This window comes from uncultured Paraglaciecola sp. (assembly GCF_937123705.1).
Classification (GTDB): domain Bacteria; phylum Pseudomonadota; class Gammaproteobacteria; order Enterobacterales; family Alteromonadaceae; genus Paraglaciecola.
This window is the reverse complement of the sequence record NZ_CAKZKO010000046.1, coordinates 1-57,671: the sequence shown is the minus strand read 5'-3', so window position 1 is coordinate 57,671 and position 57,671 is coordinate 1. Positions and strand designations below refer to the sequence as shown.

Annotated in this window: 49 protein-coding genes and 1 pseudogene (1 of these 50 running past the window's edge); 38 read left to right on the top strand and 12 right to left on the bottom strand. The window is 41.2% G+C overall.

What is annotated here, in order from left to right:
* The 17 genes from Q0688_RS08015 to Q0688_RS07935 form a co-directional block, all read left to right on the top strand.
* A protein-coding gene (locus tag Q0688_RS08015; protein ID WP_299074833.1) for an acyl-CoA reductase crosses the window boundary here: on the top strand, nucleotides 1-161 show its end. It extends 1,057 nt beyond the left edge of the window; the window shows 161 of its 1,218 coding nt (coding positions 1,058-1,218); its start codon lies off the left edge, out of view; the stop codon is at nucleotides 159-161.
* Nucleotides 162-212: 51 nt separating this feature from the next.
* A complete protein-coding gene (gene aepX, locus Q0688_RS08010) occupies nucleotides 213-1,514 on the top strand; it encodes a phosphoenolpyruvate mutase (protein ID WP_299074832.1) in 1,302 nt (433 codons plus the stop codon).
* Nucleotides 1,514-2,638, top strand: a complete 1,125-nt coding sequence (gene aepY / locus Q0688_RS08005; RefSeq protein WP_299074831.1) for a phosphonopyruvate decarboxylase — start codon at nucleotides 1,514-1,516, stop codon at nucleotides 2,636-2,638. The genes aepX and aepY overlap by 1 nt, the downstream gene beginning before the upstream one ends.
* Nucleotides 2,638-3,717: an iron-containing alcohol dehydrogenase gene (locus Q0688_RS08000; protein ID WP_299074830.1), complete on the top strand. Its 1,080-nt coding sequence runs from the start codon at nucleotides 2,638-2,640 to the stop codon at nucleotides 3,715-3,717. Before aepY ends, Q0688_RS08000 begins: the two co-directional genes overlap by 1 nt.
* Nucleotides 3,717-4,634, top strand: coding sequence for a LicD family protein (locus tag Q0688_RS07995; protein ID WP_299074829.1), 918 nt, complete (start codon nucleotides 3,717-3,719; stop codon nucleotides 4,632-4,634). The genes Q0688_RS08000 and Q0688_RS07995 overlap by 1 nt, the downstream gene beginning before the upstream one ends.
* 33 nt (nucleotides 4,635-4,667) lie before the next feature.
* Complete coding sequence (locus Q0688_RS07990) at nucleotides 4,668-5,717, top strand: polysialyltransferase family glycosyltransferase (protein ID WP_299074828.1); 1,050 nt, start codon at nucleotides 4,668-4,670, stop codon at nucleotides 5,715-5,717.
* A 199-nt stretch (nucleotides 5,718-5,916) separates the two neighbouring features.
* Nucleotides 5,917-6,924 carry a Gfo/Idh/MocA family oxidoreductase gene (locus Q0688_RS07985; protein WP_299074827.1) on the top strand — a complete coding sequence of 336 codons (1,008 nt, stop codon included), beginning with the start codon at nucleotides 5,917-5,919 and terminating at the stop codon, nucleotides 6,922-6,924.
* A 30-nt stretch (nucleotides 6,925-6,954) separates the two neighbouring features.
* Complete coding sequence (locus tag Q0688_RS07980) at nucleotides 6,955-8,463, top strand: SDR family oxidoreductase (protein WP_299074826.1); 1,509 nt, start codon at nucleotides 6,955-6,957, stop codon at nucleotides 8,461-8,463.
* A complete protein-coding gene (locus Q0688_RS07975; RefSeq protein ID WP_299074825.1) occupies nucleotides 8,454-9,359 on the top strand; it encodes a class I SAM-dependent methyltransferase in 906 nt (301 codons plus the stop codon). Before Q0688_RS07980 ends, Q0688_RS07975 begins: the two co-directional genes overlap by 10 nt.
* Nucleotides 9,360-9,385: 26 nt before the next feature.
* Entirely contained in the window at nucleotides 9,386-10,426 is a 1,041-nt protein-coding gene (locus tag Q0688_RS07970) for an N-acetylneuraminate synthase family protein (protein ID WP_299074824.1), read from the top strand.
* A gap of 47 nt (nucleotides 10,427-10,473) precedes the next feature.
* Nucleotides 10,474-11,664, top strand: a complete 1,191-nt coding sequence (locus tag Q0688_RS07965) for a UDP-N-acetylglucosamine 4,6-dehydratase (protein WP_299074823.1) — start codon at nucleotides 10,474-10,476, stop codon at nucleotides 11,662-11,664.
* 3 nt (nucleotides 11,665-11,667) lie between these two features.
* Nucleotides 11,668-12,492, top strand: coding sequence for an NAD(P)-dependent oxidoreductase (locus tag Q0688_RS07960; protein WP_299074822.1), 825 nt, complete (start codon nucleotides 11,668-11,670; stop codon nucleotides 12,490-12,492).
* Nucleotides 12,493-12,511: 19 nt separating this feature from the next.
* Entirely contained in the window at nucleotides 12,512-13,732 is a 1,221-nt protein-coding gene (gene neuC / locus Q0688_RS07955) for a UDP-N-acetylglucosamine 2-epimerase (RefSeq protein WP_299074821.1), read from the top strand.
* Between the two features lie 92 nt (nucleotides 13,733-13,824).
* Complete coding sequence (locus Q0688_RS07950; RefSeq protein ID WP_299074820.1) at nucleotides 13,825-14,871, top strand: nucleotidyltransferase family protein; 1,047 nt, start codon at nucleotides 13,825-13,827, stop codon at nucleotides 14,869-14,871.
* Between the two features lie 41 nt (nucleotides 14,872-14,912).
* Nucleotides 14,913-15,875 (top strand): Gfo/Idh/MocA family oxidoreductase, encoded by a 963-nt coding sequence (locus tag Q0688_RS07945; RefSeq protein ID WP_299074819.1) that lies wholly within the window; start codon nucleotides 14,913-14,915, stop codon nucleotides 15,873-15,875.
* A gap of 10 nt (nucleotides 15,876-15,885) precedes the next feature.
* The gene (locus tag Q0688_RS07940) at nucleotides 15,886-16,827 is read left to right on the top strand and encodes a Gfo/Idh/MocA family oxidoreductase (protein WP_299074818.1); all 942 of its coding nucleotides are present in this window, start codon (nucleotides 15,886-15,888) and stop codon (nucleotides 16,825-16,827) included.
* Between the two features lie 36 nt (nucleotides 16,828-16,863).
* Nucleotides 16,864-18,216: a TIGR00180 family glycosyltransferase gene (locus Q0688_RS07935; protein WP_299074817.1), complete on the top strand. Its 1,353-nt coding sequence runs from the start codon at nucleotides 16,864-16,866 to the stop codon at nucleotides 18,214-18,216.
* A gap of 305 nt (nucleotides 18,217-18,521) precedes the next feature.
* On the opposite strand, the gene Q0688_RS07930 is transcribed toward Q0688_RS07935, so the two are convergent.
* From Q0688_RS07930 to rfbF, 10 genes are all read right to left on the bottom strand, one after another.
* Nucleotides 18,522-19,286 carry a hypothetical protein gene (locus tag Q0688_RS07930; protein ID WP_299074816.1) on the bottom strand — a complete coding sequence of 255 codons (765 nt, stop codon included), beginning with the start codon at nucleotides 19,284-19,286 and terminating at the stop codon, nucleotides 18,522-18,524.
* A gap of 51 nt (nucleotides 19,287-19,337) precedes the next feature.
* Nucleotides 19,338-20,474, bottom strand: a complete 1,137-nt coding sequence (locus Q0688_RS07925; RefSeq protein WP_299074815.1) for a class I SAM-dependent methyltransferase — start codon at nucleotides 20,472-20,474, stop codon at nucleotides 19,338-19,340.
* A complete protein-coding gene (locus Q0688_RS07920; protein ID WP_299074814.1) occupies nucleotides 20,440-21,759 on the bottom strand; it encodes an NAD(P)/FAD-dependent oxidoreductase in 1,320 nt (439 codons plus the stop codon). The genes Q0688_RS07925 and Q0688_RS07920 overlap by 35 nt, the downstream gene beginning before the upstream one ends.
* 78 nt (nucleotides 21,760-21,837) lie before the next feature.
* The gene (locus tag Q0688_RS07915; RefSeq protein ID WP_299074813.1) at nucleotides 21,838-22,617 is read right to left on the bottom strand and encodes a cephalosporin hydroxylase family protein; all 780 of its coding nucleotides are present in this window, start codon (nucleotides 22,615-22,617) and stop codon (nucleotides 21,838-21,840) included.
* Complete coding sequence (locus tag Q0688_RS07910; protein WP_299074812.1) at nucleotides 22,610-23,326, bottom strand: WbqC family protein; 717 nt, start codon at nucleotides 23,324-23,326, stop codon at nucleotides 22,610-22,612. The genes Q0688_RS07915 and Q0688_RS07910 overlap by 8 nt, the downstream gene beginning before the upstream one ends.
* Nucleotides 23,326-24,456, bottom strand: a complete 1,131-nt coding sequence (locus Q0688_RS07905; protein WP_299074811.1) for a DegT/DnrJ/EryC1/StrS aminotransferase family protein — start codon at nucleotides 24,454-24,456, stop codon at nucleotides 23,326-23,328. Before Q0688_RS07905 ends, Q0688_RS07910 begins: the two co-directional genes overlap by 1 nt.
* Entirely contained in the window at nucleotides 24,453-25,679 is a 1,227-nt protein-coding gene (locus Q0688_RS07900; protein WP_299074810.1) for a class I SAM-dependent methyltransferase, read from the bottom strand. The genes Q0688_RS07905 and Q0688_RS07900 overlap by 4 nt, the downstream gene beginning before the upstream one ends.
* On the bottom strand, nucleotides 25,676-26,227 hold the full coding sequence (gene rfbC, locus Q0688_RS07895) for a dTDP-4-dehydrorhamnose 3,5-epimerase (protein ID WP_299074809.1): 552 nt from the start codon (nucleotides 26,225-26,227) through the stop codon (nucleotides 25,676-25,678). The genes Q0688_RS07900 and rfbC overlap by 4 nt, the downstream gene beginning before the upstream one ends.
* Nucleotides 26,224-27,303 carry a CDP-glucose 4,6-dehydratase gene (gene rfbG / locus Q0688_RS07890; RefSeq protein ID WP_299074808.1) on the bottom strand — a complete coding sequence of 360 codons (1,080 nt, stop codon included), beginning with the start codon at nucleotides 27,301-27,303 and terminating at the stop codon, nucleotides 26,224-26,226. Before rfbG ends, rfbC begins: the two co-directional genes overlap by 4 nt.
* Nucleotides 27,300-28,076, bottom strand: coding sequence for a glucose-1-phosphate cytidylyltransferase (gene rfbF / locus Q0688_RS07885; RefSeq protein ID WP_299074807.1), 777 nt, complete (start codon nucleotides 28,074-28,076; stop codon nucleotides 27,300-27,302). The genes rfbG and rfbF overlap by 4 nt, the downstream gene beginning before the upstream one ends.
* A gap of 282 nt (nucleotides 28,077-28,358) precedes the next feature.
* Between rfbF and Q0688_RS07880 the strand changes: the two genes are divergently transcribed.
* The 19 genes from Q0688_RS07880 to flhB all read left to right on the top strand — a co-directional run bounded on the left by Q0688_RS07880 (nucleotide 28,359) and on the right by flhB (nucleotide 47,389).
* A complete protein-coding gene (locus tag Q0688_RS07880) occupies nucleotides 28,359-29,165 on the top strand; it encodes a flagellin (RefSeq protein ID WP_299074806.1) in 807 nt (268 codons plus the stop codon).
* Nucleotides 29,166-29,357: 192 nt separating this feature from the next.
* Nucleotides 29,358-30,794: a sigma-54 dependent transcriptional regulator gene (locus tag Q0688_RS07875; RefSeq protein WP_299074805.1), complete on the top strand. Its 1,437-nt coding sequence runs from the start codon at nucleotides 29,358-29,360 to the stop codon at nucleotides 30,792-30,794.
* 169 nt (nucleotides 30,795-30,963) lie between these two features.
* Nucleotides 30,964-32,160, top strand: coding sequence for an ATP-binding protein (locus Q0688_RS07870; RefSeq protein ID WP_299074804.1), 1,197 nt, complete (start codon nucleotides 30,964-30,966; stop codon nucleotides 32,158-32,160).
* A 3-nt stretch (nucleotides 32,161-32,163) separates the two neighbouring features.
* Entirely contained in the window at nucleotides 32,164-33,516 is a 1,353-nt protein-coding gene (locus Q0688_RS07865) for a sigma-54 dependent transcriptional regulator (RefSeq protein ID WP_299074803.1), read from the top strand.
* A 296-nt stretch (nucleotides 33,517-33,812) separates the two neighbouring features.
* Nucleotides 33,813-34,139 (top strand): flagellar hook-basal body complex protein FliE, encoded by a 327-nt coding sequence (gene fliE, locus Q0688_RS07860; RefSeq protein ID WP_299074802.1) that lies wholly within the window; start codon nucleotides 33,813-33,815, stop codon nucleotides 34,137-34,139.
* Nucleotides 34,140-34,149: 10 nt separating this feature from the next.
* Complete coding sequence (gene fliF, locus Q0688_RS07855) at nucleotides 34,150-35,850, top strand: flagellar basal-body MS-ring/collar protein FliF (protein WP_299074801.1); 1,701 nt, start codon at nucleotides 34,150-34,152, stop codon at nucleotides 35,848-35,850.
* A gap of 37 nt (nucleotides 35,851-35,887) precedes the next feature.
* A complete protein-coding gene (gene fliG / locus Q0688_RS07850) occupies nucleotides 35,888-36,925 on the top strand; it encodes a flagellar motor switch protein FliG (protein ID WP_299074800.1) in 1,038 nt (345 codons plus the stop codon).
* Between the two features lie 30 nt (nucleotides 36,926-36,955).
* Nucleotides 36,956-37,762: a flagellar assembly protein FliH gene (gene fliH / locus Q0688_RS07845; protein ID WP_299074799.1), complete on the top strand. Its 807-nt coding sequence runs from the start codon at nucleotides 36,956-36,958 to the stop codon at nucleotides 37,760-37,762.
* 3 nt (nucleotides 37,763-37,765) lie between these two features.
* A complete protein-coding gene (gene fliI / locus Q0688_RS07840; RefSeq protein ID WP_299074798.1) occupies nucleotides 37,766-39,100 on the top strand; it encodes a flagellar protein export ATPase FliI in 1,335 nt (444 codons plus the stop codon).
* 6 nt (nucleotides 39,101-39,106) lie between these two features.
* Nucleotides 39,107-39,544: a flagellar export protein FliJ gene (gene fliJ / locus Q0688_RS07835; RefSeq protein ID WP_299074797.1), complete on the top strand. Its 438-nt coding sequence runs from the start codon at nucleotides 39,107-39,109 to the stop codon at nucleotides 39,542-39,544.
* Nucleotides 39,545-39,709: 165 nt separating this feature from the next.
* Nucleotides 39,710-41,740: a flagellar hook-length control protein FliK gene (locus Q0688_RS07830; protein WP_299074796.1), complete on the top strand. Its 2,031-nt coding sequence runs from the start codon at nucleotides 39,710-39,712 to the stop codon at nucleotides 41,738-41,740.
* A 95-nt stretch (nucleotides 41,741-41,835) separates the two neighbouring features.
* A complete protein-coding gene (fliL, locus tag Q0688_RS07825; RefSeq protein ID WP_299074795.1) occupies nucleotides 41,836-42,354 on the top strand; it encodes a flagellar basal body-associated protein FliL in 519 nt (172 codons plus the stop codon).
* A gap of 28 nt (nucleotides 42,355-42,382) precedes the next feature.
* Nucleotides 42,383-43,441 carry a flagellar motor switch protein FliM gene (gene fliM / locus Q0688_RS07820; RefSeq protein ID WP_299074794.1) on the top strand — a complete coding sequence of 353 codons (1,059 nt, stop codon included), beginning with the start codon at nucleotides 42,383-42,385 and terminating at the stop codon, nucleotides 43,439-43,441.
* Nucleotides 43,442-43,470: 29 nt separating this feature from the next.
* A complete protein-coding gene (fliN, locus tag Q0688_RS07815; RefSeq protein ID WP_299074793.1) occupies nucleotides 43,471-43,902 on the top strand; it encodes a flagellar motor switch protein FliN in 432 nt (143 codons plus the stop codon).
* Entirely contained in the window at nucleotides 43,862-44,368 is a 507-nt protein-coding gene (fliO, locus tag Q0688_RS07810) for a flagellar biosynthetic protein FliO (RefSeq protein ID WP_299074792.1), read from the top strand. Before fliN ends, fliO begins: the two co-directional genes overlap by 41 nt.
* Nucleotides 44,365-45,120 (top strand): flagellar type III secretion system pore protein FliP, encoded by a 756-nt coding sequence (fliP, locus tag Q0688_RS07805; RefSeq protein WP_299074791.1) that lies wholly within the window; start codon nucleotides 44,365-44,367, stop codon nucleotides 45,118-45,120. The genes fliO and fliP overlap by 4 nt, the downstream gene beginning before the upstream one ends.
* A gap of 38 nt (nucleotides 45,121-45,158) precedes the next feature.
* Nucleotides 45,159-45,428 (top strand): flagellar biosynthesis protein FliQ, encoded by a 270-nt coding sequence (gene fliQ / locus Q0688_RS07800; RefSeq protein ID WP_299074790.1) that lies wholly within the window; start codon nucleotides 45,159-45,161, stop codon nucleotides 45,426-45,428.
* Between the two features lie 33 nt (nucleotides 45,429-45,461).
* Complete coding sequence (gene fliR, locus Q0688_RS07795) at nucleotides 45,462-46,247, top strand: flagellar biosynthetic protein FliR (RefSeq protein WP_299074789.1); 786 nt, start codon at nucleotides 45,462-45,464, stop codon at nucleotides 46,245-46,247.
* Between the two features lie 17 nt (nucleotides 46,248-46,264).
* Nucleotides 46,265-47,389 carry a flagellar biosynthesis protein FlhB gene (flhB, locus tag Q0688_RS07790; protein ID WP_299074788.1) on the top strand — a complete coding sequence of 375 codons (1,125 nt, stop codon included), beginning with the start codon at nucleotides 46,265-46,267 and terminating at the stop codon, nucleotides 47,387-47,389.
* Here flhB and Q0688_RS07785 read toward each other — a convergent pair.
* Nucleotides 47,378-51,277 (bottom strand): hybrid sensor histidine kinase/response regulator, encoded by a 3,900-nt coding sequence (locus Q0688_RS07785; RefSeq protein ID WP_299074787.1) that lies wholly within the window; start codon nucleotides 51,275-51,277, stop codon nucleotides 47,378-47,380. The genes flhB and Q0688_RS07785 overlap by 12 nt on opposite strands.
* Before the next feature lie 115 nt (nucleotides 51,278-51,392).
* Nucleotides 51,393-54,518 carry a TonB-dependent receptor gene (locus tag Q0688_RS07780; protein WP_299074786.1) on the bottom strand — a complete coding sequence of 1,042 codons (3,126 nt, stop codon included), beginning with the start codon at nucleotides 54,516-54,518 and terminating at the stop codon, nucleotides 51,393-51,395.
* 300 nt (nucleotides 54,519-54,818) lie between these two features.
* Between Q0688_RS07780 and flhA the strand changes: the two genes are divergently transcribed.
* Both flhA and Q0688_RS07770 read left to right on the top strand, forming a co-directional pair.
* Nucleotides 54,819-56,918, top strand: a complete 2,100-nt coding sequence (flhA, locus tag Q0688_RS07775) for a flagellar biosynthesis protein FlhA (RefSeq protein ID WP_299074785.1) — start codon at nucleotides 54,819-54,821, stop codon at nucleotides 56,916-56,918.
* Between the two features lie 44 nt (nucleotides 56,919-56,962).
* A pseudogene (locus tag Q0688_RS07770) lies at nucleotides 56,963-57,671 on the top strand (flagellar biosynthesis protein FlhF); the annotation flags it as partial.

Genomic DNA, 57,671 nt, shown 5'->3' with positions numbered 1-57,671 from the left:
AACATGATTTGACTTCAATCCAAAATGGGATTGAACGGAATAAATTGAAACGCACTGTGGCATTGGGAAAAGCACTGGAGTTCAGTCATATTTGGGATGGGGTTAACTTGTGCAATACCTTCACTAGCCTACAAACAAAAAGTGAATTAATTATCGATTAGTTCAGCTATTTTAAATAGTTAACATTATAAATAAATTGGGACTTAAACATAATGACAAACGAAGTTTATGTGGGAATGAGTGCCGATTTGGTACATCCGGGACACCTAAATATATTAAAAAAAGCGGCCAAATTGGGCCGTGTTACTGTTGGCTTATTAACCGATCAGGCGATTGCCAGTTATAAACGTGTGCCATTTATGGATTTTGAGCAACGTAAGCAAGTCATTGAAAGCATCAAAGGTGTTGAGAGTGTCATTGCACAGACGACCTTGGATTACAGCACAAATTTGAAGCAATTAAAGCCAGATTATGTGGTTCATGGTGATGATTGGCGAGAAGGGGTGCAACAGAAAACTCGGCAGAAGGTGATTGATTGCCTAGCCCAGTGGGGAGGGGAGTTGGTTGAAGTTTCCTATACCCAAGGCATATCTTCGACTCAACTACATCAGGCGATGAAAGAAATTGGTACTACGCCGCAAGTCAGACTTAGATCTTTAAAGCGTCTGCTGGCTGCCAAGCCTTTGGTCCGTTTTTTGGATATTCATAATGCCTTGTCCGGACTTATTATTGAAAATACTCGAGTAGAAACCCCGCAAGGTATTCAAGAATTTGACGGTATGTGGGGCAGCAGTTTGACAGACTCTACAGCTAAGGGTAAACCAGATATTGAAGCGGTAGATGTATCGTCGCGTATGAGTACGTTAAACGAGGTGTTAGAAGTGACCACCAAACCTATTATTTATGATGGTGATACGGGTGGAAAAACCGAGCACTTTGTATTCACCGTTAAAACCTTAGAAAGGTTGGGTGTTTCAGCGGTGATTATTGAAGATAAAACTGGCCTAAAGAAGAATTCGTTATTTGGTACCGATGTTGCACAAACTCAGGACAGTATCGAAAACTTCAGCCTGAAAATTCAGGCCGGAAAGGCGGCACAGGCTACCGATGACTTTATGATTATTGCTCGAATAGAAAGTTTAATTTTGGGGCAAGGTATAGAGCATGCCTTAGAACGAGCCAAAGCGTTTATCGAAGCCGGTGCCGATGGCATTATGATCCACAGTCGTGAAAAGTCATCAGATGAAATTTTTGAGTTTTGTGAGCGATATAGTCAGTTAGAGAATAAGAAAACCTTAGTTGCCGTGCCATCCAGCTATAATTCGGTTTATGAATCGCAACTTAGGGATAAAGGCGTTAATGTCGTGATCTACGCGAATCAATTATTGCGTAGTGCCTACCCTGCGATGGTCAATACCGCGCAATCTATATTGCAACATGGTCGCTCGGCCGAAGTGGATCAGCAAATGATGCCAATCAAACAAATTCTCGAATTAATACCGGGAGGGAAATAGTGATCCAGCCGCAGCATTTTTGCGATATTTTGCAGGCGCAGGGGATCAGCTTTTTCTGTGGTGTGCCGGATTCCTTATTAAAGAATTTGTGTGCTTATATTGATGATAATTTTGCTACTGAAAAGCACATCATCACAGCCAATGAAGGCAATGCCATTGCATTGGCGACGGGGCATTATCTTGGAGGTGGCAAGGCGGCCATGGTGTATATGCAAAACTCCGGTTTAGGCAATACCATCAATCCACTGACTTCATTGACTGATCCACAAGTGTACAGTATTCCTATGCTATTAGTGGTGGGGTGGCGTGGAGAGCCCGGTGTCAAAGATGAACCTCAGCATATTAAACAAGGTCAAGTGTCAGAGCAGCAATTGGCGATTTTGGATATTCCTTACGTGGTGCTGAACAGTCAATCTGACTTAAATCAAGTGTTACCGCAGTTGTTAAAGGTCATGACCGAACAAAGCCGGCCAGTAGCCTTGTTAGTACGCAAGGATTGCTTCTCGCCTTATAAAACTCAGCATAAAAGCCTGAGTAACAGTCAGTTACAACGAGAACATGCTTTAACCTTATTGTTAGACTTATTTGACCCGCAAGATGTGGTGGTGTCTACAACAGGTAAAACCTCTCGTGAGGTGTTTGAAATCCGGCAATCGCGTGGGCAAGCCGCGAGTGACTTTTTAACTGTGGGTGGCATGGGGCATACATCATCCATAGCAATGGGCGTAGCGCTAGCGAGAGCCGATAGACGAGTTATAGCGATTGACGGTGATGGCTCGATGTTGATGCATTTAGGCGCATTGCCTATCATTGGCAGTCATGGCCCATCGAACTTAGTGCATATTGTGCTCAATAATCAAAGTCATGAATCTGTTGGTGGTCAGCCTACTGTGGCTGGTCAAATTAATATTGGACAAATGGCTCTTGCCAGTGGTTATCAAGAATACTGGTGCGTTGACGATGAGGCATCCCTTAAGAATAAGTGGTCCGAGGTTATTGCCACCGATGGCCCTGTGCTACTAGAGGTGAAAATAGCCATAGGTTCACGGGATGATCTGGGGCGGCCGAGCAGTTCACCCATTGAAAATAAGCGGGCCTTTATGCAGCATGTTGGTAGTGCATAATGCAGGATTGGCAACAGATAAAGCTGCAGTACGGGATCATTGAAACACAAAATTTTGCTGTAGAAATATCTAAGTTAATGGTTCAGGGAAACACTTTATTAGTCACTAGTGAAGGTTTTACTAAACGGGGTATAAGCCAGAGAGTTCGAGACAGTCTAAGGCCTAAAAGCGTGCTGTTATGTGATCAGGTTAAACCCAATCCAGAGCTGCAGGATTTACAAGGACTTGGTCAACAGTTTAAAGCCAGTCACATTCGAAACATTGTGGCCTTAGGCGGTGGCAGTGTGATAGATAGCGCTAAGGTGCTGTGTGCCATGCTCTCACAGCCACAGATGAGCCTGTTGCAACTATTGAACGATGGCGAACCTGTAAATCATGTTAACTTGATTGCTATCCCAACGACCGCAGGTACAGGGGCTGAGGTGACGCCCTTTGCTACCGTTTGGGATAGCACCACAATTAAAAAGTATTCCCTCTTAGGCATAACCGCTAATCGGGTGATATTAGATGCTCATTTGACGCTATCTTTACCTAGGCAAGAAACCTTGTATCCCGCACTAGATGCTTTATCTCATGCCTTAGAATCGTTATGGAATAAGAATCGTACATTGTATAGCGTGGCAATTGCTATTGCGGCTATAGAAGCGATTTGTCAGGCATTGCCCTTAGTGTTAAATCAAGCAGATAATTTACCTGCACGCCAGGCATTACAACGTGCCGCCACTATGGCTGGATTAGCCATTTGTCAGACACGAACGGCACTAGCACATGCCATTTCATATCCCTTAACTGCCGGTTACGGGGTGCCTCATGGTTTGGCTTGTAGTTTTACCTTAGCGGCTATTTTGCAAGAAGTTGGCCATGAGAAATTAAACTTATCAGCTGAATTGGCCGATAATGTGGCTATGATGTTAGGGGCCTTGCAGTTGAGTAGGCAACTGGCTGGATATATTGGTGATACTGATTTGATTGATATTCTCGGCCAACAATTGGACCCATCTAGGGCAGGTAATTTTATGTTGGAACTAGATCAGACCATGCTGAGCAGAGTTTTGACCCAAGCAACAAGAGAGAACTAATGAAGATTAAAACTTTACTCTTTGGAGCAGGAGCTGGTGCAATAACCTTTATCCATAATACTCAGGCTCAGCGAGAGTTTATTGGGTTTATTGATAATGATAAGGCTAAGCATGGTAAGCAATTGGCAGGCCTACACATATACCCGCCGTCTAGCATCGAAAATTTTGATTTTGATGAAATCGTGATATCAACTCAATGGGCCTTAGATGTGCAACGTCAGTTATTGGATAACTGTCAGATCCCCCCAGAGAAAGTGCTGCTACCTCAGAAAAATTTGTTTAAAAAAATACAACCATTTGCAAATTTGGCCAGTTTACAGCTTGGACGGACTATCATAGGTGAGTTGTCCGAGTTAGCTGTCATCAGGAAGCTGCCTTTAGTGGTTGATTTTGGTACTTTGCTTGGCCTGACTAGAGATGGGGATATAATCCCCTGGGATGACGATATTGATTTTTCAGCCCCTGTGGAGTATGCCAAGAATGTTGAGCTTTTATTGAGCGAGTTTGTCCGAACAAATAAACAATTAGCTAACTGGAAAGTAGAAAAAGTAGTGAATAAAATCAATCAAAAAGTGGGTTTTTTGCTGACATTTGATGACCAGCTCAATAGATTAAGTCAATTCACAACTTCACTTTGCTTACGCCAGAATAATAACGGTATGTCGGAACATATGCCGAGTTTGGGTATGTGGTCTGCACCCTCTATCCATTTTGAACAAGTTGATATGATGCAGTGGCAGGGAAAACAAATACAAGTACCTCATCAGCATCGTGAGTATTTGTCATATCAGTATGGTGACTGGATTACGCCTAAGAAAGATATTCAATTGAGTGACTATGATAATCTGCAGCAAGTTGAATTTGCCGATATTCAGGCCGCTGGGTTTACCGCTCAAGAATTGTTGGGCACAGAATGACACATAAAGTTATATCAGGCCTTGTGATCCCAAGTGAATAATTCCGCGTTGTTTCTGATCCAAAGTCCTTTGCATGTTTTAAATGCTATTGAGGCTATCCGCAGTTTTTCTATTAAAAAAAGTACGTTTTTGGTTGTAATAAGTAAACACAATGAAAAATGGGAAACGATGATCCGACTAAGCATCCCTTCATGCAGTCGAGTCTTATATTCGTTGCGTTTAGACGCCGATATTGAAGCCAGTACCCAGAGTTACGCTCAACATATTCCGTGGTTGAAACACCAATTTTTCGATAGCGTTTTTTTCTCTGATTCACGACTTTATATTTTTGTAGATCTTGTCAATGCACTTCAAAATCCAAATACTTTTTTGATGGATGATGGTGCAGGTATTATTCCTAGTGTGCAACATATTAAAGATAAGGGACGTTATTTTGATATCAGTAAGAGTTCTTCTGCTACTAGGCAGCAACAAATTGAAAAAGTTAAAGAAAAATACGGGCTGCTTAATGAGAAGCTTGTAAAATATAATTTGTTTACGGCGTTCGACTTTGAATCTTGTGATCAATTTAGGGTCTTTCAAAATCCCATGACACAAATTTTGCATAATCACCAAGGGGTTAATCAAAACCAAGTGGTGTTTTTGGGGCAACCAATGGTTAATGACGGCTATCTTTCAAAGCAGGCATACATTGAGGAAATGAGCGCTATTAGCCACTCGTACTCTGGGATGGAGATCCTCTATCTTGCCCACCCAAGAGAAGAAAAGGCCAATGTCGCCGAAATTCAACGTTGCTGTAAAGTGAGTTTGGTAGAAACGGATATGACTGTAGAGAAGTATCTATTAAGTATCGCACGACCTCCTGCAATAGTAAGTAGCTTCTATTCAGCAGCATTGTGGTATGTGGCAAAGTTTCAAAATGGGATCCAAGTTAATGCCCATAAACTAGATTTTGAACGACTCTACGCCGACAACAAATCCAGTATGTCTAGGAGTAGTTATTTAAGTATGCCTAGTATTATTGATTTAGTTTATCAACATTATAAGTTAAGAATGACGGTAATTGAGCCGTTAGGACATTAAATAAGCACAATCGAAATGTTGATTATTACTAGTAATAAACCAGTTATTTTGGTGCCAGGAGATACACAGGCTCTTATCTTATCGAGCAGATTTTCCAAATGGATCCTAATGTAAGGGTTTTAGCTCGCATTTTAGTTAAACTTAGGCTCAAATATTATAAGTGCAAAATGAATTGTGACAAAAAAGGATCTCCAGCTAAATGCTTGATTTGTGTGTTTTAGTTTGCGGTGCCGGCTCTATTGGTCAAAGGCATATTACTAATTTAAAGGCGTTAGGGGTAAGGGTTATTGCGTGGCGAACTCGTAAAGATAAAATAAGTGAACTTGCCGAAAAACTAAAAATACCGGTTTTTGCAGACTTAAATAAAGCACTCGATGCTTGTGATGCAGTCATTATTGCCACAGAAACTCACAGACACGTCGACATAGCCCAAAAGGCGGCAGATAAAAAGAAGCATTTATTTATTGAAAAACCCATTTCTCATAATTTGCAAAACCTCGAAAAATTATATCAGATTTCATCAACAAATAAGTTGGTTATTGAAGTCGGATGTATGCTTAGGATGAGTTCAACACTCAGTCAGCTAAAAGAGTTTATTGATACCCAAAAATATGGTTCGGTTTTAACATATAGAGCCGTAATGGGACAGAGTTTAGACACGTGGCGACCCGGTAGTGATTATCGGACTTCTTATAGTGCCGACAGCTCTAGAGGTGGCGGGGCTCTAATGGACTTAATTCACCAAATAGACCTAGTGCAGTATCTTTTTGGTCAAATAGCTTCTGTTTATTGTTTTAATCAAACTATTGGCCCGTTAGAAATTAATGCTGAGACTTTATCTAGCTTGACTCTGCAAAGTAAAAATGGTGTTAGCGGGCAAGTGCAAGTCGATATGATCAGTCCTATTTATCGTGGCAATATCGAAGTTGTCACAACTGATGCTTTGTTGATGTGGGACATTCAAACGAATGTACTTTCAATAGATAAAACCGGCATTGACAAAATAGTTATTTCCCCGGGGAGTGAGTTCCAGCGAAATGATTTTTTTCTATCACATATGAGACATTTTATATCTAGGATCCATGACAAAAATAAGCCTGAGGTTGTCAGTTTTCAAGATGGTGTTTCGGCGCTTAATGTCGCACTGACCGCATATAAATCAAACCAAGAAGGTAGAAGGCTTCCGATTTCTTTTATCAAATGGTAAAGCAACAATATTTTTAGAGGTAACGTTAAAATGGTGGGTATTTGTGTAATATCGGCGCGAGGGGGAAGCCAAGGTGTGCCAGGAAAAAATATTAGGCCCATATTGGGAAAGCCCCTTATAACTTGGTCAATTGAACAGGCCCTTGCTACGCCTGAAATAGACAGAGTGATTGTCTCGACAGATTCTCCACAGATTGCTGAGGTGGCAAGACTTGCTGGCGCTGACACGCCGTTTCTTCGCCCTGAGCATCTGTCAAATAGCGAAGCAGGTAAATTTCAAGTTTGGCAACATGCGATCCAAGAATGTGAAAAAATATATAATGAAAAATATGATTTTTTTGTCGATTTAGATTGCACTAACCCTCTTCGAGATGTCGCCGATATCTCAGCGGCCATTAAACAATTTAAGGACGCGCAAGTACGCCAAATTGAGGCTGTTTTTTCTGTTTGCGAAGCGCGAAAAAATCCCTATTTTAACGTTTTAGAGAAAAAGGCAGATGGTTCATTAAGTATTTGCAAAAAGGGTGAAGGAGGGGAATGGATAGTGCGACGCCAAGATGCCCCAGAAGTGTTAGAGCATGTTGCCAGTATCTATGTGTTACATCCCGACTTCCTCAAGAGTGATGCCCAAAACTTGCTCGAAGGCAAAACGGAAGGATATTACATTTCACCCGAAAAAACGTTCGATCTTGATTCTGAAGTAGATTTCGAGTTAATTGAATTTTTTCTGCGTAAAAAGCTGGCAAAAAACCACCAACAACTTTTGAATGTAGTGGGAAAGCGTGTGGTTTTAATCGGGGCCACGGGTGTTCTTGGCGCATACTATTCAAGCCTATTGCTTGCAGAAGGTTGTATCCCCTTTTTAGTTGATCGTCCAGGTAGTTCGGTGCTGGCTTTAGGTAAGGAGCTTGGCCTCCCTGCTTTAGAAATGGATGTGACAAAAGAGGAAATGGTTGTAGAAGGTTTCAAAATTCTACATCAAAAACTGGGTGGCATTGATGCTGTTATCAACAATGCTGCGGTAACCAGTGAAGGCTTAGCTGCCGGTGGTGGAGACCCCTTCTCCCCCTTTGAAAATGCCGCGTTAGACGTATGGCAGGCTGCTATTGATGTGAATTTGACTGGTACATTTCTAGTCGCACGGGAAGGTGGGCGCATCATGAAAGAGAATGGCGGCGGGAGTTTAATTAACGTATCAAGTATTTATGGCGTAGTTGGCCCTGATCACACTATTTATGATGATATGCCCTTTAAGTCATTTGCGGGTTATTCGGCCTCTAAATCAGGCGTTATAGGTTTAACACGCTGGCTGGCAACATGGTGGGGGAAAGATAACCTGCGGGTTAACTGTGTTTCACCGGGAGGAGTATTTAATGATCATCTCGAAGAGTTTGAAAGAAGATATGCGGCCAAAACGGCAATGGGGCGTATGGCTAAACCTAATGATATTGCTGGTATGATTTTATATTTAATTTCTGATGGTTCGAAATATTGTACCGGACAGAACTTTATAGTCGATGGGGGTTTCACATGCCAATAAATGCCAATTTCCCAGAGTGTAAAATTTGTAACCAAACAGAATGGGATCTTGTTTACTCAGGCCCAGTACGTGCCGGTTCATTTACTGTAAAAACGGCCCCAACAGAAGTACGTTGCTGCAAGGGATGTGGGATTTGGCAACTTTCAGAGGATTGCGCCTTTGACAGCGAAACATATGCTTCAGAAGAATATCGTGAAGCGATGGGTCAAGGTACTGAGGTCGAAGATTTCTTTAAGGCCCATGATGAATATCAACCTTATAATATCAAGGGAATTGCAGGACTCAACTATCGGGGCGCTGTTATTGCTGATGTAGGATGCGGTGCAGGTAGCTTTCTTGATCATGTGTCTGGTTTAGCGAAAAAGGTGCTCTCTATCGAACCAACCCCTTTATATCATGCATCTTTAAAAAGCCGTGGTTATCATGTATATCCATTTACAATAGATGCGTTGAAAACGGAAAAAAATAGCGTTGATTTTGTTACTAGCTTTCAAGTTATCGAGCATGTAGATGATCCCGTAAAATTCCTAGACGAACTTTCAAAGCTGTTGGTAGATGATGGCCGTATCGTGGTGGCTACACCAAACCGAGAAGACATACTTTTGAAACTTATCCCTGATGAGTTTATGCCTTTTTATTTCAGAAGAGCCCATCGTTGGTACTTTGATCAAAAATGTTTAACCGCTTGCGCTGAGAAAGCAGGCTTGGTCGTAGAAGAGATTAAATTTATCCACACCTTTGATATGTCTAACACCCTTTCATGGTTAAAAGATAAAGTGCCCAAAGGGAATAATAGGCTAAACGGTATTCTTCCTGAAATGGATCAGTTATGGACGACTTTCTTGCAGGCTTCTGGGCAGGCTGACAATATTTATATGACTTTGAAGAAGCCATAATTCAAAAACAGTTAATAGGAAATAACATGCCTGAAATAAATATAGCAGGTCGCCTAATCGGTGAAGAACATCAACCGATTGTGATAGTTGAGATTGGAATTAACCATGAGGGTTCATTGGATTTAGCAAAAAAAATGGTAGATGAAGCCTGGCGCTCAGGAGCTGAGGTAATTAAACATCAAACCCATGTTGTTGAAGATGAAATGACGCAGGCTGCACGCAACGTTATACCTGGAAATGCATCCGATTCTATCTACGAAATCATGGAACGCTGTGCGCTGAATGAAAATGATGAAATTAGATTAAAAGAATACGTTGAATCCAAAGGGATGATATTCATCAGTACGCCATTTTCACGAGCGGCAGCTGATCGCTTAGAGCGTATGGGAGTTGTCGCCTATAAAATCGGTTCTGGTGAGTGTAATAATTATCCTTTGATCGAACATATCGCGTCCAAGGGTAAGCCAATGATTGTGAGTACGGGCATGAACAATATTACATCCGTAGAGAAAACCGTGGCGATCCTTACAGAATACAATGTGCCCTATGCGTTGTTGCATACTACAAATTTGTATCCAACGCCTATGCACTTGGTTCGGCTGGGTGCGATGACACAACTTAAAAATAGGTTTCCCGAGGCTGTCATAGGCTTGTCTGATCATACTACCTCCAATTTAGCTTGCTTTGCAGCGGTGGCGCTTGGTGCTTCAATTTTGGAACGGCACTTTACAGACAAAATGGAAAGGTCTGGCCCAGACATTATAAATTCAATGGATCCCGTCGCTTTACGTGATTTAATCTATGGAACTCATGACATATGGAATATGCGTGGGGGTATAAAAGAACCTAGTACGGAGGAGCAGGTTACAATGGATTTTGCTTTTGCGACTGTCGTTTCTATTGCACCAATCAAAAAAGGACAAACATTAACCGCAGAAAATATATGGGTAAAAAGGCCCGGCACAGGTGAAATACCGGCAGAGGAATACACTGGAATGTTAGGGAAAATTGCGCTTACCGATATCGAGCCAGACAAACATTTATGTCGATGTGATTTTGCTGATTAAGCTTCAATTGCCATTTTTGAAAATAAATAAATGAAAAATATAAAATTATGAATTCGATGTTGAGTTTAATTGGTCGTGAAGATGAATTGTTTTTATCTGATATAGATAGCAATAGTGCAAAACTATCAGCTGAGGTTAGTGGCTCTTCATTTTTAGTCATTGGTGGTGCGGGCACAATTGGTCAAGCTGTAACTACAGAAATCTTCAAACGTAATCCCCAAAAATTACATGTGGTTGATTTAAGTGAAAACAACTTAGTTGAACTGGTGCGCGATCTAAGAAGTTCATTCGGCTACATTGATGGGGACTTTAAAACCTATGCATTAGATGTGGGCAGCAGTGAGTATGATGCCTTTATTAAAAGTGATGGTAAGTACGACTATGTGCTTAACCTTTCAGCTTTAAAACATGTTCGTAGTGAAGAAGATCCCTTTACTCTGATGAGAATGATTGACGTCAATATTTTAAATACTAACAAAACTATTAATCAAGCTATTGAAAATGGTACTAAAAAGTATTTCTGTGTATCTACCGACAAAGCTGCAAACCCTGTTAACATGATGGGAGCTTCCAAAAGAATTATGGAAATGTTTTTGAGACGTCATGCTTCACACATATCCATTTCTACAGCGCGGTTTGCTAATGTTGCATTTTCAGATGGTTCTTTATTATGTGGATTTAAACAAAGAATAGAGAAGCAGCAGCCACTTGTTGCACCAAATGATGTTAAACGCTATTTCTTAACGCCTAAAGAGTCGGGCGAGTTATGTTTGATGTCGTGTATTTTGGGGGAAAATGGTGATCTGTTTTTCCCAAAGGTTAGCGCAGAATTGAGCCTTATTACGTTTTCCGAAATTGCCGTTAAATATTTGCAAGGGTTAGGCTATGAGGCTTATGTGTGTAAAAGTGAAGACGAGGCACGAGATTTAGTGTGTGAATTACCCTCACAAGGAAAATGGCCTTGTCTATTTAACTCAAGTAATACCACAGGTGAAAAGGGTTTTGAGGAATTCTATACCGAGGATGAAATAGTAGATATGCAAGCTTATATTAATCTTGGAGTGATAAAAGACAACAATGAAATTGACGTTAAAAAGCTTAGCTATTTTGAGAATGAAATTAACAGAATGAAAAGCAATGGGTTGTGGTCAAAAAAAGAGCTAGTCGATTTGTTTTTCAAATTGATCCCAGACTTTGAACACAAGGAAGTTGGAAAATATTTAGATAGCAAAATGTAGATTATGATAAACAAAAATGGACCAAAGGTAGTCATTGCAGGTGCTAGTGGCTTTGTTGGAAAAGTGCTCACGAAAAGCCTAAAACAAAGTGGCTATAGAGTGTTTCCAGTTTCCCGAAGTCAATCGCCAGGTGTGATACAAGTAGAGTCTTATAGCAACTGTCCTAATGGTGATTTGTTAATTCATTTGGCAGAGGAGCCAGATAGAATTAAAGCCAATTCATTTGGCGACCCATATTTAATTGCAGCGACAACACTCACTGCAAAACTGTGTAATCAGTTTAAAGGTAAGGTCATTTATTGCTCATCAGCCGTCGTTTACGGTGATAAGAATAGTAGGCCTTGTACTGAGTTGGACGAGGCCGTAGTTTCCGATTTATATAGCAAGATTAAAATTCAGAATGAAAAGCAAGTGATTGCACAAGGAGGCTGTGTTTTGAGGCTTGCTAACTTGTTTGGTGTTGGTATGTCACCTAACAATGTGCTTTCTGATATTCTTAGTCAATTGGGTGATCCTGGACCCGTTAAACTCAGAAATACGGCACCCGTTAGAGACTTTCTGTATATTCAAGATCTGGTGGCGCTTTTCCAGTTATTGATCGATGATTTTCATCCAGGGTTGTTTAATATTGGTTCTGGCTCAGGAGTATCAATCGGCGACTTGGCCAGAATAGTGCTCTCGGTGGTAGAGCAAAGTCAACGTGAAGTTTTATCTGAAAATTCAGAGAATATAGTATCGATGAATGTTTTAGATATTTCTAAAATCGCAAAACATAGCGGCTGGTCTCCGCGCTTTTCTTTGTCGGAAAGCGTCAAGAACATGTTGTAATATTGAGGCATGAAATTAGTTGAATGTACGTAAAATAGCTGTATTTACAGGGAATCGCGCAGAATACGGATTACAATATCCAATCTTGAAGGCGCTCCAAGAACATCCAAACCTAGACTACCAATTGATTGTTTCTGGTGCTCATTTAGATGGTGATTTTGGTAATACACTGGATGAAATTAGAAATGATGGATTTCATATCCATGCTGAAGTAAAAATTCATTTTGATATGGATACTAAGCTATCCACAGCTCATGCTATAGGCTCAGGAGTATTATCGATTAGCGAAGCGTTAAGTAAATTGCAACCTGATGTGCTTGTTGTTTATGCGGATCGATTTGAAGGTTTTGCTGCTGTGATTGCTGCTACCCAAATGAATATCCCTACGGCTCATATTGAAGGTGGAGATTTGACAGAAGGTGGCGCACTTGATGACTCCGTTCGTCATGCAATGAGTAAGCTGTCACATTTGCATTTCACTACTAACAAGCAAGCAACGCAGCGTTTACTAGGTATGGGTGAAGAGGCTTGGCGCATTCACACAGTCGGTTTACCCTCCAATGATTTGGTTGCTGATGGGGAACATGCAAATTCCAACTTTGTGGCAATGCAGTTAAAACTCGATGTAAACAAGCCAATTGTGTTATTTACTCAGCACTCCATTACCACCGAATTTGAAAAGTCACTTGAACAGCTATTGCCCTCTCTTGATGCATTAAAATCTATGGCTAAAGAGGGAGTGCAAGTTATTGTCACTTATCCAAATAATGATGCGGGAGGCAGAGCCATCATTAAAGCACTCAAATCGCTAGATGCCGAATCGATCTCAGGTATTCAAGTGCATAACTCTTTAGGGCGATATCTTTATCATGGCGTATTGGGTTTGGCAGTCGACCCGTCTAAACAGATTGTATGTGTGGGAAATTCGTCTTCAGGGATCAAGGAGTCGCCTATCTTTGGTTGTCCAACAGTCAATATTGGCTCGCGGCAGCAAGGGCGTCTGAGAGGGGATAATGTGCTTGATGTTGATTACAATCAGACTGAAATTGTTAATGCGATTAACCAATGTCTTTATGACACTCAGTTTCGAAGCGACTGTCAAAATACCCAGAACCCTTACCATATTGGCATGGCCGGCAAGGCAATAGCCGATGTTCTTGCCAGTGTTGAGCTAGGGCAAAGGGTTATCAGAAAAGGAATGACATTGGTTGGCGAGTCAAAAGATGGATGGCATCGTTAAGTGTCAGTATTTGTTGTGCCTAAACTAAAATCTAATTTTGCCGATAAAATCAAAAGACTTAGTCCAAATATGGATAATTGCTGGAAAGTAATATGAATAATTGGCGTGATACTTGTGTAGATAAAACCAACACGATCCGTGACACTTTGGTTGTCATCAATCAGTCATCCTTAAAGATTGCATTAGTAGTAGATCATGAAATGATACTTTTGGGCACGGTTACGGATGGAGATGTCCGTAGGGCCATGCTAAATAATGTCAGTATGGAAAGCTCGGTTGCCGAGATTATGAATCCGCGACCTATCACGGCTAAGGGCACCCAGGATAAAAAAGCGTTAACAGAATTGATGCAACGTTTTGTGTTGATGTCTATTCCGATAGTTTTGGATAACAATCAGGTTGTTGGGCTTGTGTCCTTGCATGAATTGGTTAAAAAGCCTAAACGCTCCAATGCGGTATTGCTGATGGCCGGTGGATTGGGAAAGCGCTTGAGCCCGCTCACCAATGATTGTCCAAAGCCATTGTTGAAAGTGGGGGAAAGCCCACTTCTCGAAATAGCCTTAAAGAATTTTGTCGAAGCAGGGTTTAATCGTTTCTATATTTCTACCCACTACATGCCAGAAAAAATTCGCCAATACTTCGCTGATGGAAGCCGTTGGGGCGCGAACATTACCTATGTGCATGAAGATAAACCATTAGGTACTGCAGGCGCTTTGGGGCTGCTGCCTAAATCGGAGATTGTAGATGATCTTGTGGTTATGAATGGGGATATATTGACCAATATTGATTTCGAAAAATTGATTAATTTTCATGAAGAAAATCAGGCTGACGCAACCATGTGTGTTCGTGAGTATGTTCACCAAATCCCCTATGGCGTGATAGAAACTGATGGTTACAAGATCACTACCATTAAAGAAAAACCTTCTTCACAGCATTTTGTTAATGCGGGTATTTATGTGATATCGCCCAACCTCATTAACCAGCTAATAAAAAATAAACCCGTGGATATGACCACCTTGTTGGAAAATTGCATCGCCCAAGACGGCGATGTAGCAGTGTATCCGATTTTAGATTATTGGATGGACATAGGCCGATTAGATGACTTCCAACAAGCTCAACTTGATGTTAAATCACTTTGACGAGCATATTTATTGAATGAGTAACAAAGAAATAAGAGTGAATGAATAATATTGTATTAGTTGGAGCTGGGCAGATAGGTAGTCGACATCTGCAGGCATTGTCCAATATTAAAAATGAATGCAGAATAACAGTTTTTGATCCAAACCAGAGTGCTTTAGAAAGGGCCCAAAATAGGCTTTTAGACGTTTCAGATAATGCTTTAAATGTATTTTTCACTACAGAAATGCCAGTTGATGATTCATTTTCGCTTGCGATCATTGCGACGAGTGCCGATGTTCGCTTAGCCGTGTTTGAAGCTCTTGTGCAGCAAAATAAGTTGAAATATATCATATTTGAAAAGGTTTTATTTCAATCTGTGCTGCAGATCCAACAATGCACAAAATTATTAGAGACACACGCAATTCGGGCATGGGTAAATTGCCCAAGGCGTGCATTTACAAGCTATAAGAAGTTAAAGTCTGTTATCGAGGAAGAGCAATTCGCATCAATGAAAGTAACAGGAAGTAGCTACGGGTTGGCTTGTAATGGCATACACTTTGTGGACTTGTTCGTATTTTTGAACGGGCTCAACAACTTGAATATGAAATCGGAACTAGGCTGCGATGTTATCGAGTCTAAAAGAGGCGGTTGTTTTGAGGTTTTTGGCAAGTTACATATAACGGCTAACGATCATTCTTTAAGTCTATTTTGCGACAATGTTACAGATAGCCAAAGATATGAAATAGAGATCAGGACAACACAAACGCGTTTTGTTATTGATGAACTTGCCCAAAAAATGCGGGTGTACAACAACGAAGACACATTATTATCCACCACCGAGTTCGTTGTAACACCTCAAAGTCAGTTGAGCCATATTGTTGCCACTGAAATAATGACCAAGGGTCGTTGTGACCTAACAACATTTTCTGAATCAGCTTTGTTGCATGAGCAATATTTGTCAGTATTTATCGCCCACTTCAATGCAATTCAACCCAATAGGTTTAAAGTATGCCCAATTTCTTAAGGAACGAGTAATGAACTGGCTTATTGGTGCAGGCCCTATGGCAATCGAGTATGCAAAAGTGTTACAAGCTCAGCATTGTTCATTTATGTGTATTGCCAGAGGTGAGGCATCAGCGTCGACATTTTACCGGGAAACAGGTATTAAGGCTGATATTGGAGGCCTGCAACATTTTTTACAGAGCAATCCCGAAATTCCTGAGCATGCAATAGTGGCAACCGGCATTGAGTCGTTAGCCCATGCTACAGAATTGCTGCTTAATTATGGGGTAAAATCCATTTTGGTTGAAAAACCTGCGGGCCTTGATATTGAAGAAGTAGAACGAACCCAAGCATTAGCTGACTCGTGCCAAGCTAATGTATTTGTCGCATACAATCGTCGTTTTTATGCATCCGTCATAGCGGCTCAAAAAATGATTGCAGAGGATGGCGGTGTGACTTCTCTTAATTACGAGATTACCGAGTGGTCACAGGTTATAGAAAAGTTAGATATCCCAGCAAACATAAAACGAAACTGGTTTATAGCCAATACTAGCCACGTCGTTGATTTAGCTTTCTACTTAGGTGGAAAACCTCAGGAGTTGGCGTCATTTACTGAGGGGCAAACCGCATGGCATCCCGATAGTGCAAATTTTGCCGGTGCAGGTATCACCGAAAAAAACGCCTTGTTTGCTTATCATGGTAACTGGAACGCTCCCGGGCGTTGGAGTGTGGAAGTATTAACTACTAAGCATCGCTTTATATTCACTCCATTGGAAACCCTTAATGTTCAAAGACTGGGTGAAATAAATATTGTAAACGTACCGATTGATAATACCCACGATCTAAATTTTAAGCCGGGGGTTTTTCTACAAGGACGGGCTTTCCTCAACAATAATTTTGATTCACTTTGCAGTATCAATGAACATAGGGTTAATCTCAATCATTATTGTCAAATGGCTAATTACGATCTTTGATCGCACCTCAAGATATAAGTAGATGGAATTTTCCGAATGATTGAAAAATGCCAATCAGTAACTGATTTAAGCAAGTTATTTACAATCGTTACACTAAGTTGGGAACGAAAAGCGTTATTAAGACGTTATTTCGTTGCATGTGAACATAACGGTTTTGATTCGATAGTCGTTGATGGCAGTCGTAGTAAATATACAAATGATATTCCTGCTAATGTTCGGTATTTTCATGCGCCCGATAAGGGAGCATTTGAACGTTTGTCATTTGGACTTGATAAAGTCAAAACACCGTATACGCTTTTTCTCGCTGATGATGACTTTATTGTTCCTTCCGCGTTATTAAAAGCGGTCAGATTTTTACAAGAGAATCCTGATTATCATTCGATTCAAGGCAAAGTTTTAACCATTAATGAGCTTTATACAAAAAGTGATATACGTCTGCGCTCATACAAGGGGTTTGAGGCAGCAATAGCCTTAGACGCACCCCAAGCAGAACAGCGCCTTATTAATCACATGCAAGAATACGTATTTACTATTTATTCACTTCAAAAAACATCTGTGTGGAAATGTTGCATAGATAAAATTTATGAGGGGTTAAAACATCATCCAGTTACAACTTGCCTTTCTCCTGCCATTTTCGAATTAACACAGTCTATTCATTGTATATTAAGTGGTAAAAACAAAACCTTAGATGAGGTGTTTTTGATTAGAGAAAGTGTCCCTAGACCGGAAGCTGAAAAAGCGGAGGGACACCTTTATTTTAATGAGTCTCTGGAATTTGATGCCTACACAACTGATTTTGTGCAGCTATTGAATGACAATTTAAATTTAATAGATATTGATTTACCTCCCTTGTTAAGTAATGCCTTTGCCGTTTTTGCAGAAAAAAGGCGAGGCAACAGCACTGAATGTAAATTTAATGAATACGGTCAGATTAGTCGAATGGTGGAGATATTTAGTTCTCAACATAGTGAACTGCAGTTTATTGCCGATATTATAAAAATACACCGTGAAGATGTTGTTAGCATGTTGTTAGATAACTCAGAGCCGCATTTGGAGTATTGGTACGATGATAATTGGGTAAATGATATAGCATTGAAATATCAACAAATTGCATTTGAATTACCTCACTATGTGCTTTATGGGGCTGGAGAACATACTCAGAAACTTCTTGATAAGATGGGAAAAATTGGAAAGCTAATGGGAGTCATAGATAAAAATAGTTGGCTATGGGGAACTCGAATAGAGAATGTTAAGTGTCATGCCCCAGACTGCATTTTATCATTGTCGACAAATATAATTATTTCATCCCAAGAGCATGAAAATGCAATTGAATTAGAATTGAAAAAGTGTTTTAACGATCACGTTAATATTTACAAATTATATAGCTAATAAAAAATTGTGACTTGTTCTGGCACGTTCATCTTTCGATAATGCGCCTCTTCGCTATCTTTCTTTGCCTTAAATACTCAGCTATATAAAAGCTTATCTTTTATTCCTAAAGAAGCTGCCGCCTCAACAACGGACTATCCTTGGTTTGTAACCAACTCCACAGCCTCTTGTTTAAATTCACCTGGATAGCGTTTGTATTGTCTTTTAGTCATCAGTCACCTCAATTGAAGGATTTTATCCTTTATTGAAGTGTCCGGCTAATTCAACCACAACACTAATAGTAAAATTAATTGATTTTAATCTGTTCAATCTTCAATTTTCATCCAGCTAATATGCGGGCAGAATGGGGTTCTTTTTAATGAAATCTCTTTGGGTTCAAACACGTCATATAACGCTTTAGTTTCACCTGGCCAGGTTGCTTGATTAAGATCTTCAAACACTAAAATACTGCCTTTCTGTAGTCGTGGCTTAATTAATTTCAGTATTTCCACGGTTGGTTCGTACAAGCCGAGTCCAAAATTAGCCATCGCAATAATGGTTTCTGGATGGCTATCTAAATATCCTTTTAATGACGTTGGTAACAGCCCTTCAACTATTTCGGCTTTGTCTACGTGGCCTAGTGGTCTGTTCATATTATACAACTGTATGCCTTTTAGCATTTCCTCTAAGCCGTTGGTAAAAGCCATTCCTCCTGCTTGCTTAATGTGTAAATCTTGGCCGTCTGTACCCATATCATCTGAAGTTAGTTCGGAAAAACCTGTAAATGAATCAAATCCGATTACCTTACGCATATGATTGTATGGTTCATAAGTGGCGCTAAATTGTAGCCAAGAGAAAAAAGAAGAGCCTTTAAATATACCGAAATCTAATATATTGCCATGTAAGTTAATAACCTCTTTGAAAATGTCATTTCTAGCCAAGAAATAGCTTATCGCTTGACGAGGTACAAAGCGTGAAAATGCGTGCACCTTTTCTGTATAGCTGCCACTACATTCGTCGAAATACTGGTTAATAGACGAAAAGTATTGGTTCTCGGCTTGCAAATAGTTTTTAGGGTTTGACTGATCCAAGTTAATCTCCGAATAATTATCGTGAAAAAGAAATTTGATAGGAGTATTTCATTAAAGATCCTTAACGCCTTGGATTAAATACGGGGAAATACCTTTTGATATTAACGACTTTTTAATTTCATCAAAGAATGTCATCGAGCCGATGAAGTAATGCTCGTTACACTTTTTGTTCTTTTCACTTAACAAGCTAATAGGTAATGCATAGCCATCGATATATTTTCCATGCCAGCTGGTATTGGAATCGTAAATGTTATGCTTACCAAAATCACCCACTGTTGCAAGATAAGGTATACAACGCAAGGGGACATAGAAATTACAATGACCTTGCACTCTTGCATAAAAGTCTGCAAATGCCTGTATTTTGGATGCTGCTCTGGAAAAGTAACCATCGCAACTCATTGCTGGTATCTCGTGCTGGCGTTTAGTGGTTGCTTTTTGCGCGGTGACATGGAAGGTGTTGCCGTAGGAGCTTTTACCGATATTAATGTTTCCGAATCCGGCCGAAATTAGTATGCTGTAAATGGATCTTTCGGTAAACATATTGACATGTTGATGCTCAATCATTGAAATATCGCCGATGGCTATGGATTCTGTTGAGTTTGTGGTAGAGAAACAGAATGTGCCGCCTGCATTTAGTGCTTTAAACACATTTTTAGCAAAAGTGTGCACATCTCTAATGTGTTCAAAAACGTCATTGCAATAAATGAAATCGACTTCGGTGTCGAATGTTTCGCTGTCAAAAAAAGTATTCAGTAGTTCGAACCCCAACTTTTGACTCCAGTGATAAGAATATTCTGATGGATCCACCCCTACGACCTGCCAACCGTTTTCGGCCAAATACTTGATACTAAAGCCAGCACCACAACCAATTTCAAAAATTTTTTTTGGCTTGATACTATTGATTATATTCAGAAAAAAGTTGTTAACACTTGAGCCATAAGTGTCCATTTGCCCAGATTCTGGATTAATGAAACCTATGTTGGCATCTTGCATGTAGGCTCTTTCTACATGCGCCCAATCCTTTTCTTGCCAATCCAGTTCTAGGTAATCAAATTGTGAATTGACTTTTAGTGTTACTGGCAACCGTGTGGCGATATTTTGGAAAGCCTCGGCAGTTGTGTTTAATCGCCAATAAAACGGCATCTCAGTAATTTCAAGATAATCGTTTTGAACATTCCAATGCGGCATCACATGCTGCTCCAATAGTTTGATGTGAAAAAAATACGCCTTTGTCTGTCCGCATGCCAACAAAGAACAGAGGGCCTCCTTTAAATTTTGTCTGCAAAGCCGTTGTTTTGGTATCGAGAATATTTGCGTTCTTAAGTGTCGGGCTAACAATTTTCAGGCTATGGGGGAATAGATAAACGTCTTCTACTTTTATACCCGGTAATACTTGGTTAAGTTCATTTTTGATATCGCTATGATTAGGACGCTTACCTACCGTATGCAGCACTTCTATTGCGATGATATGGTTTAGTTTTTCATTTTTTTCGAAGTTATATGCTTTGTAGTTGACGATCCTAGAGGATATTAAATCAGGAGAATGACAAAGAACGTAATAACTAGGCAATGTATTCGAGATCGAGTTAGCTATTTTAAAGTAGAAAATAGATAACTCGTTACAGGTTAATGAGTTTGCCAGCGTCTTATCTAATGCATTTAAAGGTGATGCCAAAATACAGGCATCAAAACTATTACTGATAGGGACGTCATCTAGCAGTAATGTGTCATTATGCAAATTAACATTGCTAGTAAGCTCAGTGTTGATGCCTATTTTTGAAAGGTTACTGATTGCGACTTCCGAAATACCCTTAGTATCTTTTTTAAAGAATAACGCGCATCTATCACCATAAACCTTGCCGGCAGGCTCTGACTGTATTGGGTTGCCAATGATTGCATCCATGTACGGATCTTTTTTTAGGTCGTCCGATGCTCCTTTATCGGCCACAATAATACGTCTAAGATCGTAATAGCAATGAATGGACTGTGCTGTTAATTTGCGACTATCAATATTCCATAACTTTTCAAGAATAGGGCTGTAAATAGTGTTGGCGGCTTCACTGCCAAAGCGGCGGGTAAATTCGTCGGCCGCGCTAGTGCACTTTTTTTTGGGGAGCTTGCTTATTATCTGAGAATAGATCAAATCTTTGGTAGCTAAGTGGCTGATATCAGGGTAAATACTGTCAGTATTGAGTATGCCATTATTATAGTGGGCGCCAATATCTAATTCGTAACCATATTTGACAATAAATATATCGCCAAATATCTTAACTAATAAGCGTCTTTGCTCTTCGGTTACGTAAAGAACGTGCATACCGAGTTCGCAATGCCCAAATGGCGTGTCGACTTGTGAAAAAAGCCCTCCTATGGATTTGCCTTTTTCAAAAATGGTGACATCAAACCCCATATTCCGAAGATTTACCGCTGCTACTAGTCCACCTATTGATGCACCTACAACAGCTATTTTCTTCATGATTATCTCCTCTTATTGGGACAGGATATGTCGATTGTATATTAAACACATAGGGTGTTTGTAATGCTAGTTAGTTATTTAGATTTTGCGCTTTAGATATCCATCGGGAGCAACAGTAATAAGTAGTTTATTTTCAATTTCGCTGTCGATCTCAAATGCGTTGTTTGATTTGAGATATTCCCAAACCGCTGTTTTGGGATTGTTACCCTTACCCCATGGTCGATCGGCGAATTCAGAATCCCCAACATCTTCAATTGCTGTGTCGAAAACAATGCAGTAACTGCCGGTTGAGACCAGCGGAGCATAGGCTTTTAATTCATTTAAAACATGTTCATGGGTATGGTTTGAATCAAGAATAACCAGTACCTTCTGAAAGCTTTTGGCAAAGGTATAAACTGCATCAACAATGTTGGCATCCGTTGATGAGCCCTGCATTAACTCAATTCTATTGGCCATCGGATGAGCATTAATTGCTGATTTGTTGTGCTCTCGAATATCAATATCTATACCTAAGACCTTACGCTTTGGCTGTTTAGGATCTAACACTGTTCCGTTTTCTACTGCGTCACAATATTCAAGCATGGCCAGCATTGATGCACTGAATATTAATGAACCACCATGAGCAATACCTGTTTCAATAATTAAATCTGGTCGAACTTTCCATATCACCTCTTGCATTGCTTGAATGTCTTGCGGGAACTGAATAATAGGGCGACCCAGCCAAGTGAAATTATGGGTATATTGATGGGGTATTATTCCGTTAATCCATTTGGATGTGACGTCAGCTAATTCCGTGTCTTGTGACATGGTTTCTATATTGTTCGTGACATTCTGGAAAAACTTTTTAATTTCATCCATCAATAAACTCCTTCCAAAAAATGGTATTTGAATTGATCAGTTGTTGGCTCTGTGGCCCTACGTTAGCAATCGCGTCTAAAATACTGACATAAGGAGTGAATGCTCCGTGAAGTTGAGAATATTCATTTTTTTTATAATTCATGTACATGACATCAATTCCTGAGGCCTCAAAATCCTGATGGGCTAAATAGTTTTTAGCACCTAGACCGGTAATATATTGTTGACCCTTTAATTTTTTTACAGTGTTCAAAACGCGTTTTGAAGACGTGCCGCCAATACCCATGTCACTTGAATTCATTTGTAAAAGGTCGGGGTTAAGGTTCAAATATTGACAAACTTTAGCGGTTGATAATAGACACAAGTCTTTTAAATGTTCGTATGGTTGTGAATAAACATCGGTCACAATGTCCAGCATATCCTCGACAAATACTGAGTTTTTATAGCACCTTGTCAGTGTTGCAATATGCTTTTCTCTCCAGTTCTTATCGTCATTTATCAGGATTTCATTAATTGGGGTACCCAATTTGAATTTTCGTAGTGGGACTGTTAACCAACATAACCCTCCAGGTGATTTTATTTGTACACGATTACTAAAACTGCCTTTAGAAAATTGCACGTCATCATAATGAACAAAGATATCGGCGAGTTTTATTTGCTCAAACATACCAATCCAAGGAAAAAACATCGGTTGTGAAATCACAATATTCATTAGCGTACAGCCATCACATCTTTTGAATTTTTCAGAAAAGAAGAAATTATTAGGCAGACGCGATCCATTTCCGGCTCGGTAATGTCGTGGTAGCTTGGTAGGTTGATTGAGCGTTTAGAAATACTGTACGCATTAACGTTATCTGGCTTGTCCTCAAACATATCTAATTGGCTTAGTGGCCAAAAAAATAAACGTGCATCAATATTTTGTTGGGAAAAACAAGTTAATAACTTATCACGGTCGATATTTAGTTGTTCTGCAAACACAATTGTTGGCATCCAGTACGAGCATTTTGTCAGAGCTGATTGCTCATTCATGCTTATCTCTTTGATATGGCTTAATTTATTTTCGTAGTAATAGAAAACAGCTCTTTTTTTAGCGACCAATTCTTCAATTCTTTCCACTTGTGCACAACCAATAGCTGCTTGTATGTTCGACATTTTATACTTAAAGCCGATCATACTTGGCCAGAATTGTTTTTCTTGATTTGTAGCCCGGCCATGATTGCTCAGAGTGAGAACTTTCTCATAGACTTTTGCGTCATTGGTCACAAACATGCCTCCTTCACCTGTGGTCACTGTTTTAGTGCCGTGGAATGAAAACACGCCAAAAGTGCCCAATGAGCCGGCCTTGATGGATTGGTATTCTGAGCCAACGGCTTCAGCGGCATCTTCTATTATAGGGATACCATACTGTTCGCTAATAGCCTGCAACTCTCCCATTGCACAAAGGTTACCGTATATATGAGTAGCGATAATGGCTTTGGTGTTTGCGGTGATAACTTCAATTACTTTTGCTGGATCTATACACCAATTGTTGGGATCTATATCGACTAAAACTGGTTTTGCTCCGAGGTAAGTAATGGGAGCAACTGTTGCTATCCAGTTAATATCTGCCAGTATGACTTCATCTCCTTGTTGTATTCCTAAAGCCGAGAGTCCCATATGTAAGGCTCCAGTACAACTTGAAGTCGCGATAGCATATCTAACGCCTAGATACTTTTTGAATTGCTCCTCAAAGCGAAGGATATATTGATAACAGTTTTCGCCCCAGCCATTTTTTGCAGCGTCGGTTGCGTATTTTACTTCCAGGTCATGAATTGATGGTTTGGTGTAATGAATTTTGCTCATGAGAATCTATTTATTGTGGGGATCGCGGTGACAAATTCGGCAGAGGTAGGCAGTGTGTTTTTACAAAATGAAGATACCTCTGCTTTTATATTCCAAGGTAGTATTAAAATAAAATCAGGTTGCTGCTGCTCAAGACAAACCGGTGAGGCAATTGGGATATGACTACCTGGCATAAACATGTTTTGTTTGGATGGGGCTGCATCGCAAATAACTGGTAATAGGTCGGGTTTGATGCCTGCATAGTTTAACAGTGTGTTACCTTTTGCAGCAGCGCCATAACCAATCACCTTTTTATTCAGACGTTTCTGTTCAATTAAAAACATTAGAAGATCATCCTTAATTTTATCTACCCTAGATTGAAAGGCTAAATAGGTACCTAGCTGTTGTAAGCCTTGCTCAACTTCCAAATGTAACAGTTTCTTAATGGTGGGTTGTGCTTGGCGTGACTCCCCTTTATGACAAGCGTAAATACGCAAACTACCACCATGGGTAGGCAGTTGTTCAACATCAACTATTTTTAGAGCTGCTTGGTCAAAAATACGGATCACGGCCGTTAGCGATAAATAAGAAAAATGCTCGTGGTAAATAGTGTCAAACTGATTATTATTAATCAGTTCCAACAAGTGTGGAAACTCCATGGTTATCGAGCCTGTGGGCTTGAGCAATATTTTTAAGCCTGCAACAAAATCACTAATATCGGGAACGTGAGCCAAGACGTTATTACCAATGATTAAATCGGCCATTTGTTGCTCAGCGGCAAGCTTTTGAGCAAGGGCTTGAGTGAAAAACTCAGTAATAACAGGAATACCTACTGCTGTTGCTTTTTCTGCAGTGGCCAGAGCAGGCTCAATACCTAAGCATGGAATATCCCTTTCGACAAAATTTTTGAGCAAATACCCATCATTGGCGGCGATTTCAATGACTAAGTTGTCTTTGGAAAGTTTTTCCCTCGCTATAATCATGTCTGCGTATCGCTGTGCGTGCTGCAACCAACTCTTAGAAACTGAGGAAAAATAGGCATATTCAGGTTGAAATAATTTTTCAGGTTGAATGTAATCTTGGGTTTGTACCAGCCAGCATTGGTCACATACATAGACTTGAAGCGGTAGATACACTTCGGGTTTGTCCAAATCTTCAGTCGTTAGATAAGCATTAGACGGCGGTGCGAAGCCTAAATCAACAAAGCGGTGCTGCAAAGCATGATGACAGTGACGACATTTCACAATATAAGACCTTCAAAGTCGTTGGTAATAAAAGAGTGTGCTTTATCTCGCGGCGATATATCGGTGCAAGATAGCGGCCAATTTATATTAAGCTTTGGATCATCGAATTTAATGCCATCTTCACATTCAGGTGAATAAAACTCGCTATGCAAATAAAGCAACTCAGAATGTTCTGCTAACACCTGAAAACCATGGGCAAAGCCCTGTGGAATAAACATCATACGGGAATTTTCAGCTGACAACTCGATACCAAACCATTGTAAAAATGTACTAGACTCCTTGCGTATATCGACAGCCACATCAAAAACTTTACCTTGTATACAGCGTACTAATTTGGTTTCCATTGCGGGAGGATGTTGAAAATGTAATCCGCGTATGGTGCCACTGTGTGTGTTTTTAGAGCTATTGATTTGGGCGATATTTTTACCTTCTAAAATGGCAGACAACGCATCGCCACAAAACCACCGTGAAAAACTGCCACGGCTATCTATATTGCGTTTTGTATCCACAATTTTTAACCCTTGTAATGGCGTATCACAGATATTCACAAGGTTAACGTCTTGCTATCAGAATATTCATCAATCTGCTGAATACAAAGGGTTTGCATGCTCAATGCGCTGTGTTTTCCCGGCATTGACCAGTCAATGACTTTATCTAATGCGGTAGCCAGATCCCATCTGGGCTGCCAATCTAATTGCTCATTTGCCTTACTAAAATCTAATTTAAGAAAGTGAGCTTCATGGGGCGCGGACTCTTTATCAATTATAAGCTCAATTTTGGACTCGGTCTGTTGCAGTAAATAGTCGACTAGCCATTTGACGGATTTGGCGCTGCTGGCTGGCGGGCCAAAGTTCCAACTCTGGGCATAAGCATGACCGTCGTTATAGAGTTTTTCCGCCAATAACAAATAACCCGATAAAGGCTCTAAAACATGCTGCCAAGGGCGAATGGCATTGGGGTAGCGCAGATAAATAGGTTGCTGGTGCGAAATGGCCTGTAATGTATCAGGTATCAATCTATCTTTGGCCCAATCACCACCACCAATCACATTGCCCGCTCTGGCCGAAGCGATAGCCGGTAGAGATGGGTCAGCGGCTTGAAAATAAGACTTACGGTAAGAGGCTAATAATATCTCCATACAGGCTTTGCTGCTGCTGTAAGGATCATGGCCACCCACAGGATCGTTCTCACGATATCCCCAATGCCACTCTTGGTTCTCATAACATTTGTCTGTTGACACAATAACCGCTGCACGTACTGAGTGACAATGGCGAATAGCCTCCAGTACATTGAGGGAACCTATAACATTGGTAGTGTAAGTGCCGACAGGATCTTGATATGACTCACGGACTAAAGGCTGTGCAGCAAGGTGAAATACGATGTCGGGCTGGCATTTTTGTAGCACTCGAGATAAATGTTCACTATCGCGAATATCCCCAATAATGCTATTTATATTCTCGGCGATGCTCGCCTTGTTAAATAAATTGGGTTCGGTGGGCGGTGCTAAAGAAAATCCAGTGACTTGCGCGCCTAGATGTTGCAGCCAGAGTGATAGCCAGCCACCTTTAAATCCGGTATGACCAGTAATTAGTACTTTCTTATTCTGCCAAAACAAGCGATTCAAGACCACTTTACCCAAGGTGCAGCGTTATTCTTTAACATGTCTTCTAATTGGATTTTGTCTCTTAAGGTGTCCATTGGTCTCCAAAAGCCGCTATGTTTGTAGCAAGACAGTTGATTATTTTGCGCCAACTGTTGCAAAGGCTCTTGTTCCCATACGCAAGCATCTCCAGATAAATAATCTAATACACCTTTGGATAACACAAAATAGCCGCCATTGACCCAAGAGTCATCTCCTGGGGGCTTTTCTTGAAAGTGGTTGATCATGTTCCCCTCGATATTTAATGCACCAAATCTTCCTGGTGGTTGGATGGCAGTGACCGTGGCTAAAGTGCCAGATTTCTTGTGGAATTCAATGCTTCGCGCAATGTTTAAATCAGTAACACCATCACCATAGGTAAAACAAAAGTCCTCATCATCGTCAAGGTAAGGAGCAATTCTTTTTAATCGGCCTCCCGTACCTGTTTCCATGCCCGTATCGATCAAGGTGACGCGCCATGGTTCGGCATGGTTAGAATGAACCTCCATGCTATTTTGCTGCATATCGAAAGTGACATCAGACATATGTAAAAAATAGTTGGCAAAATATTCTTTGATCACATACCCCTTGTAACCACAGCAGATAATAAAATCGTTAATGCCATGATGTGAATATGTTTTCATGATGTGCCACAATATAGGGCGACCGCCGATTTCAATCATAGGCTTGGGTCTTAGGTGGGACTCTTCGCTTATTCGCGTCCCTAATCCGCCAGCTAGGATAACTGCTTTAGTCACCTATCACTCCTTACTTATATTGTTAAATCTGAAATAACCCTAAAGCAGTACTTTCTCTGCATATTGACTATCGACCATTTTCAGGTTTCTCTTAAGTATATTCTATGCTTTAGGAGGCCATTGACCTTTAGCGTTCAGGCTCGACTTTAAAGGTGGCACACATACATAGGTATGCAGTTAAATACCTTTCATTTGTTCGTTCGCTTACTTTATCAACAACTATTTGCTAAGCTCTCGTATGAGGTTTATATCGGCTGGTTACCGATATACAGGAGGTTAACTATGATTAATGTAAATAACAACAATTCAAACGCATCGTTGTTACAACAAGTTCAAAATAAGCAAGAATCTATTCTTGAAAAACTTGCATCAGGCAAGCGTATTAATAGCGCGGCTGATGGTGCGGCGGCGCAACAGATTATTGATCGTTTGACGACTCAGGTTGAGGGCAATCGTCAGGCTATTTCTAATGCTTATGACGGGGTGTCTTTGGCGCAAGTAGCTGAAGGTGGCTTGTCGGGGATCACTGAAGATGTGAACCGTATTCGTGAATTGTCGGTGCAGTCGGGTAATGGTTTGTTAAGCGACTCTGATCGTCAGGCTATTCAAGCGGAGGTCACGCAATTACAAGACAATATTTCGCAAACTATTGAGCAAACTGAATTTGCGGGTAAGTCGTTATTGTCTAGTGATGGCAATATTGATTTTCAGGTTGGCGCTAACGCAGGTCAAAAGATTGGCGTGGCCACCCAAGACGTAGCGGCGGGTTTAGATGATATTCTTAATGTAGATTTAAGCACTGCGCAAGGAGCAGAGGATGCTTTGGCAATAGCCGATGAAGCGGCTGAGTTTGTGGGCGGTGCTAGAGCTGATTTAGGAGCGACCCAAAATCAATTTGAAAGTGCGGCGCGTAATCTAACCCAAGCTGATGTAAATGTATCAGCAGCGAGAAGCCGTATCCAAGATACTGACTTTGCTCAAGCCACGTCCGAAAATGCGGCTGCGGGCATTTTGAGTCAAACTAGCCTTGCGGTACAAGGTATGGCAAATCAGCAGCAGGGGCAGGTTTTGTCTTTGTTAAATGGGTAAAAGTTAGTTTTATTCAAAGAAAGAGCAGCTTGTCTGCTCTTTTTTTATGGGTGTTTCTAAAAATTGTATTTTCTTGTATGAAAAATATACTCCCTTTAAAAATGCTTTAAATAGTATTGCTATCCCATCTTGAATGGTTAAAATCACATACAATACAGTGGATTATAAAAACATTATGAGGGTTGAAGTGGAATGAGCAATATTTTGATTATTAGTTCTGACGTTGCGCGGGCCAATAATCTGAGTACCATTCTGACTTTTCTTGGTGAGTCTTGCACTAGTGTGTTATTTGCCTCAGCGGTTGAAACCCTTAAAGAAAAACTTGATATTAAATCGGTATTAATTGATGCGGTAAGCCACGAATTGGCTAGCGATATCAGTGAAAAATTTCCTCAGCACCCTTTTGTATTGGTTGGCAATTATCAGGCTTTTGAGCCGCAAACCAATATTGTGGGCGCCATTAACGAGCCCATTACCTATCCTGAACTCACGCAGATGTTGCATCGCTGCCAAGAATATAAACGCAGCCGCCCAAATACTAAGACGAGCGTAAGCAATAAAACCCGTCTTTTTAGAAGTTTGGTTGGAAAAAGCGAACAAATTCAAGGTGTAAGACATTTAATCGAGCAAGTGGCCCCCACCGAAGCCAATGTGCTGATTTTGGGCGAGTCGGGCACAGGTAAAGAGGTGATAGCTCGTAATGTACATTTTTTGTCAAACCGTACCGACAGTATATTTATTCCGGTTAACTGCGGGGCTATCCCTGGTGAATTACTTGAAAGCGAGCTTTTTGGTCATGAAAAAGGCGCCTTTACAGGTGCCGTGGGCTCTCGCAAAGGGCGATTTGAACTCGCTGAAGGTGGCACTCTTTTTCTCGACGAAATTGGCGATATGCCGCTACAAATGCAGGTTAAATTACTACGGGTTTTACAAGAGCGTACCTATGAAAGAGTCGGTGGCACTAAGCCAATTAAATGTAATGTTAGGGTGATTGCCGCCACGCATCGCGATTTAGAAACCATGATTGCTGATGGGCAATTTAGAGAAGATTTGTATTATCGATTAAATGTTTTTCCAATCGATAGCCCAGCGTTAAGGGAGCGAAAAGAAGATATTCCCCTTTTATTGCAAGAGCTGCTGTCGAGGCTTGAGTTAGATCATTCTCAAGTTAAGTTTACAGAAAATGCATTAACGTCGCTTATGGAGCATAATTGGGCGGGTAACGTACGAGAATTGTCGAATTTAGTTGAGCGTTTGATGATTTTGTATCCTAACCAACTTATCGATTTGAGTGATTTACCCAGTAAGTATAAACATCTAGATGTGGCAGCCTACGAGCCTGACTATCCCGAAGAGTTATTGGAGCGCGAGGCTATTAATGCGATGTTCGGTGGTGTTGATAATGAAGATGATGCTAATGACGACACTCGTCTTGATAATACTTTGTCCACTGAACTTCCAGCACAAGGGCTCAATTTAAAGGAATATATCTCAGAGTTAGAAGTAAATTTGATTACCCAAGCCTTAGAGCACCAAGACTGGGTTGTGGCCAGAGCCGCTGAGACCCTTGGTATGCGCCGTACTACTTTGGTTGAAAAAATGCGTAAGTACAGCATTAGTAAAGACTAATTTTCCCCTCAATTAATATTGAATTACCTCAGCGTGTCATTTCATTGACGTCGTACTTCTTCAACAAAAAACAAGCTAACCTGTTGATAATAAAGTGAATTATTTTTGGCATGGCATGTGCTTTAGCTAACCTGTAATTATTATGTCTAAGTTTTGACGTGAGGAATCTATGGGTACTAGCAATCTTTTAATTGACACATCGCAGCATACTTTGTCCGAGTTGGAAGAAGTCGTGAGGCATGACGCCTTAAATAAAGCCTCCTTTGCGTCAAACAACGAAGAATTAAACACCTTGCGATTACAGGCTAACCGTTTACAGCATTTGCTTCAGGTTATGCCCGCAGGCGTGGTGGTGATTGATGGAAAAGGTATAGTCAAGCAGTCGAATAACTTGGCCAAAGTACTACTAGGTGAACCCTTAGAGGGGCAGCTTTGGCGTACCATTATTGCCCGTTCTTTTAAGCCACAAGCGGACGATGGTCATGAAGTGTCACTGTATGATGGGCGTAAAGTAAAATTATCCATCACACCTTTAGAGCTAGAGCCTGGTCAACTTATCGTATTAACTGATTTAACCGAGACCCGTCAATTACAGCAACGTATTGGGCATTTACAAAAGTTATCGTCATTAGGAAAGATGGTCGCTTCGTTAGCTCACCAAATTCGTACTCCTTTGTCTGCAGCTATGCTCTATGCGGCAAATTTGTCTAACAATACACTAAACAAAGCCTCCCGAGAGAAGTTCAGCGACAAGTTGGTATCACGATTGCGAGACCTAGAGAGCCAAGTGAATGATATGTTGTTGTTCGCTAAAAGTGGAGATCAGCAAGTAATAAGTAAAATATCTCTTAAAAGCCTAATGCAAGAAGTACAGCAAGGCGCAGATGCTATGGTGCAGAGCCAACAAGCAAAGTTAGTGCTTTCGGTTCCCGATCCCGATGTAGTGATTATGGGGAATAAAACCGCCTTAGCTGGGGCGTTGCAAAACCTTATTCATAACGCGTTAACCGCAAAACCTCAACAAGCGGTGATTCATCTTGCTGCCAGTGGCGAAAGTGATAACCAAGGTTGGGTAAATATATCGGTTACAGATAATGGCCCTGGTATTCAAAGCGAAGCAATGAAGCGTATTTTCGAACCCTTTTATACAACTAAAAGCAATGGTACCGGTTTAGGCCTAGCCGTGGTAAGAAGCGTTGCACAATCTCATCAAGGCAATATTCAAGTCGCCAATTTGGCCGATGGTGGTGCCTGCTTCACGCTGTGTTTGCCAACAGTTGATGCTAATCAGTTAGTTCATCAAGGTTATGTGCCAACCAAAACAGCGCAGCCTCAACAATATTTTGCCGATGCGGCGGGGAGCTAGGAAATGAGTCAAGCAAAAGTATTGATTGTAGAAGATGATGCAGGTTTAAGGGAAGCCTTAGTCGACACCCTCTTGCTAGGTGGTTACCAAGTCATTGAAGCCGACAGTGGCGAGCAAGCCATGATAAAACTGTCTGAGCACTCTGTTGACTTAGTGGTGAGCGATATTCAAATGGGCGGCATGAGTGGCTTGTCTTTGCTGAAAAACATTAAACATAAGCATCCCAATTTGGCGATACTATTAATGACTGCCTACGCCACCATAAACGATGCGGTGCAGGCGATGCGAGACGGCGCAACTGATTATTTATCCAAGCCTTTTGCCCCTGAAGTGCTACTTAACTTGGTTGGACGTTATGCTCCGGCCCAAAAAGTAGAATCTTGCACTCCAGTGGTTGATGATCCCAGCAGTTTGCAATTACTCGATTTAGCCAAAAAAGTGGCGAGATCAGAAGCTACTGTAATGGTTTTGGGACCAAGTGGTTCGGGTAAAGAAGTGTTAGCGCGGTATATTCACGACCAATCCAATCGCAGTCAACAGCCTTTTGTTGCTATCAATTGTGCTGCTATTCCAGAAAATATGCTGGAAGCAACATTGTTTGGTTATGAAAAAGGCGCCTTTACTGGAGCGATACAAGCTTGCCCGGGCAAATTTGAACAGGCCCAAGGCGGCACCATTTTACTGGATGAAATCAGTGAAATGGACTTAAACCTACAAGTGAAATTATTACGTGTTTTACAAGAGAAAGAAGTTGAGCGACTAGGTGGTCGTAAAACCATTGCGTTGGATGTTCGGGTGATTGCCACCAGTAATCGTAATTTAAAACAAACCGTAGACGCCGGTGAGTTTAGAGAGGATTTATATTATCGCCTCAATGTATTCCCGCTTACTTGGTTGCCCCTTGATAAAAGAGGGGGAGATATCATTCCCTTGGCCGAGCACTTAATTGAACGTCATTGTCAAAAACAAAATTGTGAAATATCAAAGTTGACGGCATCAGGTCGCAGTAAGTTATTACAACACAATTGGCCGGGTAACGTACGAGAGCTAGAAAACGTGATCCAGCGTGCGCTGATATTATCTGATGGTAATCAAATTGATGCTCAAGATTTGATGATTGAGCAAGACATATCCGCTTTGGCAGATACCGCTCGTATCGATCTTGAAATGGTGGAAGAAGATAACAGTAAATTGGGCTCAGAATTGCGTCAGCAAGAGCATCAAATTATTCTCGATACCTTGCAAAGTTGTAAAGGTCGCCGCAAAGATGTGGCCGAAAGGTTAGGGATTAGCCCCAGAACCTTACGTTACAAGCTTGCTAAAATGCGTGAAGTAGGGATTGAGCTGCCTGCTTAATTATCCCCAAGTTAACAGCATAACAGATAGAATTTTAACCACCTAACAAGGTGGTTTTTTGTTTTTGGGGGTGAGTGATCGCCTTAAGCAAATACTAAAGGTCAGCTGCCCCAAGGTTAGTTTGGAAGAAATGTCAAAATTATGACGCATGATGGTATTTCTGAATCACATTTAAGTTATTGAATATTATAGATATTTGTTGTTTTTTTAAGTTTGATGATTTGGCACTTACCTTGCTATAGATGTAGTTAGTTAATTCAAATGACGAAATACGTCTTTTGCACGTGGAGCATCCTATGGATATCAAAGCACAGTCTCTTTATCAAGAAATGCAAGGCATGGCCCTTGAGTCAAAAGTGGGCTTGGGTCAACCCAATGTTATTCAGAGTAACCCTTCCTCTGCAAACTTCTCAGAATTGCTAAGTAATGCTATTGGCACTGTAAATGGTATGCAGCTCGAGGCTAAAGACATGGCCAAGGCATTTGAGATGGGTGATAAGAACTTGAGCCTAGCGGATGTGATGGTCGCAAAAGAAAAAGCGGGGATCGCCTTCGAAGCGACAGTGCAAGTACGAAATAAAGTACTCGACGCCTACAAACAAATCATGAATATGCCGGTTTAGGAGCTAACACGTGGCTGAAGCAGCAAGTACAGAATTAGCAATGAGTGATATGGGTACTGAAATGTACCCAGAAGACGTGAGCACCGAACAAAAATCAGGGTTTATGGAGACCATCAGCAGTACTGATATGATGCGCCAAATTACCTTGATTATAGCCTTAGTCATTTGTGTTGCCATTGCGGTGTTTATTTTGATTTGGGCGCAAGAGCCTGACTATCGCCCCTTAGCGAGCATGGAAACACAAGAGCTAATTGAAACTCTAGATTATCTAGATCAGGCGCAAATTGATTATCGCCTAGAAGGTAATACGGTTTACGTTAGCAGCGGTGAATATCAAAAGATAAAATTAGGCATGACTCGACAAGGTATCTCTCAGGGTGAATCTGCAGGGGCTGATATCATCATGCAAGATATGGGGTTTGGCGTCAGTCAGCGGGTTGAAAAAGTTCGCCTAAAACACGCCAGAGAGCAACAAATTGCCAGTACTATTGAAGAAATGAAACCGGTTTCACGAGCAAAAGTATTGCTAGCCTTACCCAAAGAGAACGTGTTTGCTCGTAGAGAAAAACATGCCAGTGCCACAGTTGTGGTAACGACTAGGCGCGGCTCGATTATTTCTACAGGGGAAGTGAATGCGATTATCGATATTGTTGCTTCTGCGGTACAAGGACTCGAGCCTGATAGAGTGACAGTCACCAATAGTAATGGGCGTTTACTGAATTCAGGCTCACAAGGTGCTGAATCGGCACGATCTCGCAAAGAATATGAAATAGAAAAAAAGCGTGAAAACGCTTATATGGACAAAATAGACTCTATTTTAATTCCTGTTTTAGGCATAGGTAATTACACGGCTCAAGCTGATGTGACAATGGACTTTACCTCAGTTGAACAAACTCAGCGTAGTTACAATCCAGATTTGCCCGCTATACGTAGTGAAATGACGGTCGAAGACAACAGTATTGGTGGCGTGATTGCGGGTATTCCTGGTGCGCTGACGAATCAACCACCTTTGGACTCAGATATTCCTGAGCGTGCCAACAACAACTTAAACCAGCAAACACCGGGACGAAACCATAAAGAAGAAACCCGAAACTACGAATTAGACACCACAGTGAGTCATACCAAACAACAAGTGGGCATGATCCGCCGCCTCAGTGTGTCGGTTGCATTAGACTATGTGAACACAACAGCTGCAGACGGCACAGTATCCTCAACGCCAAGAGCCCAAGCCGAATTACTAGATATTCGCCGTTTGTTGCAAGGGGGAATTGGATTTGATGTCACTCGCGGTGATTCGTTAGAAGTTGTCAGTATTCCGTTTAATCGAGAAGGTGAAGTAGCACAGGCAGAAGTACCATTTTGGGAAGATCCTAAGTTCTTGCCTCTCATAAAACTCGGTGGGGGTATTTTCATTATAGCGTTGCTTATCTTAGTGGTAGTACGACCTATGGTACGTAAACTGATTAATCCTGACGATATGAAATCTGATGAGTTTGATGCCGATGAAGGGCTAGACTTAGGTGACGAAACCATTAACTTATTAGCTGAAGAATTTGATGAATCGCAAGTTGGATTTGCGGCAGATGGCACCTTTATGTTGCCAGACTTGCATAAAGATGAAGATATACTCAAGGCCGTTAGAGCACTGGTAGCCAATGAGCCAGAATTATCTTCTCAAGTAGTTAAAAACTGGTTAATGCTTGATGATTAAGTTTAGACTTAATACTTGGCAGTTTGAGGAATAGATAGTGGCTGACGAAGAACAAACACAAGAAGCAAGTTACGATGTAGGTAAATTAGAAGGTGTGGATAAAGCCGCTATTTTACTACTGAGTTTAACAGAAGATGATGCTGCGCAAATTCTCAAACACTTGGAACCTAAGCAGGTACAAAGGTTAGGGCAAGCCATGGCACAGATTGATGATATGACTCAGGCAAAAATTACGGCTGTGCATCAACATTTTATAGAAGAAATTCAAAACTACAGCACCATTGGTTTCCAAAGCACCGATTTTGTGAAGCGTGCATTAACCTCTGCCTTAGGTGAGGATAAAGCAGCCAATTTGATCGACCAGATCTTGATGGGCACAGGTGCCAAAGGCCTGGATTCATTAAAATGGATGGATTCTAAACAAGTCGCCAGTATCATTCGCAACGAACATCCACAAATTCAAACTATAGTGATGTCGTATTTGGATGCTGAACAGTCAGCCGAAATTCTCAGCCAATTCCCCGAAAAAGTGCGTTTGGACTTAATGATGCGGGTGGCGAACTTGGAAGAAGTACAGCCTGCTGCTTTACAAGAGTTAAATGAAATAATGGAGAAACAATTTGCCGGACAAGCGGGAACCCAAGCCGCGAAAATGGGCGGCTTGAAGTCTGCTGCAGACATAATGAACTACCTAGATACTAATATCGAAGGGCAGTTAATGGATGCAATTCGCGAACAAGACGAAGAAATGAGTCAGCAAATTCAAGACTTAATGTTTGTATTTGATAACTTAGCAGATGTTGATGACAGAGCCATTCAAACTATCTTGCGTGAAGTACAGCAAGACGCATTGCTCAAAGCAATTAAAGGTGCTGAAGACGAGCTTAGAGATAAAATTACTAAGAATATGTCAAAACGTGCAGCGGAAATGCTTATTGATGATCTTGAGGCTATGGGGCCAGTGCGTATTAGTGAAGTCGAAACCGCTCAGAAAGAAATCTTATCAGTGGCTCGGCGCTTAGCTGACTCTGGAGAGATTATGCTTGGTGGTGGTGGCGGTGATGAATTCTTGTGATCAGGTTCGAAGCTGTAAGGTGAATAAAGCATGACAAGTAACGAACAAAAAGTTCAGCATGAGAACCCACCAGAAGATGAGTTTAAAGCATGGGATTTGCCCTATGTTGAAGATACCAATCAAGACGTTGCTAGCGGAACCACTAACGCCTTTAATCATAAATCAAATTGGAAATATGAGCCACCAGAGCCTGAAATAGAGGTCCTCCCTCCAACAGCACAAGAAATTGAAGCCATTAGGGAGGCTGCTCACGCAGAAGGCTTTGCCGAGGGGCAAAGCGAAGGTCATGCCCAAGGTTCGGAAGTGGGGTTACTTAAAGGTCATGAAGAGGGTTTTGCAAAAGGCTTGGAAGAAGGGATCAGTAAAGGACTTGCTGAGGGAGAAGAGCAAGCGCAACAGCATTTAACCCGTTGGGCAGGCCTAATTGACAGTATTCAAAATCCTGTAGCCAAGGTTGAAAATGCCTTAGAAAAAGAATTAGTTTTGCTAGCGGTGAGTCTGGCAAAAGGAGTGATCCGTAGTGAAGTTAAAACCAATTCAGATTTAATTTTTCAAGCTTTAAGTGAAGGTTTAAAAGTTTTACCTATTCAAGAAAAACACTATCAAATACATTTGCATCCCGATGATATTGAATTGGTGAATAACCACTTTAGCCCAGAAGAAATAACAAAACATCGCTGGGATTTGATTGAGTCACCTGAAATTTCTGCTGGTGGATGTGAGATTGTCACTGAGTCTAATGCTGTGGATATTACTGTTGAACGTCGAGTTAAAGATGTCATTGATAAGTTTTTATTAGAACAAGGGTTAAGTCAGATTAACCAAAATGACGAGTAAGCAATGTCTAGCCAATTGTTAGATAAAATTAAAAACTTAAAAGATCAAGTGCCCCAAGCGCCTATTGTGGCCAGCGGCAAACTGGTGCGGGGCATTGGTTTAACTCTTGAAGCTGTTGGCTGCCAAATGCCGGTAGGTAGTCAATGCTTAATCCAAACAATAGAGGGGGAAATCGAAGCCGAAGTGGTCGGTTTTGCCGAAAATATTACCTATCTTATGCCTACCGAGGCAGTAAAAGGCATAGTGCCAGGCTCACGAGTACAACCCCTAAATCGAGAGCAAGGCTTGGCTGTAGGGATGGAGTTACTTGGCCGTGTGGTAGACGGCAATGGTCAACCTCTAGATGGTTTAGGGCCCATTAAGGCTGAAAAACGCGTACCCCTCACTAGACCCCCAATGAATCCTTTACTACGCAAACCTATAAAGCAACCTTTAGATGTAGGTGTTAGAGCTATCAATTCTATTGTGACTGTAGGGTTGGGGCAACGTATGGGTTTATTTGCGGGCAGTGGTGTCGGTAAAAGTGTGTTGATGGGGATGATGACACGAGGCACCTCGGCAGATGTAGTGGTGGTTGGCTTAGTGGGGGAGCGGGGCAGGGAAGTAAAAGAGTTTATTCAAGATATATTAGGTGAAGAAGAGCGCGCTAAATCTGTGGTAGTGGCATCGCCCGCCGACACTTCACCTCTTATGCGCTTAAAAGGGTGTGAAACCGCGGTGACTATTGCTGAATATTTTCGAGATAAAGGCCTAAATGTACTCTTGTTAATTGATTCACTCACTCGCTATGCCATGGCACAACGTGAAATTGCCCTTGCTGTGGGTGAGCCTCCAGCCACTAAAGGATATCCACCTTCGGTATTTGCGAGATTACCCGCTTTGGTTGAAAGAGCAGGTAATGGCAGTGAAAATCAAGGCTCGATTACTGCATTTTATACGGTATTGACCGAGGGTGACGATTTACAAGATCCCATTGCCGATGCGGCAAGGGCTATTTTGGATGGACATATCGTATTGTCCAGGCAGCTAGCCGATTCGGGGCATTATCCAGCGATTGATATTGAAGCGTCTATTAGCCGCGTCATGCCTATGGTCGTTTCTGAAGAGCATGTTCAAGGGGCAAGACGAATTCGTCAGGTGTATTCTAATTATCAGCGTAATCGTGACTTAATTAGCATAGGTGCCTACACCAAAGGTACGGATCCTAGAGTTGATCTAGCCATCAACGCAGAGCCGGCTATTAACGCCTTTTTACAACAAGGTATGCAGCAAGTTATAGGTTTTGAAGACAGTACCTCAGACATGACTACATTGAGTAGTGGGCTAGGTAAAGGGTAACCATTTATGGCGCAATCACAATTACAGATGGTCGCTGAATGGGAGCGACAAAAAGAACAAAAGCTGGTGCAGGATTTTCAACTGGCACAACAATTTGCACAAGATCATAAAGCAAAACTGTCAGGGCTAGAAAATTACCGTTTAAATTACTTACGTGAAGCGCAACAGCGCGCCAAACAAGGTGTAGGCAGTGTTACTTTTGGTCAACATCAGCAGTTTATCGGCAAATTAGATAAAGCTTGTGAAATGCAATTGATGACATTAAATCAAGCTGTCAAAGTGTCTGATCAAAGACGTATGCAGTGGTTGGCGCAACAACGAAAACGTAAAGCAGTTGAAATGTTGTTAGACAAACAACATAAAGCCAAACTTGAACGTGAGGAAAAAACTGAACAAATGATGCTGGATGAGCTGTCATTACAAAAATTTATTCGTAAGTCATAGCTGTTTGCATAAAGTTGGAATGGTCTTTGCTGAGTTATACCTAGATATATAAAGAAATTGTTGATTTAAGTACCGCTAGCGACCACTAGCCAAATGTAATATGTAAATAAAACATTATAAATCAATGAATTAACCATGCTGGCTCAGCTTGAGGGATTTGAAATAATGATGCAGAATGTTGCCACAGCGAAATCAGAAGTTGCCGCTTTTGCCGCACAAACCAAGAGTAATGCTTTTGCTGGTACTGAATCAAATGAGCAATTTGATAGCTTAATGCAGCAACAAAAACCTGCTCACTCGACCACTATTCGGCGCGAATCGCCACCACCTCATGCACCTCGTAAAGAGAAACTGTCTATAGATGAAACCAAAACCTATCCATCGAATAGAGAGGAGACTAAAACAAAGTCTACAGGCCCCAAAACTGAAAAAATGTATGAAGAGCAAACAGTAAAGTCATCGCAGCACAAAGATGTTATACCTCAGACTGCGGACAATACTTTGGATAGTCATGACACCACTGATAAACAGGTAATTAGCAATCAACTACCTGACAATGAAGCACTAGGTGATCTAAACCAAACCAATACTATTTTGAATGAAGTGCTTCTACAATCGGAAGTTGAAGTACAACCGGAAATAGACGCACAACCTGTAGATGAAGAAGCCAGTGTGGTTGCCCATAAATGGGTATCCTTGGTAGAGAAATTAGTGGGAAAACCTACTCTTGACCACAGCAGTACAGCTAAAAATGTTGAACCAATACCAGCAGATAATAAAGGTAAAGTAATTCAAAGCATGGATTTGTATATGCAATTAGCATTGAAACAATTGCCAAATCAAGTTGAATCTAACGACCTCTCATCCCTTGATACCCCAGAAGCGACGGCTGAATTATTATTAGAACACCCCGAGGTTTTACAAGATTTAGTCAATAAAATGTCGGCGCAAAACATGGTTTCAAAGGAGACAGATTCAATCAGTCAATCAGAAACGGCAGCCGCTGACATGATTGACCTAACAACGCCAGAAGACCAAGCATTACTCAGTTCTTTATTGATTGATAGCAAAGTTGCAATTGATCCGGCAAAGCAATCTGTTATACAACCGCAACCAGAGTTATTGGAAACACCGGAAATTTCTATCAATACCCAGCAATTGGAGACCCTTGCAGAGCAAGATGTTCACCTTGAGCAACAAATTCCTAAGGAACTAACAACAACAGCAGCCGATAAAAAAAGTCACAGTGTCGATATCAAGAATATTCTCAATCTCTCTGAAAATAAGCAGCATAAAGTATTAGAGAATATTGCCGCCCGAGTCTTCGATAATAAACCTTCGAATGAGGGGGGAGAACTTCAAACTTCGGTTCAGATGGTGCAACATAGTGCTGCACCAAAAGTCGCTGAAATTTTAAATTCGGTTGACACTCCAGCAAAGGAGTTTGTTGCGGCATTAAAATCAGGTCTAGAAGAATTTAAAACGCAACTGTCGCAAGGTAGAGAGCCTGGGATTGATTTAAAAGCTTTAGTATCAGATGCCTTAGCTAAGTCATCCGACAGTAACGTCAATCCCAAAGCACCCGTTAATGTTGAGCAGGTTGTCAGCCAGGTATCACAAGTGTTGGACTTTGCGCAGACTATGAGCCGTGCTATTGAGCATCATCATGATCAAGCCTACAGCGTTACGGCAAGAGACGCGGCACAAATTCAAGGCGAACAAAGTAAGCATATTCAACTTAACCAGTTTGAGTCGAAACTAGATAAAACACTCAATATCAGTAAGCCAGAGGGTCATCAACAGCTAGCCGAAAAAGTGCGCTGGATGGTGAACACTAAAAACCTAGTGGCGGATATTCGCCTCGATCCAGCCGAATTGGGCTCTATGCACGTTAAAGTCGCTGTGTCGGGTGAATCTGCCACAGTCAATTTTGTGGTGCAATCACAACAGGCGAGAGACGCTGTAGACACCGCGACTCCTAAGCTAAGGGAAATGTTGGCTGAAAAAGGCATTGAACTGGGCCAATCTTCGGTACGAGAAGAAAGTGCCGGTCAGCAACAAGGTGACGAGCCAACAGGACAAAGTGCTGCTGGGCATAGTGAAGCAGAAGACATTAATATATCCGAGCCTGAACATGTGTTGGCACAGCAAAAGGTGGTTAATGGTGCCTTAGGCGGGATCGACTATTTTGTTTAATATGCTAGGAAATAACCTAAAGCACCTTGCCAATTTAGCAATGAGGCTGATAATAGGGCAACAACCTATTATGTTTGACAATTTGAGAGAAAAACATGGCTGAAGAAGAATTAAAAATGGAAGATGGTGGCAAAAAAGGCAAGCTGATTATTATTATCATTGCGGTTGTTGTGCTTATTGCCGGTGGTGGAGCTGCGTATTTCTTTCTAATGGCAGGCGATGCTAGCGAAGGTACTGATGGAGAAATGTTGGTACAAGGGGAAGAGGGCGTTGCAGCTGCTTTAGTTAAAACTGGCACGGCTTTATATGTGGCAATGCCCAGACCTTTTGTTTTTAACGTACCAGGCTCTGCTCGAGATCGCTTGGTCGAAATTAAAGTACAGCTAATGATGCGGGGATCTGATAATGAAGAGCAAGTCAAAATGCATGTACCATTAATTGAAGGCACCTTATTGAAAGCATTTAGTACTGCCAATGCCGATGATTTAGTGACCGAGGCCGGCAAAATAGCGATTCGAGATAGTGCCCTAAAGGAAGTGCAAAAAACCATGCTAGACGTGAGCGGTAATCAGACTGTGGAAGAAGTACTTTTTACTGGCTTTGTGATGCAGTAATAGCAAATTTGTTAATGAGAGAATTAGATTGAGCGATTTATTATCCCAAGACGAAATTGATGCACTGTTACACGGTGTAGACGATGTTGAGGAAGAGGAAGTTGATACCGGAGTGTCTGATGGTTCGGCAATGGAATATGACTTTTCATCTCAAGACAGGATCGTTCGTGGTCGCATGCCAACCCTTGAAATTGTTAATGAACGATTTGCGCGGCACATGCGAGTCAGTCTTTTCAACATGATGCGCCGCAGTGCAGAAGTGTCAATTAATGGCATACAAATGATTAAGTTTGGCGAGTATGTGCACACCTTGTTTGTACCTACTAGTTTAAACATGGTGAGATTTCGCCCTCTTAAAGGGACGGGTTTGATTACCATGGAAGCCAGATTGGTCTTTATTTTGGTTGATAACTTTTTTGGTGGCGATGGTCGTTATCATGCCAAAATTGAGGGCCGAGAGTTTACCCCAACGGAAAGACGTATTATCCAGATGTTGTTGAAGCTTATCTTTGAAGACTATAAAGAAGCATGGGCACCCGTTATGGATGTGTCTTTTGAATATCTCGATTCTGAAGTCAACCCTGCTATGGCGAATATTGTTAGCCCGACAGAAGTGGTGGTAATTAGTTCGTTCCACATTGAACTAGATGGCGGTGGTGGAGATTTTCATGTGTCTTTGCCGTATTCCATGCTGGAGCCCATTCGTGAGCTCTTAGATGCAGGTGTACAAAGTGATAAAGAAGACACAGATTTACGTTGGAGTAAGGCTCTTCGAGACGAAATCATGGACGTACAAGTGGCATTATCTACCCATATGATGGACTTAGAATTATCTCTTGAAGAAATTATGGAATTAGAAACAGGAAACATAATTCCTATAGAAATGCCCGAGCATATAACCGTATTAATTGAAGAACTACCTACTTTTAGGGCTAAGTTAGGACGCTCAAGAGATAATGTAGCACTTAAAATAGTCGAGAAAATTCCACGCCCAACTTCAGTGAAGTCTGAGCTACAACTGTTAACCAAAGGTGGTCGAAGAATTGATAGCGACGCCGAATTGCAAACCCTCGAAGATGATTGGTAACCCCAGTATTCTTGAGTACGGAGTAAATAATGAGTGAAGAAGACGGTTTAGATGATTGGGCTGCGGCCATGGCTGAACAAGCAGATGAAGAAGCTAAAACTGAAGAGAGCGCTGGCGGCACCAGTGACGAATTTGGTATGGGTGCTGAAGTGGCCGAACTAGAAGAGTTTGATGAAGACAGGGAAATCACCCCTAAAGAAAAACGTAAACTCGATACCATTTTAGATATCCCTGTGACCATCTCTATGGAGGTTGGACGTAGCAATATTAGTATTCGAAATTTACTGCAGCTAAACCAAGGTTCAGTGGTAGAACTTGACCGCGTTGCTGGAGAGCCATTAGATGTTTTAGTAAATGGCACGTTGATTGCTCATGGAGAAGTAGTAGTAGTCAACGATAAATTTGGTATTCGATTAACTGATGTTATTAGTCAACTGGAAAGAATCAAAAAACTTAGGTAAACAAAACGCTTATAAAACATGGGCTTGTATTGCTTTAGGCTCATGTTTAAGTATCTCATTTGAGGCCAGTTCGGCGCCTCAAACCCTCTCAGATCCCACTTCAATAGTGTCAATTTTCCTGTCTTTATTACTGGTTATTGGCGTTGTTTTTATGTTGGCCTTCATAATGCGACGGTTTAACGTCACTCAATCGGGTACTTCAAACCTGAAAGTGGTGGCGTCAATGATGGCAGGTGCCAAAGAAAGAGTCATGGTGATCGAAGTCGCTGGTGAGCAACACCTGTTAGGTATTACCGCCCACAATATCAATCATTTGGCGACCCTTTCTAACTTAATTGAGGATCCGGCCGCATCCCCTGCAGGTGAAAAATTCAAAGATAAGCTCACCCAGCTGATGGCCGCAAAGATTAACCCAGCTATGGCAGAAAATAATAAAAGCAACAAAACCGATGGAGAGCAACCATGAAGAAGGTCAGTATGCGCTTTGGTTTGATGATGTTATTGATTTTAGTCAGTGGTGTGGCATTAGCAGAGCCGGGGATCCCAGCGTTAACACTTACCGATAACCCAGATGGCACGCAAGAATACACTATGACATTGCAAGTGGTGGCGATCATGACATCCCTAAGCTTGCTGCCCGCTTTTGTGATGATGATGACCTCTTTTACGCGGATCATTATAGTGTTGTCGATTTTGCGTCAAGCCATAGGGTTACAGCAATCTCCTTCGAACCAAATATTAATCGGTGTGAGTTTATTTTTGTCGATGTTTATTATGGCGCCAGTGTTTGAAAAAATGAATGAAACGGCGCTACAGCCCTATTTAAAGGAAGAAATCACCTCTATCCAGGCTTATGAAATTGGTAAAGAGCCTTTGCGGGCCTTTATGTTGGCGCAGACACGGGTTAAAGATTTGGAGACTTTTGTGCAAATTGGCGGCATGGACGGGCAATTTCAAGATCCTGTCGACGTGCCAATGAATGTGCTTATTCCGGCTTTTGTGACCAGCGAGCTTAAAACCGCGTTTCAAATTGGCTTTATGTTGTTTATTCCATTCTTGATTCTAGATTTGGTGGTGGCATCCATATTGATGGCGATGGGCATGATGATGTTGTCGCCTATGATAGTGTCATTGCCCTTTAAGCTGATGTTATTTGTGCTAGTGGATGGCTGGAATTTAATTTTTGGCACCTTAGCCAATAGTTTTGGCATGGGGTAATGCATGTCTTGTAATCAAAAAATACCAAGGGTAAACCCATGAGTCCAGAGGTCTTTGTTGAAATTCTTAAAGAAGCACTGCAGATGGTTATTCTGCTGGTTTCTGCGATCATTCTACCTAGCTTATTTGTCGGCCTAATTGTAGCTGTGTTCCAAGCGGCGACTTCCATCAACGAGCAAACCATGAGTTTTTTGCCTCGCTTAATCGTCACATTATTGGCGCTGAGTTGGGGCGGTCATTGGTTAGTGAATAAGCTGATGGATTTCACTTTTACTATGGTTGAACGCATTCCAGAGGTAGTGGGCTAGAGATGATAATTATTCGATCACAGGACTAGTATTTTGGATATAGCCACGTCAACTATCATGCAGTATTTGGCCGATTTACTGTTGCCCTTTATGCGTGTCTCTGGTCTGTTCGCGTCTATGGTTGGACTAAGCGCTAAAAGTGTTACGCCAGCTACAAGGGCGCTGCTTACGTTATTTTTAACGCTAGTGATTATGCCCGTTATCCCGCCTGTTGCTATTCCTGCCACTGAAGTTTTCTCAGTAGGCACTTTTATGTTAGTGATCCAGCAGCTCATTATAGGTATCGCATTGGGCTTTTTATCAAATATGGTGCTCAATACCTTTGTGTTGGCAGGGCAAATTGTTGCGCTGCAGACGGGTTTGGGGTTTGCATCAATTGTCGATCCGGTTAATGGCATCAACGTACCCGCTGTCGGTCAGTTCTATCTTATTTTGGCTACGTTATTGTTTTGGGCGTTAGATGGGCATTTATCCATGATCCGTATGGTGGTGATGAGTTTTGAAGCTTTCCCTATCGGTGTTGCTTGGTTTGCACCAGAACAATTTAGAGACATAGCACACTGGGCAGGCTGGATGTTTATTTCGGCTGTGACAATCTCTTTGGCACCTATAGTGTCATTGCTGATTGTTAATTTGGCCTTTGGTGTGATGACCAAAGCCGCACCACAACTGAATATTTTTAGTATTGGCTTTGCTATAGCGCAAATTATGGGGCTTATTATCATTTGGTTAACCTTAGACAACTTAACCCATCATTTTGAAGTGATGTGGGAGCGGGCGCAGAACATGATGTGTCAGCTGGTGTTAGTGTGTCCTTGAGTACGGAGGAATAAATCATGTCTGATGCAAACGAAAAAACAGAAGAACCCACCTCCAAGAAAATTTCGGAGTCCCGTAAAAAGGGGCAAATAGCACGATCCAAAGAATTGTCTACGGCATTAGTGTTGATCGCCAGTGGCGTGAGTTTTTTAATGATTGGCTCTCAAATTGCCACTGCACTATTCAAAGTCACGCAGCGTATTTTTACGCTATCTCGAGATGAAACCTACGATTTCACCCATATGTTTCAAGCTTGGGGATTTGCCATCGAGACTATTAGCATGCCGGTGTTACTGTTTTTAGTGATTGTGACTATTGCGGGTATTTACGGCAACATCGCTTTAGGGGGATATAATTTTACTTGGGATTCAGCTAAGCCCAAAGCCCAAAAAATCAGCCCAATAGCGGGATTTAAGCGTATGTTTGGTATGAATAGCGTGGTGGAACTACTTAAAGCCATTGCCAAATTTGTGGTAGTGGCAAGCATGGCCTACATTGCGCTAATCATGTTTAAAGATGAGGCACTGCACCTAGACTTAGAGTTATATCCCCGTAATTTGTTTCATGCCATGGATTTAATTGCCTGGGGCTTTTTGTTGATGTGTTGTGCGCTCATTCCCATTGCAGCTTTTGATGTGCCTTATCAAAGCTATAAACACAATAAAGAAATGAAAATGTCCTTACAAGAAGTTAAGGATGAACGTAAAAACTCCGATGGTGACCCGCAAGTTAAAAGTAGAATTCGTAAGTTGCAGTATCAAGCTGCCGCCAATCGCATGATGCAAGAAGTACCTAATGCCGATGTGGTGGTCACCAACCCGACCCATTTCTCGGTGGCACTGAAGTATGACCAGCTAGGTACTCGCGCCCCAACTTTAGTGGCAAAAGGTGTGGATGAAATGGCTATGCACATACGAACAATTGCCAAAGCCCATGATGTGCCAATTGTTGCATCGCCTATGCTAGCTAGGGCCATTTATTACTCCACTGAGGCTGAACATGAAATTCCTGAAAAGCTCTTTATGGCGGTGGCTCAAGTATTGGCCTATGTGTATCAACTAAAAGCCTTTAAACAAGGTAAAGGTCAGCGGCCTAAACCACTTAAATCTAATCTGCCCATTCCGCCAGAATTAAGACGTTAAGTGGGAAATTTCATCGAGTAAGTTTTGGATTAAAAGGTCAATACTTTGTAGATTTTTGTGTTTAATAGCGGTCTCAAGTTCAATGGCTAAGTTAGCTAACTTTTGAAAGCCAAATACCTGTGCTGCACCAATTAAACGATGGGCTTGCTTTGCAATACTTTGTCGATCGTTATCTTTAAAATGTAGAATAAGTTGCTGTTTTTCTTCGGCTAAATTGTCCTTGAATTGCACCTTAAGGTCTGATAAATCTGTGTTTTTTAAGGTCCTTTCGGCCTTATCAATGGCACTAGGCTCTTGACTGGTAAAGTATTTCTCAATAGTAGCAATTAAGTTGTTGCGGTTTAGAGGCTTGCTTAAGTGATCATTAAACCCTAAGTGCAAGTATTGCTCTATTTCGTGTGACATAGCATTGGCTGTTAAGGCAATAATAGGCTGCTGGCACCCTTTTTTACGTAATATTTTAAAGGCTTGGATACCGTCAACGTTGGGCATCTGGATATCCATTAAAATCACCTGAGGTTGATGTTTAAAGTACAAGTCTACGGCCTCTGAGCCATCTGTCGCAGTGTATACAGTTAATCCTAATTTACTTAGTAATCTGGCTATTAGGCGACGATTTTCGGGGTGATCTTCGGCCAATAAAATGCTGCCGCTGTATAATTGTTCCGGTGGCGATGTTTCAAGTTCGGCGATTTTTGTATTAGAAGTGTTGGGTGAATAGACAATGTCTACCGGTATTGAAAAGGTGAAAGTGCTACCTTCTTGAAAGCGGCTATCTACGGTAATTGTGCCTTTCATTAGTTGTGCCAAGCCCATTGATAAAGACAGCCCTAAACCAGTACCGCCAAATCGTCTACTTATATCGGCATCACCTTGAGTAAAACTCTCAAATATTTGTTGGCTTTGTTTTGCCGTCATGCCAATGCCGGTATCGGTGATCGTGAAAACAAGCAAGTTGTCATAAAGCAGCACATCTAAAGCAATGTAACCTTCGTGGGTAAATTTAACTGCGTTTGAGCACAGGTTGATAAGGATTTGCTTCACCCTAAGACTATCAATATTAACAATAAATGGTGAAGGTAAGTGTTTCGTAAAGGTAAAGATTAACCCTTTGCGTTTTGCTTGAATCGAAAACATTCTATCGATATTTTCTAGCAATTCATGCATATCTTGAGCATGTAATTTAACTTCAAATTTATTCTCTTCAATTTTGGTTAAATCGAGCACATCGTTTAATAGTTCGAGTAAATGTAAGCCACTGTCATGAATAACGGCCACCTCTTTATAAATATCCGCACTATCTATTTCGCGGCATATAATCGCTTCAGCTTGTCCAATCACAGTGGTAAGTGGGGTTCTTATTTCGTGACTCATATTGGCGAGAAACTGAGACTTTACTTTGTTAGCTGCTTCCAGCTTGCTCGATTTTAAAGCGATTGATGCCGTTTTTTCTGACACCTGTTGTTCAAGCTTGAGCACTGATTTTTTCTGTTGCCGCAGGTAAAAAAGAATAATAAGCATGATCAGGCCAGCATAGATAGCGAACATTCTCCACTGTAACCAAATGGGTGTTGCGATAAATAGGCTAACTGCCACTTCATCCTCATAATAAACGCCATCTTTTATCGATGCTCGCACTTTAAATACGTATTCTCCTCCGCTTAAATTGGTATATACAATAGAATTGCTGGTACCATTTTTTAGCCAATCGTGATCTAGCCCTTCTAGTTTGTATTCATAGTGGATTTGTCGAGCAAAGCGCATATCTAAAGTGGCAAATTCAAATCTTAGATAGTTTTGATCATGTTCAAGATTTATATGTTTATTTTTATGATTAAATATCTGGCTTTGCTCTGGCCCTCCCAGCACTTCAAAATGAGTCAGAATGGTTTTTGCGGTAAGGTCTCGACCTTTTATTGCGCTGGGGTCAAAATAATGGATGCCGTCTCTACTGGAAAAATAAATACTGCCATCTGAGGTTTCTGCAACATCAAAAGTAAAATACCGGGTATCTGATAAACCGTCGGTTTTGTTAAAGTGTTCTATATTGCCATTATTAGGATTAAGCCTGCTGACCCCTAAAGGAGTAAATAGCCACAAATAGCCTGAGTTATCTTCTTTTATAAATTGGATCTTCAAGTTTTTAGTTGCAACAAAATGATCCGAAAATAGATTTAATTCTGATAGGTTTTCATCTAGTAGATATAGGCCTGTAGGCGTGCTAATCCAAATACGTTTTTGGCTATCTTGATGTATCGCGTAAACAACTACTGGTGCCAGAGATTCGACGTCTTGTTGCTTAGGCAGCTCAAATTGCTTCGCTTTTTTTAGATGATCATTCCATACAAACAGCCCGTTGGCTCTGCCTATCCAGATACGATCACTTGTATCTAAATATAAAGGTTTTGATGAGTGAAATTTAGAAGAACTACTAAGGGGAATGAATTCAAACGCTGCTGTTTTGTCACGGATAACAAACAATCCAAATGCTGTGCCGACCCAGACATTATCATCTTTATCTATAGCTAAATGTTTAAAACGATCAAATGATGCTTTTTTTGTAAAAGTGCTGGGGGGCTGCACATGCTGGATGGCCTCTCCCTTTCTTACAAAAAATAGTCCCCAATAATTCATAAACCAAATATCCCCTCGGCTCGTTTGCTGCATTGCCCACACTTCAGGTGGGGCGGCCTTATTTGTTTTCCTACTAAAATCTTTGAGTTGCTGAGTCTTAGGGTTCCACTCATGGATACCATATTCAGCGGTACCAATTAACAAGGTGTCATTGACTGTAGGTAGCAACGAATGAGCAGTTCTTACTAGAGGATCGGAAAAGAGTTTAAAAGTGTCTTGTTTAATAATTTTATACACCCCCATGCCTTCACAACTTAGCCAGATGACCCCTTGATTATCTTGAAATAAGCTTTGACTACATTGATCGTCTACGCCTAAATCGACTTTTTTTAAGCTTAAATTATCAAGGGTAAACGAATAAACTCCATGGTTACTGGTGACCCAATAATGATTAAAACTCGTTTTAATCATTGAGTATATCGGCCCAATGCTAGGCAATCCCTCAACATTCAAGGTAGTAAATTGTTGGCTTGAGAGGTCAAATAACAACACGCCCTCGTCAGTTCCTAAAAACAGCTTGTCGTTTTCTGATACTAATACTTGTCTAACCTTACTGTGTTCATAATGTCTGAGCCCTTTGGGAGGTAGGAACAATTTAAACTTGTTGGTTTTGGTATTAAAACGATTGAGCCCATAATGGGTGCCAATCCATAATGTATCGGGTGTGGTTTGCACAATGTCCCAGATGCGGGCATGTGATGTTTCATCTGATTCTATATTGATGCGCCCATTTTTATATCCAAAGCGAGTGAAGTCTTGGCGTTCGGGGTTAAACTTATTGAAACCACCTGAGGCGTTGCCTAGCCAAATATTGCCTCGACTATCTTCGAAGATATCTTTAACCCTTGTGGCACTAATGCTATTAGCGTTATTTCGATCATTTTGATAGTTGTGAAAGGTATTTGTTTCAATTTCTAACTTTGAAAGGCCGCCCCCCCAACTACCAATCCATAGGTTATTATTTCTGTCTATGGTTAGATTGCCAGCATTATTGTGGGCCAGCGAATTGTTATTATTGGGATCATGTTGATATCTTAGGATACGTTTGCCATCGTATCGCATGATCCCATCATAGGCAGTACCAAACCAAAGAAATCCTTCTTTGTCTTGTACAATAGAAAAAATAATTGAGGAAGCAAAACCATTGTTTTCGTTGAGCAACTCAACTTGATAGTCAGAAGCTAAAACACTTCCTAGAGACAAAGTAAAATATGCCAGTATCAGGGTAAAATATTGAGATAAATTTCTTAGCAAAAAAATTCCCTTTTTTTATGGCAGGTAACCTACGGCAACATTTGTCGATAAGTCTTAACTATCTGCCAGCGACATGAAATCGTTGATACGAATTGCAGGCTTGTATTAAGACACTTTAAAACTTGTACTTGATACCCACTTTTAGGCTCCAAGTGGATTGCTCTACTTTAAACTGGTTGTAGTGTAAAGTATTGGTTCCAGCTCGAGTTTCGGCTAATAGGTATTGCCCGTTCTCATTGATATTTACATCGAACAACAGTTGTTGTCTTGAAGAGATGGTATAGGCTTTTCCCCAATCATTATTCAGCAAGTTAGCCACATTGTCGATGATAAAATATAAGCTGCCTTTATGGCCATCGAAGAAACCGGGTAGTTCTTGCGTAATGGCTAAATCTAGCGTGGTTTGCCAAGGCTGGGTGGCAACATATTTAGGAATATAGTCTCCTGCATATTGTGCTACTCCTGCGTCCTGGGCAATAGTCATTATTTGTTCGTAGCTTAACAAACTAAAGTCGAAAGCAGGATCACTTGCACTGGCAGGTAAGTATGGTAGATATACACGGGTATTGGAGCGTTGATCACCAAAATCACTTTTAGACTCTCGACCTAAAGTCCAAGAAAACGGACGACCTGAACGTCTTTCCCAAAATAAATTCACATAAGTGTTATACCCAGAAAAAAACGCATGTTGGTATCCTAGGTTGAGTACAAATCTATGTTCAATTTCATAGAAAGCGCGTCCTTTTAATGGCGAGTTGCGATTAATCATGACTTCGTCAAAAAATCCAGCCTCGGCCGTTGACGTATTGCCAGGATTCACTTCAGTGACATCTTGATGAGTATAGGAACTATTGAGTGTTAGCCCATTATTCCACTGTTTATTCAGGGCACTGCTAATAATAGTGCTTTCACCGCCGCTTTTGCTATTAGTTAATTGGATGTCCCAGCGATTATCTGCGCCGTAGATATTACCCCAAAGCGTGCGGCCTTCTACGGTTTCACCGATTTTAAAACGGGATTGATCAATCCAGAAAGCCGCATCTTTTCGGTCAATGTATAAAATTTCTGTGCTCCAGACAAAGTTGTCGCCTAAAGCCGGTAAGTTAAAACGATAATCTGCTGCAATTTGGTAGCGCCAATCAGAGGGGATCTTAAAACTATTGGCAATAGTGTTAGTTGAACCGTCACCTTGGATTAATGAATCTTGCAAACTTAGTGGAACCCTATCAAATGTCACATTATCTGGGTTGGCAAGGGTACTAGTCACCGCTTGTGCTGTGGCACTGACTTTAGTGATGCCGTCGTTAGTGTACGCATTAGACAACCAGACTAAAGGTGTTCCACCACTAAAGCGGCCTATGCCGCCCCGTAGCGTAAGTTGCGGAGAATATTGCCAATTGACACTTAATCTAGGCATTACGATATCTAGGCCATCGAGATTTTCGGTATTGCTAACCCCATAAGTTGCCATGTAGTTTGCATTGTCGTTTGGAGCACTGCTAACAGATGATGTTTCATATCTAAATCCAGCGCTTAGCATAAGCTCATTAAATAACTCGGTTTCAATTTGTGCATAAAAAGAATAATTACTGGACTGTATTGTGGCGGTTAAGTCTTGTTTATTATTAGTGTAGGCGTTTGAGTAAATAACATAGTTTGGTTTTTTGTTTTCAAAGTCAGCTATGGAGTCAAAAAACCAGCGTCCATCTGCACTTCGGGCGTACAAATCTGAATTTTCTAGGTGCTGTATTTCAACACCAAACTTGTAATCAATATCATCTTTTAGGTACCAACCATGAAAAGCAAACGTACTGGTTTGGTTTGACTTGACGTTGCCTTGTCGATGTTTATCTTGGCCCGCCAATATATTACCTCTGGCCGTCCTAATATTGATTTCGGCCCAGTTTGATGCAGTGTTGGCGGCTTGCTTATGGTCTTTGTAACTGATGTTTATTTCAGACGAAAAATTTTCACTCCAATCAGAAAACAGATGTGTGGTGAACAGGGTTGTTTTTGAATCTTGAGAATATTGATTGGATGCAAAATTAACGCGAGCCCCTGAATTAGTGTAGTTTAAAGCGGCGTTATTTTGTTGCTGACTATAAGTAAAGTCGGCTCGATGAGCATTGTTGATGGTCCAATCTAACTTCAATAATAATTTCTTGTCGCGATCCGAAGGGGGCGCTATCCCAAGAGAATCTGTTAGCCCATATACATCACTTAGCGCAGTCAAAACCTGCTGTGTCTCTTCAATCGATACCGCGTGTCCTTGCAAACTATCTAAATCGTAGTTAAAAATAATTTCATCAGACCATTGCTCGTAAGAAGCAAAATAGAATAAACGGTCTTTTACTATAGCACCGCCAAATGCGGCGCCCGCCGTTATTTCGTTGTTATCAAATCTATATTTAGTGGCCTCACCTTGCGCTGTCACATTCAGTTTGTCATCAAGAGCAACACCATTTGTTGGTGTCCATTCGTAAAAAATTTCACCTAAAAATATATTGGTACCTGACTTAGTCACTACATTAATCGTGCCACCCGTAAATCCACTGGCACGAACCGAAAATGGTGCATACATCATGGATATCTGGTTGATAGCATTCATTGCTATTGGAGGACGTTGAGCGGGATAACCATTTGCATTGAGACCAAAAGTATCATTGATCGCCACACCATCTAGGGTGAGGGAATTAAACTTTGGATTACTTCCTGCAATACTTAACTCGACACCGGTTACGTCAACTACTGCCAGAGGATTTTGACGCACAATATCCTTTAAATCTCGACTAACCAAAGCGGCATGTTCAATACCTTTCTCTAAAAAAACGCCGTAAGAACCATGGTTTTCTGATTGGGGCGGATCCCCAATGATTTCAATGGTTTCAGTTTCGGATATTTGGACTAAGGATGTGGACAGCCTCAGGTTTTTCCCTATCTGTAAAAACACATCATGAAATTCTTTGGTGGTGTATTGGTCAGATGAAATAATAAGGGTATAGGGGCCACCTACGCGTAATCCCCGTAAGCTATATTTACCAGCATGGTTTGTTGTGGATGTTTTTATTGTGGCAGAAGGTGTGTGTATTGCTTGAATCATTACTTCTGACAATAATCTGCCTTTTGATGAAGTAATAGTGCCGGTAATGGTACTGGATGTATCTGCAGCTAAAAGAGGAGGGATCTGTATCGTGAATGTGTAAACAACCCAAAGTACACTTAAAATAAACCGATTGACCATTCTACGCTTTTTCCTAACTACTAACTATTTAAAGTAACCTCTCCTTATCGTTTCAATACCCCTTTATGAGTATGTTATCCAATGCAACAGGTTTGTGCCAACTTAATAATATCTAAAATCCAAAAATATGACTAATTGGTCATAAATAAACGGATTGGTATCAGAACTTAAGTTTGACGGGCTGGCCTTGTATTTCTTGAAGTGATCTTATCGAATTTGTCGCTAAGTAAATACTTGGCGCACATGTTGCTTTGTTTGAAAATATTCACTCTACACTAACAAAGCGTCAATATTTCGTTTATGGAATTAGCATCATATTTCGGCCGGTTTGATAAAAACCAATTCAAATCTATATCCTCTGGCTTAGGCGCCCCGGTCGTCTTATTAGCGATTATGGGGATGGTGATTCTACCCATGCCAGCCTTCTTACTGGATATTCTATTTAGCTTTAATATTGCCTTATCATTAGTTGTTATCTTGGTCTCAGTGTTTACTAAAAAACCCGTTGATTTTGGTATTTTTCCTTTAGTTTTGCTGATTGCCACTGTATTGAGATTGGCGCTCAATGTGGCTTCTACTCGCATAGTCTTACTTGAAGGGCACGAAGGGGGAGACGCGGCAGGTAAAGTTATTCAAGCCTTTGGTGAAGTTGTTATAGGTGGAAACTATGCGGTAGGTATAGTGGTATTTGCTATTTTGTTGATCATTAATTTTAAGGTGGTAACAGCGGGTGCTGGCCGTATTTCAGAGGTGAGTGCTCGCTTTACCTTGGATGCAATGCCCGGTAAACAAATGGCGATAGATGCAGATCTAAATGCAGGGTTTATTGATTCGGATGAGGCGCGCAAGCGCCGTTTCGAAATTACCAGTGAAGCGGATTTTTACGGTTCGATGGACGGTGCTTCTAAGTTTGTAAAGGGTGATGCCGTTGCTGGCCTATTTATTATGTTAATTAACATAGTAGGAGGCTTATTTATTGGGATGATCCAACATGATTTGGATTTTGGTGCAGCAATTGAAATTTATACATTACTAACTATCGGTGATGGTTTGGTCGCACAAATCCCTTCACTTCTGTTATCCGTTGCGACCGCCATAATAGTGACGCGGGAAAATGACTCCCAAGAAATGGGCAAAGAGTTAAGCAAGCAATTGGGTAATCAACGAGCGCTTTATATTACAGCGGCTATTTTATTTGTCATGGGCATAGTACCAGGTATGCCTCACGTTGCGTTTTTGGGGTTTAGTGCGGTAGTGGGCGGCTTTGCATTTTATGACCAATGGCGTGCGCAAAAAGCCGCTAATGAGACAGAAGTTGTCAATACCTTACCAGAACAAAATCAACAGCCATTAGAAATGAAAGAGCTTGGTTGGGATGATGTTCAGCATGTAGACACTATTGGTTTAGAGGTGGGATATAGGCTTATTCCTCTAGTCGACAAAGCTCAGGGAGGCGAGTTACTGACCCGCATTAAAGGTGTCAGGAAAAAACTATCCCAAGAATTGGGTTTTTTGATCCCCCCCGTTCATATTCGAGACAACTTAGACTTAAGCCCTAATAACTACACCATTGCCATGTTGGGCGTTAATGTGGGTGAAGCTGAGCTAAGTCATGACGATGAGTTAGCCATTAATCCTGGGCAAGTGTTTGGAAAACTAGAAGGAAGAGAGACCAAAGACCCTGCCTTTGGGCTCGACGCCGTTTGGATAAGAGCGAACCAAAGGGAACATGCGCAAACTCTAGGTTATACAGTAGTGGATGCAGCGACAGTAGTGGCTACACATTTAAGTCAATTATTAACTAATAATGCCTACCAATTATTAGGTCATGAAGAAGTGCAACAATTGTTAGATTTACTTGCAAAGAACAGTCCCAAATTAGTGGAAGGTTTAGTGCCAGACATATTGCCTTTAAGTACGGTCGTTAAGGTGTTGCAAACCATGCTTTACGAAGGCGTTCCTATTAGAGATATGCGCAGCATAGTGCAAACACTTTGCGAGTTTGGTCCGAAAAGCCAAGATCCTGATGTATTGGTGTCTGCGGTGCGCATTGCACTGAAACGTTTGATTGTACAAGAAATAAATGGTGGCTTGGCTGAGATACCTGTCATTACTTTGGCTCCAGAGTTGGAACAGATGTTGCACCAATCACTTCAAGCAGGAGGTCCAGATGGCGCAGGTATTGAGCCGGGTCTTGCTGAACGCTTGCAAGTGTCATTGACTGAGGCCTCGCAGCAACAAGAGTTAGCCGGTGAACCTGCAGTTTTATTGACTTCAGGTATGTTAAGGCCGGTGCTGTCAAAGTTCTTAAAACACTCTGTGAGTGGATTACATGTGTTGTCTTATCAGGAAATACCTGATGACAAACAAATTAAAATTGTCAGTGCCGTGGGTCAATAAACTGACGGAATCAATAGGCAAGTGTTGGTATTTAAGGGGTATATATGAAAATCAGACGTTTTTATGGCAAAGATATGCGAGAAGCGCTCAAGCAAGTCAAAGACGAGTTGGGTGGAGATGCAGTTATTATGTCTAATAAAAAACATGCTGACGGCATTGAATTAGTGGTGGCCTATGATAAAGAACCCGATCCTCAAGTTGCGGCTAATAAAGTGACTATTCCTGCTAAAACGCCCAAAACACCAACACTAAGTGAAATCATTGGTGATACTGCACCTGATAGCTTAAAGGCACTCTTAGAAAAACAAGCTCAAACCGCCACACCCACACCCACACCTATTCAGGGCGTTAACCCCACGTCAGAAATTAAGACGACAGCCTATACGGATGGTGCAGACACAGCGCCGCAAGTGAATTCAAATCAAGATGATCTTAAAGAAATGCGTCAAGAATTAAAATCTTTGCGGCATATCCTGCAATTCCAAGTATCTGGATTGATCGAACAAGAACAAAACAGAAAACATCCACTCCATGGATATTTGTTACAAAGGCTACAACAAATGGGTATTTCTGAAGCCCTTGCAGAAGAAGTGGTGTCTTATGCACCAGAGTCGGCAGATGAAAGACAGTCATGGTTATTTTTACTGAAGCTTTTGGCTAATCGCTTACAAACCAAAGATGACGATATTTTGTCGCAACCAGGAGTAGTGGCATTGATGGGGCCAACAGGCACAGGTAAAACCACCACCATTG

Bases quoted from the DNA above. Each gene is read 5' to 3' on its own strand.
- aepX (WP_299074832.1), top strand. From the start codon at position 213: ATGACAAACGAAGTTTATGTGGGAATGAGTGCCGATTTGGTACATCCG.
- Q0688_RS08000 (WP_299074830.1), top strand. From the start codon at position 2,638: ATGCAGGATTGGCAACAGATAAAGCTGCAGTACGGGATCATTGAAACA.
- Q0688_RS07995 (WP_299074829.1), top strand. From the start codon at position 3,717: ATGAAGATTAAAACTTTACTCTTTGGAGCAGGAGCTGGTGCAATAACC.
- Q0688_RS07985 (WP_299074827.1), top strand. From the start codon at position 5,917: ATGCTTGATTTGTGTGTTTTAGTTTGCGGTGCCGGCTCTATTGGTCAA.
- Q0688_RS07980 (WP_299074826.1), top strand. From the start codon at position 6,955: ATGGTGGGTATTTGTGTAATATCGGCGCGAGGGGGAAGCCAAGGTGTG.
- Q0688_RS07975 (WP_299074825.1), top strand. From the start codon at position 8,454: ATGCCAATAAATGCCAATTTCCCAGAGTGTAAAATTTGTAACCAAACA.
- Q0688_RS07970 (WP_299074824.1), top strand. From the start codon at position 9,386: ATGCCTGAAATAAATATAGCAGGTCGCCTAATCGGTGAAGAACATCAA.
- Q0688_RS07965 (WP_299074823.1), top strand. From the start codon at position 10,474: ATGAATTCGATGTTGAGTTTAATTGGTCGTGAAGATGAATTGTTTTTA.
- Q0688_RS07960 (WP_299074822.1), top strand. From the start codon at position 11,668: ATGATAAACAAAAATGGACCAAAGGTAGTCATTGCAGGTGCTAGTGGC.
- Q0688_RS07950 (WP_299074820.1), top strand. From the start codon at position 13,825: ATGAATAATTGGCGTGATACTTGTGTAGATAAAACCAACACGATCCGT.
- Q0688_RS07945 (WP_299074819.1), top strand. From the start codon at position 14,913: ATGAATAATATTGTATTAGTTGGAGCTGGGCAGATAGGTAGTCGACAT.
- Q0688_RS07940 (WP_299074818.1), top strand. From the start codon at position 15,886: ATGAACTGGCTTATTGGTGCAGGCCCTATGGCAATCGAGTATGCAAAA.
- Q0688_RS07935 (WP_299074817.1), top strand. From the start codon at position 16,864: ATGATTGAAAAATGCCAATCAGTAACTGATTTAAGCAAGTTATTTACA.
- Q0688_RS07925 (WP_299074815.1), bottom strand. From the start codon at position 20,474: ATGCCGCATTGGAATGTTCAAAACGATTATCTTGAAATTACTGAGATG.
- Q0688_RS07920 (WP_299074814.1), bottom strand. From the start codon at position 21,759: ATGAAGAAAATAGCTGTTGTAGGTGCATCAATAGGTGGACTAGTAGCA.
- Q0688_RS07915 (WP_299074813.1), bottom strand. From the start codon at position 22,617: ATGGATGAAATTAAAAAGTTTTTCCAGAATGTCACGAACAATATAGAA.
- Q0688_RS07910 (WP_299074812.1), bottom strand. From the start codon at position 23,326: ATGAATATTGTGATTTCACAACCGATGTTTTTTCCTTGGATTGGTATG.
- Q0688_RS07905 (WP_299074811.1), bottom strand. From the start codon at position 24,456: ATGAGCAAAATTCATTACACCAAACCATCAATTCATGACCTGGAAGTA.
- Q0688_RS07880 (WP_299074806.1), top strand. From the start codon at position 28,359: ATGATTAATGTAAATAACAACAATTCAAACGCATCGTTGTTACAACAA.
- Q0688_RS07875 (WP_299074805.1), top strand. From the start codon at position 29,358: ATGAGCAATATTTTGATTATTAGTTCTGACGTTGCGCGGGCCAATAAT.
- Q0688_RS07870 (WP_299074804.1), top strand. From the start codon at position 30,964: ATGGGTACTAGCAATCTTTTAATTGACACATCGCAGCATACTTTGTCC.
- Q0688_RS07865 (WP_299074803.1), top strand. From the start codon at position 32,164: ATGAGTCAAGCAAAAGTATTGATTGTAGAAGATGATGCAGGTTTAAGG.
- fliE (WP_299074802.1), top strand. From the start codon at position 33,813: ATGGATATCAAAGCACAGTCTCTTTATCAAGAAATGCAAGGCATGGCC.
- fliH (WP_299074799.1), top strand. From the start codon at position 36,956: ATGACAAGTAACGAACAAAAAGTTCAGCATGAGAACCCACCAGAAGAT.
- fliI (WP_299074798.1), top strand. From the start codon at position 37,766: ATGTCTAGCCAATTGTTAGATAAAATTAAAAACTTAAAAGATCAAGTG.
- fliJ (WP_299074797.1), top strand. From the start codon at position 39,107: ATGGCGCAATCACAATTACAGATGGTCGCTGAATGGGAGCGACAAAAA.
- Q0688_RS07830 (WP_299074796.1), top strand. From the start codon at position 39,710: ATGATGCAGAATGTTGCCACAGCGAAATCAGAAGTTGCCGCTTTTGCC.
- fliL (WP_299074795.1), top strand. From the start codon at position 41,836: ATGGCTGAAGAAGAATTAAAAATGGAAGATGGTGGCAAAAAAGGCAAG.
- fliN (WP_299074793.1), top strand. From the start codon at position 43,471: ATGAGTGAAGAAGACGGTTTAGATGATTGGGCTGCGGCCATGGCTGAA.
- fliO (WP_299074792.1), top strand. From the start codon at position 43,862: ATGTTATTAGTCAACTGGAAAGAATCAAAAAACTTAGGTAAACAAAAC.
- fliP (WP_299074791.1), top strand. From the start codon at position 44,365: ATGAAGAAGGTCAGTATGCGCTTTGGTTTGATGATGTTATTGATTTTA.
- fliQ (WP_299074790.1), top strand. From the start codon at position 45,159: ATGAGTCCAGAGGTCTTTGTTGAAATTCTTAAAGAAGCACTGCAGATG.
- flhB (WP_299074788.1), top strand. From the start codon at position 46,265: ATGTCTGATGCAAACGAAAAAACAGAAGAACCCACCTCCAAGAAAATT.
- Q0688_RS07780 (WP_299074786.1), bottom strand. From the start codon at position 54,518: ATGGTCAATCGGTTTATTTTAAGTGTACTTTGGGTTGTTTACACATTC.
- flhA (WP_299074785.1), top strand. From the start codon at position 54,819: ATGGAATTAGCATCATATTTCGGCCGGTTTGATAAAAACCAATTCAAA.